52 protein-coding genes and 1 other RNA gene (2 of these 53 running past the window's edge) are annotated in these 57671 nt (G+C 65.5%); 25 read left to right on the plus strand and 28 right to left on the minus strand.

The genetic code is table 11. The features are described from left to right. The 3 genes in view from bchO to ABWP89_RS00765 are tightly spaced (each overlapping or abutting the next) and all read right to left on the minus strand, a layout consistent with a single transcriptional unit that may run on beyond the window. Positions 1–95, minus strand: the start of a protein-coding gene (gene bchO, locus ABWP89_RS00755; RefSeq protein ID WP_353226520.1) for an alpha/beta fold hydrolase BchO. It extends 790 nt beyond the left edge of the window; only the first 95 of its 885 coding nucleotides appear in the window; it begins with the start codon at positions 93–95; the stop codon falls past the left edge of the window. Then, positions 92–1819, minus strand: coding sequence for a magnesium chelatase subunit D (locus tag ABWP89_RS00760; protein WP_353226521.1), 1728 nt, complete (start codon positions 1817–1819; stop codon positions 92–94). The genes bchO and ABWP89_RS00760 overlap by 4 nt, the downstream gene beginning before the upstream one ends. Beyond that, the gene (locus ABWP89_RS00765) at positions 1816–2754 is read right to left on the minus strand and encodes a magnesium chelatase ATPase subunit I (protein WP_502915199.1); all 939 of its coding nucleotides are present in this window, start codon (positions 2752–2754) and stop codon (positions 1816–1818) included. Before ABWP89_RS00765 ends, ABWP89_RS00760 begins: the two co-directional genes overlap by 4 nt. 95 nt (positions 2755–2849) lie before the next feature. Here ABWP89_RS00765 and ABWP89_RS00770 point away from each other — a divergent pair, with 95 nt between their 5' ends. Next, positions 2850–3347: a TspO/MBR family protein gene (locus tag ABWP89_RS00770; protein ID WP_353226522.1), complete on the plus strand. Its 498-nt coding sequence runs from the start codon at positions 2850–2852 to the stop codon at positions 3345–3347. On the opposite strand, the gene ABWP89_RS00775 is transcribed toward ABWP89_RS00770, so the two are convergent. Beyond that, the gene (locus tag ABWP89_RS00775; protein WP_353226523.1) at positions 3317–4216 is read right to left on the minus strand and encodes a LysR family transcriptional regulator; all 900 of its coding nucleotides are present in this window, start codon (positions 4214–4216) and stop codon (positions 3317–3319) included. The genes ABWP89_RS00770 and ABWP89_RS00775 overlap by 31 nt on opposite strands. Before the next feature lie 144 nt (positions 4217–4360). Here ABWP89_RS00775 and ABWP89_RS00780 point away from each other — a divergent pair, with 144 nt between their 5' ends. The 5 genes from ABWP89_RS00780 to ABWP89_RS00800 all read left to right on the plus strand — a co-directional run bounded on the left by ABWP89_RS00780 (position 4361) and on the right by ABWP89_RS00800 (position 12262). Continuing rightward, positions 4361–5839 carry an FAD-linked oxidase C-terminal domain-containing protein gene (locus ABWP89_RS00780; RefSeq protein WP_502915205.1) on the plus strand — a complete coding sequence of 493 codons (1479 nt, stop codon included), beginning with the start codon at positions 4361–4363 and terminating at the stop codon, positions 5837–5839. 8 nt (positions 5840–5847) lie between these two features. Continuing rightward, the gene (locus ABWP89_RS00785) at positions 5848–7020 is read left to right on the plus strand and encodes an FAD-binding protein (RefSeq protein ID WP_353226525.1); all 1173 of its coding nucleotides are present in this window, start codon (positions 5848–5850) and stop codon (positions 7018–7020) included. A gap of 2 nt (positions 7021–7022) precedes the next feature. Further along, positions 7023–8342: a glycolate oxidase subunit GlcF gene (gene glcF / locus ABWP89_RS00790; RefSeq protein WP_353226526.1), complete on the plus strand. Its 1320-nt coding sequence runs from the start codon at positions 7023–7025 to the stop codon at positions 8340–8342. An 86-nt stretch (positions 8343–8428) separates the two neighbouring features. Then, positions 8429–10597, plus strand: coding sequence for a malate synthase G (locus ABWP89_RS00795; RefSeq protein ID WP_353226527.1), 2169 nt, complete (start codon positions 8429–8431; stop codon positions 10595–10597). Positions 10598–10624: 27 nt separating this feature from the next. Then, the gene (locus ABWP89_RS00800; protein ID WP_353226528.1) at positions 10625–12262 is read left to right on the plus strand and encodes an L-lactate permease; all 1638 of its coding nucleotides are present in this window, start codon (positions 10625–10627) and stop codon (positions 12260–12262) included. 3 nt (positions 12263–12265) lie between these two features. Here ABWP89_RS00800 and arsH read toward each other — a convergent pair whose 3' ends face one another. The 5 genes from arsH to ABWP89_RS00825 all read right to left on the minus strand — a co-directional run bounded on the left by arsH (position 12266) and on the right by ABWP89_RS00825 (position 15793). Beyond that, complete coding sequence (gene arsH, locus ABWP89_RS00805) at positions 12266–13003, minus strand: arsenical resistance protein ArsH (RefSeq protein ID WP_353226529.1); 738 nt, start codon at positions 13001–13003, stop codon at positions 12266–12268. Further along, positions 13000–13683, minus strand: coding sequence for an aquaporin (locus ABWP89_RS00810; RefSeq protein ID WP_353226530.1), 684 nt, complete (start codon positions 13681–13683; stop codon positions 13000–13002). The genes arsH and ABWP89_RS00810 overlap by 4 nt, the downstream gene beginning before the upstream one ends. Positions 13684–13689: 6 nt before the next feature. Then, on the minus strand, positions 13690–14136 hold the full coding sequence (arsC, locus tag ABWP89_RS00815) for an arsenate reductase (glutaredoxin) (RefSeq protein ID WP_353226531.1): 447 nt from the start codon (positions 14134–14136) through the stop codon (positions 13690–13692). Continuing rightward, the gene (locus ABWP89_RS00820) at positions 14133–14516 is read right to left on the minus strand and encodes an ArsR/SmtB family transcription factor (RefSeq protein ID WP_353226532.1); all 384 of its coding nucleotides are present in this window, start codon (positions 14514–14516) and stop codon (positions 14133–14135) included. The genes arsC and ABWP89_RS00820 overlap by 4 nt, the downstream gene beginning before the upstream one ends. 158 nt (positions 14517–14674) lie before the next feature. Then, on the minus strand, positions 14675–15793 hold the full coding sequence (locus ABWP89_RS00825; protein ID WP_353226533.1) for an OmpA family protein: 1119 nt from the start codon (positions 15791–15793) through the stop codon (positions 14675–14677). A 468-nt stretch (positions 15794–16261) separates the two neighbouring features. On the opposite strand from ABWP89_RS00825, the gene ABWP89_RS00830 reads away from it, so the two are divergent. From ABWP89_RS00830 to ABWP89_RS00850, 5 genes are all read left to right on the plus strand, one after another. Further along, positions 16262–16660 carry a hypothetical protein gene (locus tag ABWP89_RS00830; RefSeq protein WP_353226534.1) on the plus strand — a complete coding sequence of 133 codons (399 nt, stop codon included), beginning with the start codon at positions 16262–16264 and terminating at the stop codon, positions 16658–16660. A gap of 377 nt (positions 16661–17037) precedes the next feature. Beyond that, positions 17038–17445, plus strand: a complete 408-nt coding sequence (locus ABWP89_RS00835) for a glycine zipper 2TM domain-containing protein (protein ID WP_353226535.1) — start codon at positions 17038–17040, stop codon at positions 17443–17445. Between the two features lie 55 nt (positions 17446–17500). Continuing rightward, positions 17501–17665: a DUF3309 family protein gene (locus ABWP89_RS00840; protein WP_353226536.1), complete on the plus strand. Its 165-nt coding sequence runs from the start codon at positions 17501–17503 to the stop codon at positions 17663–17665. Between the two features lie 54 nt (positions 17666–17719). Continuing rightward, on the plus strand, positions 17720–17911 hold the full coding sequence (locus ABWP89_RS00845; protein WP_353226537.1) for a Thivi_2564 family membrane protein: 192 nt from the start codon (positions 17720–17722) through the stop codon (positions 17909–17911). A 202-nt stretch (positions 17912–18113) separates the two neighbouring features. Then, a complete protein-coding gene (locus ABWP89_RS00850; RefSeq protein WP_353226538.1) occupies positions 18114–22502 on the plus strand; it encodes a chemotaxis protein CheB in 4389 nt (1462 codons plus the stop codon). Between the two features lie 221 nt (positions 22503–22723). Here ABWP89_RS00850 and ABWP89_RS00855 read toward each other — a convergent pair whose 3' ends face one another. The 4 genes from ABWP89_RS00855 to ABWP89_RS00870 form a co-directional block, all read right to left on the minus strand. Further along, positions 22724–23287 carry a general stress protein gene (locus ABWP89_RS00855; protein ID WP_353226539.1) on the minus strand — a complete coding sequence of 188 codons (564 nt, stop codon included), beginning with the start codon at positions 23285–23287 and terminating at the stop codon, positions 22724–22726. A 56-nt stretch (positions 23288–23343) separates the two neighbouring features. Beyond that, positions 23344–24723, minus strand: coding sequence for a glycosyltransferase family 4 protein (locus ABWP89_RS00860; protein WP_353226540.1), 1380 nt, complete (start codon positions 24721–24723; stop codon positions 23344–23346). Beyond that, complete coding sequence (locus tag ABWP89_RS00865) at positions 24720–24896, minus strand: hypothetical protein (RefSeq protein WP_353226541.1); 177 nt, start codon at positions 24894–24896, stop codon at positions 24720–24722. The genes ABWP89_RS00860 and ABWP89_RS00865 overlap by 4 nt, the downstream gene beginning before the upstream one ends. 89 nt (positions 24897–24985) lie before the next feature. Next, the gene (locus tag ABWP89_RS00870) at positions 24986–25585 is read right to left on the minus strand and encodes a lipid-binding SYLF domain-containing protein (protein ID WP_353226542.1); all 600 of its coding nucleotides are present in this window, start codon (positions 25583–25585) and stop codon (positions 24986–24988) included. Positions 25586–26000: 415 nt separating this feature from the next. Between ABWP89_RS00870 and ABWP89_RS00875 the strand changes: the two genes are divergently transcribed. From ABWP89_RS00875 to ABWP89_RS00890, 4 genes are all read left to right on the plus strand, one after another. Beyond that, entirely contained in the window at positions 26001–27341 is a 1341-nt protein-coding gene (locus tag ABWP89_RS00875) for an NRAMP family divalent metal transporter (protein WP_353226543.1), read from the plus strand. A 194-nt stretch (positions 27342–27535) separates the two neighbouring features. Then, positions 27536–27673 (plus strand): hypothetical protein, encoded by a 138-nt coding sequence (locus ABWP89_RS00880; protein ID WP_353226544.1) that lies wholly within the window; start codon positions 27536–27538, stop codon positions 27671–27673. Between the two features lie 12 nt (positions 27674–27685). Beyond that, on the plus strand, positions 27686–30007 hold the full coding sequence (locus tag ABWP89_RS00885) for a glycosyltransferase family 4 protein (protein WP_353226545.1): 2322 nt from the start codon (positions 27686–27688) through the stop codon (positions 30005–30007). A 7-nt stretch (positions 30008–30014) separates the two neighbouring features. Then, the gene (locus tag ABWP89_RS00890) at positions 30015–31325 is read left to right on the plus strand and encodes a glycoside hydrolase family 130 protein (protein WP_353226546.1); all 1311 of its coding nucleotides are present in this window, start codon (positions 30015–30017) and stop codon (positions 31323–31325) included. A gap of 6 nt (positions 31326–31331) precedes the next feature. On the opposite strand, the gene ABWP89_RS00895 is transcribed toward ABWP89_RS00890, so the two are convergent. The 6 genes from ABWP89_RS00895 to ABWP89_RS00920 form a co-directional block, all read right to left on the minus strand. Continuing rightward, complete coding sequence (locus ABWP89_RS00895) at positions 31332–32339, minus strand: hypothetical protein (RefSeq protein ID WP_353226547.1); 1008 nt, start codon at positions 32337–32339, stop codon at positions 31332–31334. Between the two features lie 131 nt (positions 32340–32470). Further along, positions 32471–32869: a DUF2946 family protein gene (locus ABWP89_RS00900; protein WP_353226548.1), complete on the minus strand. Its 399-nt coding sequence runs from the start codon at positions 32867–32869 to the stop codon at positions 32471–32473. A 59-nt stretch (positions 32870–32928) separates the two neighbouring features. Further along, positions 32929–34323 carry an NAD(P)/FAD-dependent oxidoreductase gene (locus ABWP89_RS00905; RefSeq protein ID WP_353226549.1) on the minus strand — a complete coding sequence of 465 codons (1395 nt, stop codon included), beginning with the start codon at positions 34321–34323 and terminating at the stop codon, positions 32929–32931. 20 nt (positions 34324–34343) lie between these two features. After that, the gene (locus ABWP89_RS00910; protein ID WP_353226550.1) at positions 34344–35069 is read right to left on the minus strand and encodes an amino acid ABC transporter ATP-binding protein; all 726 of its coding nucleotides are present in this window, start codon (positions 35067–35069) and stop codon (positions 34344–34346) included. Further along, positions 35066–35719: an amino acid ABC transporter permease gene (locus ABWP89_RS00915; protein ID WP_353226551.1), complete on the minus strand. Its 654-nt coding sequence runs from the start codon at positions 35717–35719 to the stop codon at positions 35066–35068. Before ABWP89_RS00915 ends, ABWP89_RS00910 begins: the two co-directional genes overlap by 4 nt. Beyond that, positions 35716–36504 (minus strand): substrate-binding periplasmic protein, encoded by a 789-nt coding sequence (locus tag ABWP89_RS00920; RefSeq protein ID WP_353226552.1) that lies wholly within the window; start codon positions 36502–36504, stop codon positions 35716–35718. The genes ABWP89_RS00915 and ABWP89_RS00920 overlap by 4 nt, the downstream gene beginning before the upstream one ends. Before the next feature lie 273 nt (positions 36505–36777). Here ABWP89_RS00920 and ABWP89_RS00925 point away from each other — a divergent pair, with 273 nt between their 5' ends. Genes ABWP89_RS00925 through ABWP89_RS00935 form a run of 3 tightly spaced genes read left to right on the plus strand, consistent with a single transcriptional unit; the run spans position 36778 to position 42592 of the window. Continuing rightward, positions 36778–37962 (plus strand): efflux RND transporter periplasmic adaptor subunit, encoded by a 1185-nt coding sequence (locus ABWP89_RS00925; RefSeq protein WP_353226553.1) that lies wholly within the window; start codon positions 36778–36780, stop codon positions 37960–37962. Beyond that, the gene (locus ABWP89_RS00930; RefSeq protein ID WP_353226554.1) at positions 37962–41132 is read left to right on the plus strand and encodes an efflux RND transporter permease subunit; all 3171 of its coding nucleotides are present in this window, start codon (positions 37962–37964) and stop codon (positions 41130–41132) included. The genes ABWP89_RS00925 and ABWP89_RS00930 overlap by 1 nt, the downstream gene beginning before the upstream one ends. Beyond that, positions 41129–42592 (plus strand): efflux transporter outer membrane subunit, encoded by a 1464-nt coding sequence (locus ABWP89_RS00935; RefSeq protein WP_353226555.1) that lies wholly within the window; start codon positions 41129–41131, stop codon positions 42590–42592. Before ABWP89_RS00930 ends, ABWP89_RS00935 begins: the two co-directional genes overlap by 4 nt. A gap of 30 nt (positions 42593–42622) precedes the next feature. Here ABWP89_RS00935 and ABWP89_RS00940 read toward each other — a convergent pair whose 3' ends face one another. After that, positions 42623–43057, minus strand: a complete 435-nt coding sequence (locus ABWP89_RS00940; protein ID WP_353226556.1) for a VOC family protein — start codon at positions 43055–43057, stop codon at positions 42623–42625. Positions 43058–43215: 158 nt separating this feature from the next. Next, complete coding sequence (locus ABWP89_RS00945) at positions 43216–44076, minus strand: TorF family putative porin (protein ID WP_353226557.1); 861 nt, start codon at positions 44074–44076, stop codon at positions 43216–43218. Positions 44077–44385: 309 nt separating this feature from the next. Between ABWP89_RS00945 and ABWP89_RS00950 the strand changes: the two genes are divergently transcribed. Together ABWP89_RS00950 and ABWP89_RS00955 are read left to right on the plus strand one after the other, a co-directional pair. Further along, positions 44386–45192 carry a metallophosphoesterase gene (locus ABWP89_RS00950; protein WP_353226558.1) on the plus strand — a complete coding sequence of 269 codons (807 nt, stop codon included), beginning with the start codon at positions 44386–44388 and terminating at the stop codon, positions 45190–45192. Positions 45193–45322: 130 nt separating this feature from the next. Beyond that, entirely contained in the window at positions 45323–46264 is a 942-nt protein-coding gene (locus tag ABWP89_RS00955) for a purple acid phosphatase family protein (protein ID WP_353226559.1), read from the plus strand. Positions 46265–46291: 27 nt separating this feature from the next. Here the strand turns inward: ABWP89_RS00955 and mtgA are convergent, their stop codons facing one another. The 3 genes from mtgA to ABWP89_RS00970 form a co-directional block, all read right to left on the minus strand. Next, the gene (mtgA, locus tag ABWP89_RS00960; protein WP_502915200.1) at positions 46292–47035 is read right to left on the minus strand and encodes a monofunctional biosynthetic peptidoglycan transglycosylase; all 744 of its coding nucleotides are present in this window, start codon (positions 47033–47035) and stop codon (positions 46292–46294) included. A 101-nt stretch (positions 47036–47136) separates the two neighbouring features. Next, entirely contained in the window at positions 47137–48039 is a 903-nt protein-coding gene (gene rpoH / locus ABWP89_RS00965; RefSeq protein WP_353226560.1) for an RNA polymerase sigma factor RpoH, read from the minus strand. A gap of 173 nt (positions 48040–48212) precedes the next feature. Further along, complete coding sequence (locus ABWP89_RS00970; RefSeq protein ID WP_353226561.1) at positions 48213–49157, minus strand: RluA family pseudouridine synthase; 945 nt, start codon at positions 49155–49157, stop codon at positions 48213–48215. Between the two features lie 158 nt (positions 49158–49315). Between ABWP89_RS00970 and ABWP89_RS00975 the strand changes: the two genes are divergently transcribed. The 4 genes from ABWP89_RS00975 (at position 49316) to ABWP89_RS00990 (ending at position 52420) form a co-directional block, all read left to right on the plus strand. Beyond that, on the plus strand, positions 49316–49969 hold the full coding sequence (locus ABWP89_RS00975) for a histidine phosphotransferase family protein (protein ID WP_353226562.1): 654 nt from the start codon (positions 49316–49318) through the stop codon (positions 49967–49969). 53 nt (positions 49970–50022) lie between these two features. Further along, positions 50023–50727 (plus strand): N-acetylmuramoyl-L-alanine amidase, encoded by a 705-nt coding sequence (locus ABWP89_RS00980; protein ID WP_353226563.1) that lies wholly within the window; start codon positions 50023–50025, stop codon positions 50725–50727. A 267-nt stretch (positions 50728–50994) separates the two neighbouring features. Continuing rightward, positions 50995–51419, plus strand: an RNA gene (gene rnpB / locus ABWP89_RS00985) — RNase P RNA component class A. Between the two features lie 53 nt (positions 51420–51472). After that, positions 51473–52420 (plus strand): cation diffusion facilitator family transporter, encoded by a 948-nt coding sequence (locus ABWP89_RS00990; protein WP_353226564.1) that lies wholly within the window; start codon positions 51473–51475, stop codon positions 52418–52420. A gap of 256 nt (positions 52421–52676) precedes the next feature. Here the strand turns inward: ABWP89_RS00990 and clpX are convergent, their stop codons facing one another. Both clpX and clpP read right to left on the minus strand, forming a co-directional pair. Further along, positions 52677–53930, minus strand: coding sequence for an ATP-dependent Clp protease ATP-binding subunit ClpX (clpX, locus tag ABWP89_RS00995; protein WP_353226565.1), 1254 nt, complete (start codon positions 53928–53930; stop codon positions 52677–52679). A 167-nt stretch (positions 53931–54097) separates the two neighbouring features. Then, complete coding sequence (gene clpP, locus ABWP89_RS01000; RefSeq protein ID WP_353226566.1) at positions 54098–54793, minus strand: ATP-dependent Clp endopeptidase proteolytic subunit ClpP; 696 nt, start codon at positions 54791–54793, stop codon at positions 54098–54100. A 264-nt stretch (positions 54794–55057) separates the two neighbouring features. On the opposite strand from clpP, the gene ABWP89_RS01005 reads away from it, so the two are divergent. Beyond that, positions 55058–56572 (plus strand): amidase, encoded by a 1515-nt coding sequence (locus ABWP89_RS01005; RefSeq protein ID WP_353226567.1) that lies wholly within the window; start codon positions 55058–55060, stop codon positions 56570–56572. Positions 56573–56582: 10 nt separating this feature from the next. On the opposite strand, the gene ABWP89_RS01010 is transcribed toward ABWP89_RS01005, so the two are convergent. Together ABWP89_RS01010 and tig are read right to left on the minus strand one after the other, a co-directional pair. Continuing rightward, positions 56583–57347, minus strand: a complete 765-nt coding sequence (locus ABWP89_RS01010) for a hypothetical protein (protein WP_353226568.1) — start codon at positions 57345–57347, stop codon at positions 56583–56585. 255 nt (positions 57348–57602) lie between these two features. Continuing rightward, positions 57603–57671: the end of a trigger factor gene (tig, locus tag ABWP89_RS01015; RefSeq protein ID WP_353226650.1), read on the minus strand. It continues 1482 nt past the right edge of the window; the window shows 69 of its 1551 coding nt (coding positions 1483–1551); its start codon lies off the right edge, out of view — the gene reads right to left on this strand; its stop codon occupies positions 57603–57605.

A 57671-nucleotide genomic window follows, 5' to 3' on the forward strand; every position in this document is an offset into this window, starting at 1 on the left:
ACATGCCAGCGGACCCGCCCAACCTCCACAAACCGGCTGTCCGCGCGGTTGGGCCAGCCCTGCCCTTCGACATCCCAGCGCGGGGCGCTGCTCATCCTTTTTGCGCCTGGCTGATCGCGGCGTGCATCACGGTTGAATCCGCGCGCGGCAGCGGCAGATAGCGCGCGCCCATCGCCGCGGCCAGCGCGGCGCCTTCGGGTCGGGGCCGGGCCGAGGTATCGACGAACGCGGCACGGATACCGGCCGCGCGAATCGCCCTGGCCTCGGCCATGGCGTCGGCTTCGGCCTGGCTGCGCACCGCGCGGCCATCGGCGGCGATGTTGGCACGGCCATCGGTCAGAATGATCACGAACGGCGTGCGCCCGCGCCCGCGCGCCGCTTCGGCCAGGTCACGCGCCGCCGCCAGACCGGCCGCGAGCGGCGTACCGCCGCCGCCGGGCAGATCGGCCAGCATCCGCCGCGCCCGCGTCAACGACCGCGTCGGCGGCAGCAGCAGTTCTGCGCCAGTCCCGCGAAACGCCACCAGCGCGACCTGCGCGCGCTTCACATAGGCCTCTGCCAGCAGCAGTTCGACCGCGCCCTTGGCCTCGGCCAGCCGCGCAAACGCCGATGATCCCGATGCGTCCACCGCGAAAATAGTCAGCACTTCGGAACGCGTTTCAAACCGGCGCACGCGCAGATCGTCGCGGCGGATTTCCACGGTGCGATGGCCGTTGCGCAGTTTCTGCCAGGGTGCGGCGGCACGCAGCGTGTCGATCAGGCTCAACCGGCGGCCACCACCAGGCATGCCCGCCAGCGTTCCCATCGGCCGGCCACGGACACCCGATTTGCGGCGTTGCCCGGCGCCGCCCGGCGCATTGGCGCGTGTGCGCTGCGCGCCGCCTTCGGCAATCCGCGCCAGCAGGTCGCGCGGCAGCGCGGCCATCACGGCGGCCAGCACGATGTCTTCGACCGGGCCGGGATCGCTGGTCTCGTCCTCGCCCTGGTCACCGTCGGACGGCGGCGGCGGCGGGCTGTCGGCGGGCGGTTCTGGCTCCGGCGCGGTGGGATCGGCGGGAACGCGGGTGGCGCGCGGCGCCAGCACCATGCGCGCGGCAAAGGTGACGTCATCGATCGTCATGCCTTCACGGCCCGCCAGCTGCGCCCGCGCGCGCGCCGCGCGCAGGGCAAACAGCGGCGCGCGCGCAGAATCGATACCCAGTGCGCCGGCGGTCGCGGCGATGGTGGTGATGACCTCTGTCAGCGGCACGATGTCAGCGGGCCCGTCCTGCGCGACCGGATAGGGCGCATCGGGCTGGCACAATTGCGACAGGTCGATCCAGAATGCCGCGCGTTCGCGCAGCGCGGCACCTGCGCGTTCTTCGGGTTCGACGCCGTCATCCAGCGCGGCAAACACGAACTGTGCCGGCCGGCGCAGCGCCATGCCATCGCGTTCCACCACCAGTTCGCCGGTATCGATCACCGCGGCAATGCGCCCGGCAATCGCATCGGACAGCCGTTCGGCCATCGGCACCACGATCATGCCGCCATCGGCCTCTGCCAGCAGGCCGACGCGCGAAACCGCCTGCCCGCGCGCCAGTGTCGCGGTCAGATCGATCCCGCCCAACAGCCGTTCGTCATCAATGTGCGAGGGCACCCGGCGCACCGGGGCATTTTCGGGCAGGCCATCGCGCAATTCGGCCACCACTGCGTCGCGCCAGTCACCGCCGCCGCGCAGGATCATGCCGCCCAGCAGCGGATCGATCGCGCACAGCTGTGCCGCAATCAGCGCATCGGTCAATTGTTCGGGCTGGCGCTCTCGCATTCTGGTGCCGGTCACGCTGCGGCCGCCAGCTCCTCCATCGCCCGCTCTATGCGCGCGGTCGATCCGGTTTCATCCAGCACGTTGCGGCGCAGGCGGTGGCGCAGCGCCATCGGCGCGACCATGGTGATATGATCGCCGGTCACCACCTCGGCGCCCAGCAGCGCCGCCTGCGCACGCGCCGCGCGCATCAGCGTCAATTCCCCGCGCAGACCATCGGCGCCAACCGCGATGCACAGGCGCGACGCCTGCATCAGCATGGCATCGGGCATGACCACATTGGGCAGCGCGGCGCGCCCGCGGGCGATCTGTTTCAGCGTCTTGCGTTCTTCACGGCGCCAGGTTTCGGCAAACGCCTCGGGCATGCGTTCGAACGCGTCGCAGCGTTTCAGGATTTCGACGCGTTGCTTCAGGTCCTGCGGCGTGCGCACTTCGACCGACAGCCCGAACCGGTCGAGCAATTGCGGGCGCAATTCACCCTCTTCGGGGTTGCCGCTGCCGACCAGCACGAATCGCGCCGGATGGCGCACGCTCAGCCCTTCACGCTCGACCACGTTTTCGCCCGACGCGGCCACATCCAGCAACAGATCAACAATGTGATCTTCCAGCAGATTGACCTCATCAATATACAGAAACCCGCCGTGCGCGCGCGCCAGCAGGCCGGGTTCGAACGCCTTGACCCCGGCGCTGAGCGCACGTTCCAGATCGAGCGCGCCGACCACGCGGTCCTCGGTCGCGCCCAGCGGCAGATCGATAAACGGCACCGGAATGGTCGCGCCGGCGCGGCCTTTCGGCGGGCTGCCGTCCTGATAGCCGCCTTGCGACGCCGGAATCGGTGGCAGCAATGCGGCCAGCGCGCGCACCGCAGTCGATTTGCCGGTGCCGCGATCGCCGAACACCATCACCCCGCCGATGCGCGCGTCAACCGCCGCCAACAGCAGCGCCCGCTTCATTTCATCCTGGCCGACGATGGCAGAAAAGGGGAACGACACACGCACGCCGAACGTGTAACACGTGTTGGACACTCTGCAAGATGGACAACGCAACTATGTGGGCACCGACAATCGTTGCCGTGGCCACTGCCGTCGCGCTGGGTGGCCTGGGCGGGCTGAGCACGCCGATCGGGCCATGGTACGCGAACTTGCGCAAACCCCGGCTGCAACCGCCCAACTGGCTGTTCGGCCCGGCCTGGGGCGTGATCCTGAGCCTGGCGGCCTGGTCGGCAATTCTGGCGTGGAATGCGGCGGACAGCCCGGCCGCGCGCACGCACGTGGTGATCCTGTTCGCCACCAACGCGGTGTTCCATGCGCTGTGGAGCCCGCTGTTCTTTCGGTTGCGGCGGCCCGACTGGGCGCTGATCGAGGTGGTGTTTCTGTGGGCATCGCTGGTGGCGCTGGTGGTCGGGCTGTGGCCGATCTCGCACCAGGCCAGCGCGCTGATTGTGCCCTATCTGCTGTGGGTCAGCTTTGCGTCGTGGCTTAACGCGATGATCGTGCGGCTGAATCCGCCGTTTGATCAGGCAGCGACCCAGGGCGGGACCGGCTGATACAGATCGCGCAGGTAATCGATGAACGCGGTCACCCGGCGCGGCAGATTGGGATTGCGTGGCCACGCGGCATGGATCTGCACATCGGTCACCCCTTCATAGCGGTCGAGCACGCGCACCAGCCGCCCGCTGGTCAGGTCGGCCGTGACATCCCACAGTGACCGCAGCGCAATGCCCATCCCGGCCAGCGCCAGTTCGCGCACCACTTCGCTGGAATTGGTGCGCACCTGCGGCCGGGGATCAAACGTGACCGCACCATCGGGGCCGGACAGCCGCCATGGCGTTTGCCCCTGGGCGGCCAGCGTCTGGTGCTGGGCCAGGTCCTTCAGCGTGGCCGGCATGCCCCGCCGCGCCAGATAATCGGGCGCGGCGCACAAGATGCGGTGGTTGGGCGCCAGCACGCAAGTATCCAGCGGCGCCGCGTCGATCGGCGCGATCCGCACCGCCACGTCCACGCCCAGATGGAACAGATCGACCATTTCATCAGTCAGGTTGATATCGATATCGACCTGCGGGTGCCGGTCGATAAAGCGCCGCAGATAGGGCGCCAGGTGCAGGCGCCCGAACGAAGTCGGCGCCGAAATGCGAATTGGCCCCGACAGGCCCTGGGTCGCGCCGATCAGGCGTTCTTCGGCATGGTGGACGGCATCGATGATTGCCACCACATCATCGCGAAAGCGTTGCCCGGCGCCGGTCAGCACCAGCCGGCGGGTGGACCGGTTGATCAGCCGCACGCCCAGCCGCGATTCCAGCCGGGCCAGACGTTTGGACGCCATCGGTACCGAAATGCCCATTTTTTGGGCAGCAGCGGAAATGCTGCCAAGCTCGGCGATGCGGGCAAACAGGTCGTAATCGAGCGCGATAGCCATCGATTTGTTCGTTTCACGAAAGAGTGAATTTTACTTTTTCCGGCTACCGGCATTGGGCTGCGCTGTCTAGGGTTGGCGCATGGTGTCCCAGTTTCGCAAAACGCCGCGATCACGCGCCGGTCAGAAGGCCGCACGATGCTCATGATGCCCCCCGTCGATCAGGCGGTGGTCGCCCGGCGCGCGGCTATCGCGGCAGCCCTGCGCGCGATCGTGCCCGACGGGGTGATCGATCACGAGGACGGTTTGCGCGCCTATGAATCCGACGGGCTGACCGCCTATCGCCAGTCGCCGCTGGTGGTGGTGTTGCCGCAGACCACTGCGCAAGTGTCGCACATCCTGCGCTGGTGCCACGATCAGGGCATAAAGGTCGTGCCGCGTGGATCGGGCACATCGCTGTCGGGCGGGGCGCTGCCGCTGGCCGATGCGGTGCTGCTGGGCATGGGGCGGTTCAACCGCATTCTGGACATCGATTATCACGACCGCATTGTGGTGACCCAGCCGGGGGTGACCAATCTGGCGCTGACCCGCGCGGTGGAGGACCAGGGGTTTTACTATGCGCCCGATCCGTCCAGCCAGATCGCCTGTTCGATCGGCGGCAATGTCGCGGAAAATTCGGGCGGCGTGCATTGCCTGAAATACGGCCTGACCACCAACAATGTGCTGGGGGTCGAACTGGTGATGATCGATGGCGAAGTGCTGCGGCTGGGTGGGCGCGGGCTGGAACCGGCGGGGCTGGATCTGCTGGGGATTGTGGTCGGATCAGAAGGGTTGCTGGGCGTGGTGACCGAGGTGACCGTGGCGATCCTGCCGCGGCCCGAAACTGCGCGCGCGCTGCTGATCGGGTTTCCGGCGGTGGAGGCGGCGGGCGCGGCGGTGGCGGCGATCATCGCCGCCGGAATTATTCCTGCCGGCATGGAAATGATGGACAAGGCGGCCACGCACGCGGCCGAGGCGTTCGTCCACGCCGGCTATCCGCTTGACGCAGAGGCGCTGCTGATTGTCGAACTCGATGGGCCGGCGGCCGAATGCGACCACCTGATCGACGCGGTCACGCAGATCACCGCCACGTTTGGCCACAGCACCTGCCGCATTTCGCAAAACGAGGACGACCGCATGGCGTTCTGGGCCGGGCGTAAGGCAGCGTTTCCGGCGGTGGGCCGCATTTCGCCCGATTATTACTGCATGGATGGCACCATCCCGCGCCGCGCCCTGCCCGCCGTGCTGCAGCGTATGAGCGAACTTTCGGCGCAATACGGGCTTGGCCTCGCCAATGTGTTTCATGCCGGCGACGGCAATCTGCACCCGTTGATCATGTACGATGCCAACCTGCCCGGCCAGCTGGAGGCGGCGGAGGCGTTCGGCGCCGATATCCTGCGGCTGTGTGTCGAAGTGGGCGGGGTGCTTACCGGCGAACATGGCGTAGGCGTGGAAAAGCGTGAACTGATGCCGGTGATGTTCAGCGATGCCGATCTGGCGCAGCAATTGGCAGTGAAGGCCGCGTTTGACCCCGCTTTGCTGCTCAATCCCGGCAAAGTGTTTCCGCTGCTGCACCGCTGTGCCGAACAGGGCCGGGTGCATGTCCACCACGGGCACACCGCGTTTCCCGACCTGCCGCGCTTTTGATGACCGCCATGACCGTTCATCGCCCGGAGACCACTGCCGATCTGGCCGCGCTGATTGCGCAGGCCAGCGCGAAGGGTGCGCGGCTGGAATTGCGCGGTGGCGGGACCAAGGCCGCCTTTGGCGCGCCGACAGATACGCCGATCGCCCTGGTCGATATGCGCGGGTTTGCCGGGATCGTCGATTATGACCCCGCCGAGCTGGTGCTGACCGTGCGGCCCGGCACGCCATTGGCCGAAGTCGAGGCGGTGCTGGCCCAACAAGACCAGATGCTGGCGTTTGAACCGTTCGACCATGGCCCTATCCATGGGCAACCAGCAGGCGCGGCGACCATCGGCGGGGTGATCGCCAGCGGCGTGGCCGGGTCGCGCCGGGTATCACGCGGCGGCGCGCGCGACCATCTGCTGGGGTTTCAGGCGGTTTCCGGCCGGGGTGAGGCGTTTGTCGCGGGCGCGCGCGTGACCAAGAACGTGACCGGTTATGACCTGCCCAAACTGGCCTGCGGCAGCTGGGGGCGGCTGTTTGCGCTGACCGAACTGCATATCAAGACGCTGCCGCGCGGGGAAACGACACTGACCGTGGCGATCGATGGACTGTCGCATCGCGACGCAGTGCAGGCGATGAGCCGTGCGCTGGGGTCGCAGGCCAGTGTGGCCGCCGCCGCGCACCAGCCCGGCGGTGCCGAACCGGCGACGACGGCGCTGCGGCTGGAGGGGTTTGCGCCCTCCGTCGCCGCGCGCCAGACGCTGCTGGCGACAGTGTTGCGCGATCTCGGCCTGATCCGGGTGATGGCGCCGGCGCAGGCAGACCAGTTCTGGCAGGCATTCCGGACACTGGCGGTGCTTCAATCCGCGCCGGTGCTGTGGCGGGTGATCGTGCCGCCGGCGCAAGTGGCTGCGCTGATCGATGCGCTGGATGCGGCGCGCGCGCGCTGGTTGATGGATTGGGCCGGCGGGCTGGTGTGGGTCGGCGCGGATGCGGATGCCCTGCCCCCGGTGCGCTTGCGCGCACTGGCGACGGCGGCGGGCGGGCATGCCGAACTGGTGCGCGCGCCGTCTGATCTGCGCCGCGTGGTGCCCGCGCGCCACCCGCAGCCACCCGCGCTGGCCGCGCTGGAGGCGCGGGTGCGCCGCGCTTTTGATCCGGCGGGCGTGTTTGAAACCGGCCGGTTTCAGGATCAATAGCGATGCAGACCCGCTTTCCCCCCGCCGCGCTGGCCGATCCCGATATGGCCCAATCCGAAAGCGTGATCCGCAAATGCGTGCATTGCGGGTTTTGCACCGCGACCTGCCCGACTTATGTGCTGCTGGGCGACGAACTGGACAGCCCGCGCGGGCGCATTATCCTGATCAAGGACATGCTGGAGAACGCGCGTCAGCCCAGTGCAGAGGTGGTCACGCATATCGATCGCTGCCTGTCATGCCTGTCATGCATGACGACCTGCCCGTCGGGGGTGCATTACGGCCATCTGGTTGATCACGCGCGCGCATACATTGACCAGAATTACCGGCGTCCGTGGCCTGACCGGATGATCCGTTGGGTGCTGGGGCAAGTGCTGCCCTACCCGGCGCGGTTTCGCGCCGCGCTGGCGCTGGGGCGGCTGGCACAACCGCTGAAACCGCTGTTGCAACGGGTGCCGGCGCTGAAACCGGTCGCCGCGATGCTGGCGCTGGTGCCGCGGCGCCAGCACGCGCAGGCTACGTCCCTGCCCGCACCCGCGCCCTCCGTCACCAACGGCCCGCGCGTAATCCTGCTGCAGGGTTGCGCCGAACCGGTGCTGCAACCGGCGATCCGCGTCGCGACTCAGCGCGTGCTGGCGCGCGCCGGCTGTGACGTGGTGCTGGCACAGGGTGAAGGGTGCTGCGGCGCGCTGGTCCACCACATGGGGCAGGACGCGGCGGCCAAGGCGGCGGCGCGTCGCAACATCGATGCGTGGGACGCGGTGGAGGTGGCGGGTCCGGTTGTGGCGATCGTCATCACCACATCTGGCTGCGGCACGTCGATCAAGGACTACGGCTTTTTGCTGCGCGATGATCCCGCCTATGCCCAACGTGCCGCGCATTTTTCGGCGCTGGCCCGCGATATCAGCGAATTTGTCGCCACGCTTGATATGCCCCCGGTCGCCCCGGCCGCAGCGCCGTTGCGTGTCGCCTATCACCCCGCGTGTTCCTTGCAGCACGGACAGGGCGTGACCGATGCGCCGCGCCAGCTGTTAACCCGCGCCGGATACACCGTGGTCACCCCGAAAGAGGCGCATCTGTGCTGTGGTTCGGCCGGCGTTTACAACATTCTGCAGCCCGATCTGGCCGACCGCATCGGTCAACGCAAGGTCGCCAACCTGGACCGTCTGGGTGCCGCTGTAATCGCCGCCGGCAACGTTGGCTGCGCCATGCAGATTGGCCAGCGCACCGCCACCCCCGTGGTGCACACCATCGAACTGATCGACTGGGCCCAGGGCGGGCCCAGACCTTATCAAATACCACCTGCGCAGATAGCGGAGAGTTAGATCACCGCTCGCCCGTTCCCACACCCATGAAATCCGCGCGCTGGCCGCTTGGCCGCCGCCGGGCTTGACGCATAAAGGCCAGGACCATGACAGCTTACATCGCAAAATCAGGGCTGCAGGTTGCGGCCGAACTGGCGCAGTTCATCGATACGCAGGCCTTGCCCGGCACGGGGATCGATACCGACACGTTCTGGGCCGGGGCCGCCGCGATTGTTGACCGGCTGGCGCCCGAAAATGCCCGGCTGCTGGCGGTGCGCGACAGCCTGCAGGCGCAGATCGATGCCTGGCATCTGGCGCATGTGGCACAGCCGATCGATGCGGCTGCCTATCAGGTGTTCCTGCGCGAAATCGGCTATCTGGTGGACGAGCCGGCGCCGTTTGCGATCACGCCCGACCAGGTGGATGACGAAGTGGCGCGGATGGCGGGGCCGCAATTGGTGGTACCGGTGCTGAACGCGCGGTTTGTGCTCAACGCCGCCAATGCGCGCTGGGGCAGCCTGTATGACGCGTTTTATGGCACCGACGCACTGCCCGGCGTGGCGCAAGGGCCGGGCTATGACCCTGTGCGCGGGGCGCAGGTGGTGGCGCGCGCGCGCGCGTTTCTGGATGCGGCGGTGCCGCTCGCCACGGGCAGCCACGCCGATGTCACGGGCTATGCAATTGTCGATGGTGCGCTGGTGCCCGCGCTGGCGGATCCCGCTACGCTGGCCGGGTGGCGGGGTGATGCGGCCCGGCCCGATGGCGTGCTGCTGGTCCACCATGGCCTGCATATCGAACTGGTGATCGACCGGGCATCGCCGATCGGCGCGCTGGATGCCGCAGGCGTCGCCGATGTCGTGCTGGAATCGGCGCTGTCGACCATTGTCGATTTTGAGGATTCGGTCGCGGCGGTCGATGCCGAGGACAAAGTCGCCGGCTATGCCAACTGGCTGGGGCTGATGAAGGGCGATCTGGCCGAAACCTTCAGCAAAGGGGGCCGGAGCCTGACCCGCAGCCTCAATCCCGATCGGCACTATACCGCGCCCGATGGTTCCACGCTGACACTGCATGGCCGCGCTTTGCTGTTTGCGCGCAATGTCGGCCACCTGATGACGACGCCCGCCGTGCTGCTGGCCGATGGCAGCGAAGCGCCAGAGGGCATTCTGGATGCCATCGTGACCGGGCTGATCGGGCTGCATGATCTGCGCAGCGCCGGGCCGATCCGCAACAGCCGGTCGGCCAATGATGGCACGGGTGGATCGATCTACATCGTCAAACCCAAGATGCACGGCCCGGATGAAGCGGCGTTTGCCGACCGGCTGTTCAATGCGGTGGAAGACCTGCTGGGGCTGACACGGCACACGCTGAAAATCGGGCTGATGGACGAAGAGCGCCGCACTTCGGCCAATCTGGCGGCGTGCATCGCCGCGGTCAAAGGCCGGCTGGTGTTCATCAACACCGGTTTTCTCGATCGCACCGGCGATGAAATGCACACCTCGATGCGCGCCGGCGCGATGGTGCGCAAGGCGGCGATGAAGGATAGCGCGTGGATCAAGTCCTATGAGGACCGCAATGTCCGCATCGGCCTGCGCTGTGGGCTGTCGGGCCGGGCGCAGATCGGCAAGGGCATGTGGGCCGCGCCCGATCGCATGGCCGACATGCTGGTGCAGAAGATCGGCCATCCACGCAGCGGCGCCAGCACCGCCTGGGTGCCCAGCCCGACCGCCGCCACATTGCACGCGATGCATTACCACAGCGTCGATGTGTTCGCGGTACAGCACGGCCTGATGGCGGAACCGGTTCCGGCGCTGGACGGTCTGCTGACGATCCCCATCGCGACCGGCCACAACTGGTCGGCCGACGAAATTCGCGAAGAGCTGGACAACAACGCGCAAGGCATCCTGGGCTATGTTGTGCGCTGGGTAGATCAGGGCATCGGCTGTTCCAAAGTGCCCGATATCCATGATGTCGGCCTGATGGAGGACCGCGCCACTTTGCGCATTTCATCGCAGCATATTGCCAACTGGCTGCTGCACGGGGTGTGCACCGCCGCCGAGGTCGATGCCGCGCTGGAACGCATGGCCGCCAAAGTGGATGCACAGAACGCCGGCGACCCGCTGTATCAGCCGATGACCGGGCACGCCGACACCAGTTTTGCCCGGGCGGCCGCGCGTGCGCTGATTTTTGAAGGCATTGTCCAGCCCAACGGCTATACCGAACCGCTGCTGCACAAATTCCGCGCGCTGGCCAAGGCCCGCGCAGCCGCAGCGGGATAAAATTCGGCCGGGGGGACAACAGCCGCGATGTTTGCACAACTGGTGACCCCGGTCGGGGGCAGTCTGGCGCTGTCGTTTGGGGTGGCCATGCTGCCGGTGCTGGCGGTGCTGTTGCTGCTGGGGATATTGCGCCGCCCGGCGTGGCAGGCGGCGCTGGCCGGGCTGCTGGTCGGATTGGTGGTGGCGGTCGCGGTGTGGCAGCTGCCGCTGGCGCTGGCGTTGAACGCGGTGGCCAATGGCGCGGTGTTTGCGGTGTGGCCGATCATGTGGACGGTGGTGGCGGCGCTGCTGCTGTACAATATTGCGGTGGAATCCGGTTATTTCGATGCCTTGCGCCGCTGGCTGATCGGCAATGTGCCCAACGACCGCCGGGTGGTGCTGGTGGTGGTGGGGTTCTGTTTCGGTGCGCTGCTGGAAGGGGTGGCCGGGTTCGGCACCCCGGTGGCGATCACCAGCGCGATGCTGATCATGGTCGGCATGCGGCCGCTGGATGCGCTGGTCTATGTGCTGATGTTCGATACCGCGCCGGTGGCGTTTGGCGCGCTGGGCATTCCGGTGACGGTGCTGGGCACGGTGACCGGGCTGCCCGCGGCGCAGCTGGGCATGATGATCGGCCGGCAATTGCCGCTGATCGCGCTGATCCTGCCGTTTTATGTGATCGCGGTCTATGGCGGGTGGCGATCGGTGCGTGCGCTGTGGCCGATGCTGCTGGTGGCGGGCGGCAGTTTTGCCTTTGCGCAGTTCTTTTCATCCAATTATCTCGATTATTCGCTGACCGATGTGTTTGCATCGATGGCGTCGCTGATCATCACGCTGCTGTTTTTGCGGGTATGGGCGCCGCCACACGATGCCGAATTTGCCATCCGCGATGATGCGCTGGCGCAGGCGGCCGGGCGTACGAACAGCATGGCGCGCCCGATCACCCCGTGGAAAGGCTGGTTGCCGTGGATGGTGGTCACCCTGGTGGTGATCGTGTGGACCAGCGCCAAGGTGGCGACGATCGCACAGGCAAAGATCAACTGGCCCGGCCTCGACAAGGCGATTGCGATCACGCTGTACCATGGCAAGCCCTATGACGCAGTGTGGGTGTTCCAACCGCTGGGCACCGGCACCGCGATCCTGTGCGCCTGCGCGATAACCGCGCTGTTGGTGCGATTGTCGCCGGCGGCGTTGTGGCGCTGCGTGGGCCAGACCGTGCGGCAGACGTGGATTGCGATCATCACGGTCATGCTGGTGATGGGGCTGGCCTATCTGATGAATTACGCCGGCATGGCCTATAGCCTGGGGGCCGGCGTGGCCGCGACCGGGCACCTGTTTGTGTTTCTGTCGCCGTTCCTGGGCTGGATCGCGGTGATGCTGTCGGGCAGCGACAGTTCGGGCAATGCGCTGTTTGGCAATCTGCAGGTGGTGGCGGCGCGCCAGCTGAACCTTAATCCGGTGCTGTTTGCCGCCGCCAATTCATCGGGCGGGGTGATGGGCAAGATGATTTCGCCGCAGAATATTACCACCGGGGTATCGGTGGTGGGGATGGCCGGGCAGGAGGGCGCGGTGTTTGCGCGCACCTTCATCCACAGCTTCATCCTGACCGCGATCCTGAGCGTGCTGATCGTCGCGCAGCAATATGTGCTGCCCTGGATGATCCCGGCACTGCCGGTTGTGCATTGAAAATTAGCGCACCAGACCCGCCGCTTCGACCGGGGTATCAACCGGCGTGTCGCGCTCCACGCGTTCGGAATAGCGATCGACCAGCTGGTCGGCATGCGGCCGCAACAGCACGGTAAACCGCACCAGTTCCTCCATCACATCGACGATGCGGTCGTAATAGGCCGATGGTTTCATCCGCCCCTGGGCGTCGAATTCCTCATAGGCCTTGGCCACCGATGACTGGTTGGGAATGGTGATCATCCGCATCCACCGGCCCAGCAGCCGCAGCGTGTTGACCGAATTGAACGATTGCGACCCGGCACTGACCTGCATCACCGCCAGGGTGCGGCCCTGGGTCGGGCGCATGCCCTTGAACGCCAGCGGCAGATGGTCGATCTGCGTTTTCATGATCCCGGTGATCTGGCCGTGGCGTTCCGGGCTGCACCACACCTGCCCTTCGGACCACAGCGACAGTTCACGCAATCTGGCCACTGCCGGATGGTCATCATCGGCCACCTGATCCGGCAACGGCAGGTCGCGCGGATCGAAAATGCGCGTTTCGCAGCCGAACCATTGCAACAGCCGCGCCGCTTCTTCGACCGCCAGCCGCGAAAAGGACCGTTCGCGCAGCGATCCGTACAGCAGCAGGATGCGCGGCGGCGGATCGTTTGCGCCCAGCCCCAGCGCAGGGCGGCGATGGGCATAGTGGGGTTTCAGCGCGGGCAGATGATCGGGATCGGGCAATTCACGCAGTCGGTTCATGCCGGGGCCTTTGCGGGGGTTTCGTCGGCGGGAAACAGCACGCTGGCCGTGGCCAGCGCGATCAGCGCCCCCGCAATTTGCGCGACGATGAAACCGGGCACGCTGGCAGGCGCGATCCCGGCAAACGTGTCGCTCAACGCGCGGGCCAGCGTAATCGCCGGGTTGGCAAAGCTGGTGGACGAGGTGAACCAGTAGGCCGCCGTAATATACAGCGCGACGCTGGCCGGCACCCACGCCGGGCGCATGCGCACCGTGCCGAAGATCGTCAGCACCAGGCCGAATGTTGCCACCGCTTCACCCAGCCATTGCCCCGGCCCGCTGCGCAGATGGTGCGACACCTGCCACACCGGCAGATCGAACATCGCATGCGCGACCCATACCCCGGCCACGCCGCCCAGCACTTGTGCCGCGGCATACCCCAGCGCCAGCCGGACGCGAATGGCGCCCGACAGCTGCATGACCAGCGTGACCGCCGGGTTGAAATGCGCGCCCGATACCGGCCCCAGCATGGTGATCAGCACAAACAGCATCGCGCCAGTGGCCAGGGTATTGCCCAGCAGCGCCACCGCGACATTGCCGCCTGACAGGCGGTCGGCCATGATGCCCGACCCGATGACGGTGGCGAACAGCAGGAAACTGCCCACCGCCTCTGCCCACAGCGCGCGGATTTCTGGGGTCATGATTGGTCAGGCCGGGGTTACGCGGTTGCCGGCGGCATCGATCACCGCCTCGCCATCTTCTTTGGCAAAGGCACCGCGTTGCGCCGCGGGGATCAGATCGAGCACGCGTTCAGACGGGCGGCACAGCGCCACCCCCAGCGGCGACACCACCAACGGGCGGTTGATCAGCACCGGGTGCGCGATCATCGCATCGATCAGCGTAGCATCGCTCAGCGCGGGATCGCCCAGGCCGAGGTCGGCAAACGGCGTGCCCTTTTCGCGCAGCAAAGCGCGCGGGGTGATCCCGGCACGCGCGATCAGCTGTTCCAGCAACGCGCGCGACGGCGGCGTTTTCAGATATTCGATCACATGCGGTTCAATGCCGGCATTGCGGATCATCGCCAGCGTGTTGCGCGATGTGCCGCAGGCGGGGTTGTGATAGATCACGATATCGACGGGCAGCTGGCTGGTCATGCGGCGGTGTCCTTTGGTTCGGCGGGTTCGGAAAGCGCCACCAGTGCCGGCGTCGGACAGCACACCGCGACATCGGTGCAGGGCGCCCCGCCACAGCAGTTTTCGGTGAGATAGCCCATCAGCGCGTTCATCGCCGGATAGTTGGCGGTATAGATCACCAGCCGGCTTTGCCGCCGCTGCGTCACCAGCCCGGCATGCGCGAGCGCGGCGAGATGAAAGCTGAGCGTAGAGGGCGCCATGCCCAGCCGTTCGGCAATGACGCCGGCCGGCAGGCCATCGCCGCCCGCCTGCACCAGCAGGCGAAAGGTGGCCAGCCGGTGGTCCTGCGCCAGCGCGCCCAGCGCGCGGATCACGGTCGGGGCGTCAATGCCAGTTTCCATATTTCCAATATCATCGAAATATTGGCGACTGTCAACCGCGGCTGGCGCTTTGCGCCGCGCGCACGAAAAAGGGCCGGCTTTCGCCGACCCTTTCCCGTTCCTGACAGGGAATTGTGTTACCGGTCAGCGCGTGTTGGCACGCGCTGACCGGGTTGGCATCAGTTGCCGGCGCCAGGGCCGTATGTGATTTCCACGCGGCGGTTCTGCAGTTCGCGTACACCGTCGGCGGTGGGCACGCGCTGGTTGGCTTCACCATAGGCGTGTGACGTGATCGCCCCGGCAGCGACGCCATGGCTGGTCAGATAGCTCTGCACCGAATCATCGCGGCGACCGGCCAGGCCCATGTTGTACTGCGGCGTACCCGAACTGTCGGTATAACCGGCCAGCATGATCGGGACCGAGGCGCAATTGCCATAGGCCTGGACCGCGCTGTCGAGGATGTTGGTCGCCTCGGGCGAAATGTCCGACTTGTTCCAGTCAAAGAACACGATGTACGGGCCCTTGTTGCAGACCATCACGGGCGGCGGGGGCGGCGGCGGGGGTGGCGGCGGAGCAGCGGCCATCGGCGGCGGTGGCGGCGGGGCAGCTTCGACCACCGGTGCCGGTTCGGCCGCGTGGCCAAAGTTGAAGGTCAGCGTGGCGAGCAGCGAGCTCGACCGCAGCGAAGCCTTGCGTTCAAGGCCATCGGCATAGCGGAAATGGTCGGCGCCGTCGGGGCGGAAATAGCGATAGCGGACGCCCAGGTCGATATTGTGGCTGATCGGCACGGTCAGGCCCGCCAGACCCTGCCACGCAAATCCGTCGGCCCGATCGGCGACCGGAACCAGCCCGGCCGTATATTCGTTCAGCGTCACGCGGGCATAGCCGGCGCCGCCGCCGACATAGGCCTTGATCCCGCCCCAATGGCCCAGACCGATCAGCGCGTTGCCCATCACCGCATAAGTATTGGTGTTGCCCGAAACGCCGGTCGACCGGTTGAGTGAATAGGCCGGAGTGACCAGGCCGGCGGGGATATCCTGCCCCTTCAGCGGCGAGCGGTCATAGAATCCTTCGGCTTCAAGCCGGAAATGGCCAAAATCATACCCGAGCGCGCCGCCGGCTTCCCAACCGGTGTCGAAATGGTCGGTATGGTCATAGGCGCCCTGGAGCGAGACATTGGCGTGTTCCTGTTTGACCGCGCCGCCTTCGAACGTGAGGTAGGGTCCGGTGCCGTCGGCAAAGGCCGGCGCGGCAAGCGCGCATGACCCAAGGGCCGCAGCGATAATCAGTTTCTTCATGGGTATTTCCGTTCTTCAGGTAGCGCCGACGAACACGGCAGAGAATTTTCAGGCCGCCCAAGGCCAGCAATGAAAGACAAGCCGGCGACTGCTGCCAGCCGCCGGCTTAAAGTCCGACGCTGCACAGCCCTGGGAGGGGGGGTGAGGGACCGAGCTGTTGGGATCACGCCTTGCTATGGAGGGAGCAGGCGTGACTGCAAGCGTCTGATCCGGTCACTAGGGCCTGCATACCGGCCCGCACAGGCTCGGAAAATACCCAGACAGCCGTACCATGCAGGTCATGCCGCCCGCCCCGCCGCGCCGCGCGGCCAGGTGCCTGTGCCCCGGCCGGGATTGCGTAGATTCCGGCGCTGCCAGCATGCGAAACGCGATTTTATGCGTGCGGCACCAGGTCGCCGGGCGGCAACGGCGGTGTCGGTCACGATCGGGGCCCCCGCTGCAACCCGCACCAAACAAAGGGAATGTGCCGTGCAATACCCAAACAGGCGTTTTACGAAATGGGCCATCGCGCTGGCCGCACTGGGCCTGACCTGTGGCGGATTGTCCGCTGCCCCGGCCATGGCGCAACAGCAGGGCGACGGCCATCCCGGCGGTGGGCAGGACCACCGCGACAACGGGCGGGGACATGACAACGGGCGCGGGCCTGACCACAACCGAGGACGTGGCCCCGACCGTGGCGGCGATCGCGGGTTTGGCCATCGCGGGTTTGACAATCGCGGGTTTGACAATCGCGGCCGGGGTTTCGCGTTTGGCGTGGTGCTGGGCACTTATGGTGGCCGCCCCTATTATTGCCGCAACCACCGCCATTGGCGCTGGAGCAACCGCCAGCAGCGCTATGTCTATGCAACCCGACGCGCCTATTGCTGACCGGGATCGCCGCCATTCATGCTTTTTATAAAGCAATTTCCTGAATTTGCGGGGCATCACCCGGCGGGGCATTGCGCCGGCCGGGCGCTGCGGTTGATCGATCCGCCGCGCCGGGCCGGTCTTGTCCGCGGCGCAGGCGCAGGAATCGGCGTGATCGCAGTGATGGCAGGGCGTGCTGGCCGGAACGGGCTGACCGGTGGACCACGGGCGCGACGGCCTGTCGTCATCCGGCACCACCGATGGGGCCAACGAACTGGTCACGACCGGGTAGATTCCGAAGCTGGCGCACACCGCGCCAGCGCCTAGGGTCGATTTGCCCCCCGTGGTGTCTGGTCGTGCGCAACCGCACGGCCAGACACTTTTTTCAGGAATTCCTTATGCGCAAATATGCTGCCGCTCTGCTTTCACTGGGCCTGTTGGCCGGGTGCGCACAGACCTATGGCGATCATCGCATGCACGCGGGTTGGGACCGCTATGATTACAATCGCCCCGACCCCGGTTACGGCGGCTATGAGGCCGATCGGTATTACCGCGCGGACCGCAACAGTTATTCCGAACGCCAGGTGTCGCAGGATGAACGCATCTACCGCGGCCACGACGGGCGCTATTATTGCCGGCATTCGGACGGCAGCACCGGGCTGATTGTCGGCGCGGTCGCCGGTGGCGTGCTGGGCAACGTGATTGCGCCGGGCGGATCGGAAATGCTGGGCACCGTGCTGGGCGCCATCGCCGGCGGCGCAGTGGGCCATTCGATCGACCGCAACAGCGATGTGCGCTGCCGTTGATGGTTGCGGCGGCGCTTTGCGTGACCATTTCACCTTTTAATATCGGGAAACCATGATGTCACTTGGACTGCTTCTGGCGATCGTTTTGATTGTGCTGCTGTTGGGCGGCTTTAGCGGCCGGGTCGGCGGCTATGGCTATGGTTATGGCAATGGCGGCATCAGCGTGCTGGGCGTGGTGCTGATCGTGGTGGTGGTGCTGATCTTGACCGGGCGCCTGTGATCGCAGCGCCGCCGGTCCGGCGCACCCAAATTTCTGCCAGGAAAGTCTGACACCATGACGCTTATCAACGTAATCGCCGTATTGATCGCCATCGGCGTGGTGCTGTGGCTGATAAATACCTATATCCCGATGGATGGAAAGATTAAGTCAATTTTGAATGGCGTAATCGTCATCGCAGTCGTTTTATGGCTCTTCAAAGTTTTTGGCTTGATGAATCTTTTGTCGGGCATTCACGTCGGAAAATGATTGCCGGTTTAATATTGAAAAACCTTTTAAAGATTTTTCATCAAATCTAAAAAATATTTCCTTCAATTGACGATTATCAATTACAGGTTTGGTCAAATCTTATGGTATGCGATACCATAAGGGGAAATGACATGACCGACCGCCCGAACGAAACCACCGCTGGCCGCGCCCGGTGGCCGTCGTGCTGCCTGCGATCCCCGTCATGGTGACGGCACCCCTGCCCGCAGACGTTACCCCCGATCCGGCGCAGACCGTGGCCAGCGCGCCCGATACCGGCGCCTTGCCGATTGTTGCCATCGGCGCATCGGCGGGGGGTTTGGAGGCGCTGTCCAAACTGTTTCAGGGCATGCCCGCCAATACCGGTATGGCGTTCATCGTGGTCCAGCATCTGGACCCCACGCACAAAAGCATGATGGCCGATCTGCTGGGCGAACACACCGTGATGCCGGTTGAAGAGGTTGCCGACGGTCGCCGGCTGGAACCTGACCACGTCTATGTGATCGCGCCGGGCAGCTATCTGTCGGTGCGCGCCGGCGCGCTGTCGGTGACCGTGCCCGATCCAAAACGCGGCGCGCGGATGCCGTTTGACGTGCTGTTGCGATCGCTGGCGCAAACCTGCGGGCCACAAACCATTGCGGCGGTGCTGACCGGGACAGGCACGGATGGCAGCGACGGCGTAGTCGCGCTGAAACTGGCCGGCGGCCGTGCGCTGGCGCAATCGCCGGCAGAGGCGGAATTTTCAGGCATGCCGCAATCCGCCATCGATACCGGTCATATCGACAAGGTGCTGACCCTGCAGGACCTGCCGGCCGAACTGGCCGCGTTTACCCCGCAACCATCGCTGCCCGGGCCTGACGCGCCCGGCGACCTGCCTGCGCCCGATCAGGCTGCCGGGCTGGCCGCGATTCTGGATCATCTGTTCGACACCACCGGCCACGATTTCCGTGCCTATAAACCGGGCACGATTACCCGGCGGATCGCCCGGCGGATGGGCCTGCTGGCCATTTCATTGCACAACCTGGGCGACTATCTGGGCCGGCTGCGCGCCGATCCGGGCGAATGCGCGCTGCTGGTCAACGACCTGCTGATCAACGTCACCCGGTTTTTCCGCGATCCAGAGGTGTTCGAAGGGCTGGAAACCGCGATTCTGCCCGATCTGGTCGCCGCGCTGCCGCCCGGACAGGCGCTGCGCGTGTGGGTGGCCGGATGCAGCACCGGTGAAGAGGCCTATTCGATCGCGATGATCTGCAACGAAGCGATCCGCGCCACCCACCGCGATATCAAACTGCAGGTGTTTGCATCGGATATCGACCCCGATGCCATCGCCACGGCCCGCGAAGGGCTATATCCGGCCGATATTGTCGATCAGGTTTCACCTGCACGGCTGGCGCGGCATTTTGTGGCCGAAGAAATGGGGTACCGCGTGCTGCCGGTGCTGCGCGGGCAAGTGGTGTTTTCGGTGCAGGATGTGCTGACCGATCCGCCGTTTTCCCGGCTGAACCTGATCACCTGCCGCAACCTGCTGATTTATCTGAACACTGCTGCGCAGGCCAAAGTGATCGCGCTGTTCCACTTCGCGCTGCGCGCCGGTGGCACGCTGGTGCTGGGATCGGCAGAAACGGTGGGCCAGGGCGAAGGCCGGTTCGAACCCGTACCCGGCGTGGAATGCTGTTACCGCCACGTCGCGCACAGCCGGCTGGGCGAGGCCGGGTTTCCGTTCAGTTTTGATGACAAGCTGCCGCTGCTGGCTGGTGCGCCGCGGTCGGCGCCGCCGGTGCGGCAGGCCAGCCTGGCCGATTTGTGCAGCCGCGCGGTGCTGGCCCGCCATGCCCCGGCGGCAGTGCTGATCAACCGCAAGTTCGAATGGCTGTTTTCGGTCGGGCCGACCAACCGGTTTTTGCAGGTCGCGCCCGGCTATGCCTCGCTCAATCTGCTCGACATGGTCACGCCCGCGCTGCGTACCCGGCTGCGCCACGCGGTCAACCGCGCCACCCGGGCCAACCCGATTGTCGACGGGGGATCTGCGTCGATCAAGCTGGATGGCGCGACGATCCGGTTCGGCATCGATGTGGAATGCCTGATCGAAGCGGGTGAAGACCTGCTGCTGGTGTGTTTTGTCGATCATGCCGATACGGCATCGGCCACACCCGGGCCGGCCCAGGCGGGCGATGCCACGCGGCTGGCCGAACTCGAACGCGAACTGGCCGAGACACAAACGGAATTGCAGACCTCTATCCACGAACGCGACCTGGCCAACCAGGAGCAAAAGGCGATCAATGAAGAGGCGCTGTCGGTCAATGAGGAATTCCAGTCCGCCAATGAAGAATTGCTGACCTCAAAGGAGGAATTGCAGTCGCTGAACGAGGAACTGACCGCGCTGAACAGCCAGTTGCAGGAAACGCTGGAACGCCAGCGGCTGGCGTCGGACGATTTGCAGAACGTGCTGTACAGCACCAATGTCGGCACCATGTTCCTGGATACCGCGCTGCAAATCCGGTTCTTTACCCCGGCGATCAAACCGCTATTCAACGTTATCGGCAGCGACATCGGTCGTCCGCTGGCCGATTTGCGCCCGATTGCCGATGATCCCGGTTTGCTGGCCGATGCGCGCGCGGTGCTGGCCGATGGCGCGACGATCGAATGCGAAGTGCGCGCGCCGGGCGATACCTGGTTTTCCCGCCGCATCTTTCCCTATCGCGCGCACGACAGCCAGGTCAAAGGCGTGGTGATCACCTTTGCCGACATCACCGAACGCAAACGCACAACCGTCGCGCTGGAAAATGCGAAGCTGGAGTCAGAGCGCGCCAATGCCGCCAAATCGCGGTTTCTGGCCGCGGCCAGCCACGATCTGCGCCAGCCGTTGCAAGTGCTGACGCTGCTGAAGGACCGCATCGCGCTGGTGGTGACCGAGGACCGCGCGCAAAACCTGTTCGCCCGGTTTGACCAGACGCTGCATGCCCTGTCGACCATGCTCGACACGTTGCTGAACATCAACCAGATCGAGGCGGGTGCGGTGCATCCACGGCGCGCGGTGTTTGCCATCGCGCAGATGCTGGACCGGTTGCGCCAGGAATTTACCCCGCTGGCGCAAGAACGCGGGCTGACGCTGGATATTCTGCCCTGCCCCGCGCTGGTCGAAACCGATCCGCAGCTGTTGGAACAGATGTTGCGCAACCTGCTGAACAATGCGGTCAAATACACCCAGGCCGGCCGCATCATGCTGGCGTGCCGCCATCGCGGTACCAATCTGCGCATCAAGGTTTATGACACCGGGATCGGCATTGCCGAAGGGCAATTGCACGCCATTTTCGAAGAGTTTCATCAGGTTGAAAATCCTGAACGCGATCGCAGCCGCGGCCTGGGGCTGGGGCTGGCGATCGTACATCGGCTGGGGCGGTTGCTGGGCCATGCGGTTACGGTGACATCGGTGCCGGGCAAGGGATCGACCTTTGCGATTACCGTGCCGTGCCACACCGACGCCGAAACGGACACTGCCGCGGCAGCCGCACCAGCCATGCCTGCGCCAGCCCTGGTCAGCCAGACCGATCATCGCAGCGCGATCGTGGTGGTGGAGGATGATCCCGATCTGCTGGATCTGCTGGTGCAATTGTTGCGCACCCATGGCCACACCATTAGCGCGGCGCGCGACGCGGCCAGCGCGACGGAGCTGATTGCGCATGGTGCGATCCGTCCCGATCTGTTGCTGACCGATTACAATCTGCCGGGCGGTGCGACCGGGGTAAACCTGCTGGCCGCCATCCGCACCACGCTGGGGCGCGACCTGCCCGCGATCGTGCTGACGGGGGACATTTCGACCGAGGCAATTGCCGCGATCACCGGCGCCGGCGGCCTGCAACTGTGCAAACCGGTCGCGGCGCAGGCGCTAATCCTGGCGATTGAACAACTTTGCCCGCCGCCCGGCGCGGTCGCCGCCATCGACACTGCCGCGCGCGAACAGACCGATATGGCCGCCGCCATCGCGCGCACCGCCGGGCTGGTGACCTTTGTCATCGATGATGAACCGCTGGTGCTCGCGTCGATCTGCGACCTGCTGCAGGCGCATGGGCAAACCGTGGCAGATTTCGCCACGGCAGAGTCGTTTCTGGCGGCCTATCACCCCGGGGCAGCGGCGTGCCTGCTGGTCGATGCGCATTTGCCGGGGATGAGCGGGATCGATCTGATGAAAACCCTGCGCGCGCGCGGCGATCATGTGCCGGTGATCATGATCACCGGTGATGGCGATATCGGGCTGGCGGTCGAAGCGATGCGCGCGGGCGCCAGCGAATTCATCGAAAAGCCGGTGGGACAGCACGACCTGCTGCTGGGAATTGCCCGCGCCACCGCCCGGTCACAGGATTTGCGCGTGGTCGACCAGGCCCATGCCGATGCGGCCCGGCGAATTGCCGATCTGACCGAGCGGCAGAAACAGGTGCTCGACCTGGTGCTGGCCGGTCACCCCAGCAAGAACATTGCCGCCGATCTGGGCATCAGCCAGCGCACCGTGGAAAACCACCGCGCCGAAGTGATGCACCGCATGGGCGTCAAATCGATACCCGAACTGGCGCGCAAGGTCCTGCTGGGCGATACTTGATGACTGACGCGCTGCGCGCGACGTCAAACCACCCGCCCCGCCTCGCGTTCCTGGTGCGACGAAAACGATGTTTTCGTCGGGGCCCGACCACCACAGCATGATGGTATCATGGGTGGTCGGCTCCTAGGCAAAGACGCCCCCCGGACGTTTTCATGCTCTTCGTCGCGGGGGGCGGGGCAGGAGGTTTGACTGCACGTCAGTGCGGCTTCATATCGGCCAGGTCAGGCCATGACCGCGGTGTTGGCGGTGGCGGGGTGCAGCCCGTCATAGACATCGACGCGCGACGCGCCGGCGGTTGCCAGGATCTGCCGCGCCATCGCGATGCGATCGGGGGTATCGTGCGCCATCACCAGAAAACTGTCGGCGCTGATCGCGGTTTCATACATCAGCACACTGTTCTGCGGAATGCCCATGCCATACAGCCCGGCCGACAGCGCGCTGACCCCGCCCACTGCCAGCGCCGTTTCCAGCGCGCCGACGACCACCAGGCCAATATGGCCCAGCACCACGACCGGGCCGACCACCGGCACGGTCAGGAACAATCCGCCAAAAAACAGCCCCCACAACCCACCCCAAAACGCACCGCGCGCGCCCCAGAACCGCACCCGGTCACCCTGGTTGTAAAACCCGGTGACATGTTCGTCGGTGTGATAGCCTTTGCCGACAACGCTCAGATGGCTGATGTCGAACCCGGCCAGGCCAAGCTCCCTTACGGCCGCCTCGGCAGCATCGTGGTCGGCAAAGGTGCCGATGGCGGCGGCGGGCATGGTATCTGAATCAGACATGGGAAACCTCTTGGCTGGGGGATGGAACAGGGCGGACAAGCGCCCGGGCGGGTCGATCAGGCATAGCAATCGCGGGGCGATCGTGCGGGCAACTGCCCCACTATCGCCCGGTCACGGGGACCGGACTGGACCATCCGGAACTGGCGGCAGGCGCCAAGGAAGCAATCGACATAGTGTCTGGCAGTCTGGGCCCAGACCGTCGGACGGCTGGCGGCATAGGCCTGGTACGCCATGGCCAGCCGCAGCGGTTCATCCGCCAGCAGCGTCGCGACCGCACGACCCAGTGCGGCCGGATCGCCAAACGGCACCAGCACGCCACTGCCATCGGCCAGCAATTCTGCCGCATGCCAATAGGGCGTGGACACCACCGCCCGGCCCTGCCCATGCGAATAGGCCAGCGCGCCGGAGGTCAATTGCGATACGCAAGGGTAGGGCGTCACATAAATATCGCACGCGGCAATCTGTTCCAGCAGATCGGGCCGGTCGACAAACCGGTTGATGAACAGCACGTGGTGTTCCAGCCCCAGTTCGTGCACCCGTGTCATCAGCGCATCGCGATATGATTCGCCCGCGTGACGCAACAGATGCGGGTGGGTCGCCCCCATCAGCACATACAGCGCGTCGGGCGCGGCGGCGACAATCGCCGGCATGGCCTCAATCATCGCTTCGATGCCCTTGTTCGGGCCGATCAGGCCGAACGTCAGGATCACCTTGCGGCCGGCCAGCCCCAGTTTCCGCTTGGCCCGGTCGGAATTTTCAAACCGCGCGTCGGGAATGCCGTGGGGGATGATGACCACGCGATCGGGATCGGCACCATAGCTGTCGATCAGGATGTCGCGGCCCTTGTTCGCCATGACAACCACCCGGAACGATGCGGCCAGGATCGCGTTCATCACCGACCGCTGCGCGGCATCGGGCTGGTCCAGCACGGTATGCAGCGTGGTGATCAGCGGAACCCGCAAGGCCGCGATCAGCCCCAGCACAAAATCGCCGGCCGGCCCGCCAAAGATGCCGAATTCGTGCTGCAGGCAGACCACGTCAAAGCCGCCGCGGTTGATCGCATCGGCGGCCGCGCGATAGGCGGCGGGATCATTCTGATCGATGGCAAACCGCACCGACGGCGGCCAGGCATAGACCCCGCCCGGATCGCGCATGGCAAAAATCGCGGTTTCGCTGACGTCGGCCGATGCGCCGACCGCGCGTTGCAGATCATCGGTAAAGGTTGCGATGCCGCACCGGCGCGGGGGCGCATTGCCGACAAAGGCGATTCGCAGCCGCGCACCGTGGCCGGCGGCCCGTGCCCGGTCGCCGGACAATGGCGGTGGGCCATGGTCCGTCACCACGGGATCGCCACGGCGCAGCCGCCCATCGGATTTGGCAAGCACGGGCAGCGCACTGCCGGGGGACAGACCGGGGTCACGCGTAAAGGCGATCATCGCACACCTGCCTGGCTGACAATGCCCGCGCCGGCGGCATGCTGAAACCGCGCGATGCGGCCGGCAATCCGGTCCGCGGCCGCCTGGTAGCGGCTGTGCGCCAGCGCGTCGGCCGCCCTGGCGGCGCGCATCAACGCGCATTGCTGCACGAAATAAAGATGATTGAGATCCATGGCTTCAATGCCTCGCGATGGGGGGTGGGCCTTAAAACGCTATGCCTGATGCGGTGCCGGTCGTGCGGCGCAAGCCGCGGCGCAGCCGGTCAGCGCGGATGGATGCGCGTAATCTTGGTCCCCTGCAGCGTCAGGTCGGCCATCAGGCCCTTTTGGTTGAACGGAAAGGCATAAACGTCCTTGGTCAGCGTGGTGGAGTTGGCCTCTGCGCCCGCGCCTTTGTTGATGACGGCCACGCTGGGGCCGGTGCCAATGGCAAATCCGCCGCTTTTGTTCAGGTAGCGCAGAGAGCCATCGTTCATGAAAAACACCACATAACTGAATTTCTGCGCGCCGATCTGCAGCCCCCAGGTGCCGCCGGACAAGTTGTAGTACCCGGCCGTGCGGCCCCCGGTGAACAGCACGCCATTGCCGCTTTCCCCCCCGAACACGATCCCGGCCTTGAAGATCGACGGGAACACCAGGATGCCTTTGGCGTCATGGGCAAACCGGCGCGACCGTGGCTCGGTCTGTTCCAGCTGGCGCAGCGCGGCACGGCCCTGCGCGGTGATCTGCGCCGCAGAGCGCGCCTGTGCCGGCGCGATGGCCCAGGGGCCGGCCAGCGCGGCAACCGCCAGCAGGACGCGCGCGCAACGCGCCAACAGGGTGGCCGTGCGCACTGGCGCGGGCAGGGAAAGGATGCTGGTCATGGGCACAAAACTCCGCTGGCCACGGCCACGTCGCAGGGGACGGGGGCGGCGGCTGATGGTCCGGGGCAGGCCGATCGTGGCTGCCAGGTTTAAGCAGTTCGTGGGCACGGCGCCAAAGCACCAGCGCGAAAGGTAAGCCGACGACCGCGAACGGTCGCCGGCCTACAGTGCGATGCGACGTGATCCTGAACGGGTCATGCCCAGGACAGTCCAGGCCACACGACGCAGGGAAGCGAGGGAGTGTGGCCATATGCATCGATGCACCAAGCTGATGATCGGTACTAACCGGGACCGGCGGGCCGGCAAAGATTCGGAATCTACCCACGACACCGCATCCCGCATGGGCCGGGCATGCTTTCGCGTTGCCTGCACATTACGCTGTCTGCGCAGTGCGTTACCGTCTATGGCCGAACCCATGACCACGGTCGTCCGCCCGCCACACGATGATGATCCGCCACCGCCCACCACCCCGCCAGGGGTCGCGCGGACGGGCCTTTGGCGCAGGCTGCGCAACCATCCGCTGGCGCGGCTGGGCCCGGGGCTGATCACCGGGGTGGCCGACGATGACCCCAGCGGCATCGCAACCTATTCGCAGGCCGGGGCGCAGTTCGGGCTGAACATGCTGTGGACCATGCCGCTGTGTTATCCGCTGATGTCGGCGGTGCAGCTGATGTGCGCGCAGATCGGCCGGGTGACCGGCAAAGGGCTGGCCGCCAATATGCGCGCCGCCTTTCCGCCAATGGTGGTGCGCGGCGTGGTGCTGCTGCTGCTAATCGCCAACACGCTGAACATTGCCGCCGATGTCGCGGCCATGGGCGAGGTGGGCGAACTGGTCAGCGGCATCAACCGCCACGTGATGACCGTGCTGTTTGTGGCACTAACGCTGGGGTTGCAGATCGGCGTGGCCTATCACCGCTATGTCATGGTGCTGAAATGGCTGACCCTGTCGCTGCTGGCCTATGCGGCGGTGCTGTTTACGGTGCAGGTGCCGTGGGGGCAGGTGGCGTTGCGCACGGTGTGGCCGCAATTCACCATCAATGCGCAATCTGCCAGCCTGATCGTGGCGGTGTTTGGCACCACCATCAGCCCCTATCTGTTTTTCTGGCAGGCATCCGAAGAGGTGGAGGATATGCAGCGCAGCCACGCACGGCCGCTGCGCCACGCCGGGCGCGCCATCCGCCGCCGCGAACTGCGCCGGATGGGCTGGGATACCTGGTCGGGCATGGCCTATTCCAACGTGGCCGCCTATTTTGTCATTCTGGCCACCGCCGTCACGCTGCACGCCCGTGGCGTGACCGATATCAACACCGCGGCACAGGCGGCCAGCGCCTTGCGGCCGCTGGCCGGCGATTTTGCCTTTGCGCTGTTTACGGCAGGTTTGCTGGGGGTCGGGCTGATCGGGGTGCCGGTGCTGGCCGGATCGGGCGCCTATGCCGCGGCCGAGGTGATGGGCTGGAACGAAGGGCTGGAACGCGATGTGGGCCAGGCGCGCGGCTTTTATGGCGTGATCGCCATCAGCGTGCTGGCCGGGCTGGCCATCCAGTATTCGCCGATCAGCCCGATGAAGGCGCTGGTGTGGAGCGCCGTGATCAACGGCGTGGTGGCGGTGCCGCTGTTGGCGGTGATCTGCCTGCTGGTGTCGAAAAAATCGGTGATGGGCGATCTGACGTGCGGCCGCTGGCTGGTCGGAACCGGCTGGCTGGCCTGCCTGGTGATGGGGGTCGCGGCGCTGGCGATGTTGCTGCCCGGACCATGATACCGGCGAATTGATGCGGGCCGGCGGCGATTCGGTGGTATCGGTTGCGGACCGCGCGCACTGAGCGCGGGTTTTGCGCGCCACGGGGTACCGCCGGGTTCCGGGCACGCCACGACACCCTTGTTCCCGGACAACCCCCCGGCAGACCCCGCCCGCGGGGCCGACCACTGGCACAGCCCAGAAAGCCCCATGACATGGCCAAATCGCAAAAGCGCAGCACGCGCGAAATCCGCAAGCCCAAGGCCGCCAAGGCAAAGCCGATCAATGCGCTGCCCCCCGGCGAATCGGGCGTGCAGGCCGCCATCCGTACCAACACCAAAGGAAAGGTTTGAGGCGATTACGCCATGAGCCGCATTCCGGCTGAGCCACGCGACCCCGCATCCACCCCTTCGCGCGACCGCGCCACGCCAGGGTTGCGGATTGCCTTTGTCGGCAATGCCCTGCCGCGCCGTTGTGGCATCGCCACGTTTACCACCGATCTCGAACTGGCGGTGCGCCATGTCGACGATGTGGCGCAGACCGCGATCATTGCGATATCCGACCCCGGCGCCGATTATCGCTATGGCCCGCACGTCCGCTGGTCGATCGACCAGGACGATGTAGACAGTTATATTGCCGCGGCCGACTTCATCAACGCGCAAGGCTTTGACGTGGTATGCCTGCAGCACGAATTCGGCATTTTCGGCGGCCCGGCCGGGCGGCATATACTGGGCCTGATCGACCGCCTGCACGCGCCGCTGGTGACCACGCTGCACACCGTGCTCGACCACCCCGGCGATGCGCAACGGGCGGTGATCGACGCCATTCTGGCCGCATCGGCGCAAGTGGTGGTGATGGCGCGCAAGGCGCAGGCGATCCTGATCGATACCTATGGCGCCGATCCGGACACGATCGTGGTGATCCCGCATGGCATCCCCGATCTGCCACTGGTGCCGTCACAGCCGGCCAAACGCGCGCTGGGGTTTGCCGGGCGGCAGGTGATCCTGACCTTTGGCCTGATCAGCCCCAACAAGGGCATCGAAACGATGATCGCGGCGATGCCGGCGATCCTGGCCGAGGCCCCCGATGCGGTTTATGTGGTGATGGGCGCCACACATCCCGCACTGTTGCGCACCGCGGGCGAAGCCTATCGCGACAGCCTGGTGGCACAAGTCCACGCGCTGGGGCTGGATGACCACGTGGTGTTTCTGAACCGCTTTGTCGATCGGCCCGAACTGCTGGAACACATCGCGATGTGCGATGTCTATGTTACGCCCTATCTGACCGAAACACAGATGACATCGGGCACGCTGGCCTATTCGCACGGGCTGGGCCGGCCGGTGGTGGCGACGCCCTATTGGCATGCGGTGGAATTGCTGGTCGATGGATCGGGCGTGCTGGTGCCGTTTTGCGACACTGCTGCGCTGGCCGGCGCCGTGACCGCGCTGCTGGTGGATGATCGCGCACGGCTGGCGATGGGGCGCAAGGCCTATGGCGCCAGCCGGGCGATGACCTGGGCGCGCACCGCGCTGCGCTATCGCGATTGCCTGGCCTTTGCCACCCGCCGCACGGCGCCGGTGCTGCCGGCGCTGGAACTGGGGCATTTCATCGCCATGAGCGATGATACCGGGCTGTTTCAGCATGCCATCTATTCCATCCCCGACCGGTTGCACGGCTATTGCGTGGATGACAATGCCCGCGCGCTGATCGCCTGTTGCAAGATCGGCGGTGACGGGCATGCGCTGTGGGCCAGGGCGATGGCGCCGCGCTTTGCCGCATTCGTACAGCACGCGTGGAACCCCGATGTGGGCATGTTCCGCAATTTCATGGGGTTTGACCGGCGCTGGCTGGAACCCGCCGGATCGCAGGACAGCCATGGCCGCACGCTGTGGTCGCTGGGCGTGTGCGCCGCGTGGAAGGATGATCCGCTGCTGGCGCGCTGGGCGCAGGGGCTGTTTGCGCAAGGATTGGTGCAGGTCGCCGGGTTTACCTCACCGCGCGCCTGGGCCTTTGCGCTGATCGGGCTGGCCGATTATTGCCCCGCGCATCCGCAGGACCGCGAAGCAGCGCGGGTACGGCTGATGCTGGCAGAACGGCTGCACACCTGCCTGACCACCTATGAAAGCGATGACTGGGTGTGGTTCGAAGACCGGCTGAGTTATGACAACGCCCGGCTGTGCGAGGCATTGATCGTATCCGGGGCGGGCCTGGGCGTGAAACATCTGGTCGATGCCGGGCTGCGCGCGCTGCACTGGCTGGTGGCGATGCAAACCGCCCCCAGCGGCCATTTTCGCCCGGTCGGCAGCGAAGGATTTCTGCACGGATCGCGCGCGGCGCCGGCGCATTTCGATCAGCAACCGGTGGAGGCCTGCGCCACCATTGCCGCCTGTCTGGCGGCGCAGGCGGTGGACCATGCAGCGATCTGGCCGATCGAGGCGCACCGGGCGCTGGCGTGGTTTACCGGTTCCAACGATCTGGGCATTCCGCTGGTCGATGTGGCCACCGGCAGCTGCCGCGATGGCCTGCACCCCGATCGTGCCAACGAAAACCGCGGCGCCGAATCCGTGCTGTCCTGGGTGCTGGCGCTGTCCGACATGCGGCGGATCGTGGCCGGTACACCCAGCCGGGGCGGCCCGGTCACCACCCCCACCGCGCGCCTGTTTCCCCAGCCCGACACGCTGAACTGAACCGACGATGCCCGACACGCCGTGTTTTGAACGCCAGCCGCTGAATTTGCGGGCAGACCCGGTGCGTGTGGTGGTGCGCCCGTTTCGCCCGGGCGAAGGGCCGCGCGATCACGATCCGGTCGACAATTCGCGTATCAACCGTCTGGTTGACCGCGTGCTGGCGCTGTCGCCGGCCGATGTGGCAACTGTACTGGCCCGCACGCTGGACAGTTTTGCCGACCGGCACCACGATCTGGCCGAAATGTTTGCCCGGCGGGCGCAGGAAATGGCGCCTGCCTATGCCCACCATAAAGCGCTCTCAGCCGATCAGCGTCTGGTGATCGGCGCCTGTTTTCTGCACGAATACAGCTTTGAGGCGGCCGCGCTGTTCAACCCGAGCATCGTGGCCCACCCTGATCAGACCGGGGTGGCGGCCGGCCATTTGCGTTTTATCCTGTCGTTGCGCGCGGTGGGCGAAGGGCACATTTCATCGCTGACATTCCGGTCGGGCGTGATCGCCGCCGATGGCTCCATCACCATCGATCAGCCCGAACAATGTGCCGTACTGCCAACGGTGACCGCCCGCGCGGGGGACCGGATCGATCTGGCGTTTGACGCGCACAGCGACATTACCGAACGGGTGATCTTTCCGATCACCGCGGCGCAGGCCCACGGTATCGAAGACGCACGGTTTGTGGCCTTTGCCGACCAGGGCGTGACCACCTGGTACGCCACTTATACTGCCTATGATGGCGTGGCCATCCGGTCTGAATTGCTGGAAACGCGCGATTTCGCCACCTTTCGCCTGACCCCGCTGGCGGGCGCGGCGGCGGCCAGCAAAGGCATGGCGCTGTTCCCGCGCAAGATCGCTGGCCGCTATGCGATGATCGCGCGGATCGATAACGAAAACCTGCAGCTGATCTATTCCGACAATCTGCTGGACTGGGGGATGGGCGACCTGTTGCTGGCGCCGATGTACCCGTGGGAATTTGTGCAGATCGGCAATTGCGGTTCGCCGATCGAGCTGGACGAAGGGTGGCTGCTGTTTACCCACGGGGTCGGACCGATGCGCCATTATGCCATTGGCGCGGTGCTGCTGGACAAGCAGGACCCGTCACGCGTGATCGGCCGCGCGCGCGAACCGCTGGTGGAACCGGAAAATTCCGAACGCCAGGGTTATGTGCCCAACGTCGTCTATTCCTGCGGCGCGCTGCGCGTGGGGGACCGGATCGTATTGCCCTATGCCGTCAGCGATGCGTTTTCGACCTTTGCCACGATCCGCATTGATGATCTGGTGGCGATCCTGAAACAGGGAATGGCCGCTCCGGTCCCGGCCTGATAACCGTCAGAACCCGTAATTGACCTGCACCGACAACAGTCTGGGCGCCACCAGCTGCCCCGACGAATCCGCATTGTCCGACGCGCGCGCGGCATTGACATATTGCGCGATCGGAATCGCCAGCTCGGCATAGACCGACAGCTTGCGCGTGACCTGCACGCGCAGGCCGGGCGCCAGCAACAGCCGCTGATAACCGGAATTGAGCGGGTCGGCATTGGCACCGCTGTCGCGTCCACGGGTCGATGCGGTCAGCTGCAGACTGGGCGACAGCGTCGTTTTGCCCGCCGCCAGGTCATAGGCCACGCCCGCCGCGCCGTTGAATTCATTGCCCGGGCGATAGTGATCGCGCGTGGCCACGGCAAAGCGCGCCTGCGCCTGCACGAACCAGCGCGCAGCACCGGCCAGGCGACCGACATGGTATCCGCTGAATTCCACATCGGTGCTGCCGGTGCCGGGCATGGTATCGCGGTCATAGGGCTGGTTGCCGTAACGGTCGGTGGGGCCGGTCACGCGCCCGGTCGGCAGTTTGACGCCCAGACCCAGCCCGGTGGTCATCGCCGGCGAAAATCCGGTATAGGTCACGCGCAGCAGTGCATCGCCCGGCGCGGTCAGCGGCACCGTTTCGATCACGTCCTGGCCATTCGTATCGCTGCCGGTGGTGGTGAACTGCCGATGATAGACCGGCAGTTCGGCCATGATCAGCCAGCGGTGTTTGACCATATAGGTCGCCCCCAGGGTGTAAAAATCGGTGGTGATGCGCTTGTCCGGGTTGTCGTCGGCGCTGGCGGCATGGCCCTGCGCGCGGTTGTCGCGCTGGTCCATCGTGCTGACCCGCGCAAATACGGAAAGGCCGCTGTCGGCATCCTGCGGGGTGATCGCACCGACCCCGACATCGAAAATCCCGCAGCCACAGGCACAGGCGATCGCGCTGGCGGGGGCAAAGGCGGTGCTCAGCGCCAGGCCGCTGGCGAGCATGGGAGTGAAACGGCGGCGAAATGCACAACGGCTGACCATGATCATGGTCCTTTCACGCGATCGGTCCGCACGCCGGGCATCGGCACGACCGATCGTGCGACGGCGCCGCGGGCAAGGACTGAAAAATGGAAAAATGCGCCAACGAGCGGGCGCACAAGATTGCAGGCTGATCAGGCCGGCAACGGTGGCCCGCGCAAGGGTGGCCGCAGATGGGGCAGACGGCGCGCAACCGGCGCAGGCGCAGCGGCCAACCCCAGCGCAATCGCGAAAACCAGCGCCAGCACAAGCTGGATCGGGTCCGCCCCGCCCAGCCCGGCCAGCACCAGGGACGCAAACGGACAGGCCTGATGATCGGGCGCGGCCTTGTCGGAGTGTGGCTGACCCTTCACCGCAATGACCACAGCATGCGCGGCATCGGCATAGCCATCGCAGATCTGCACGGTCAGTATGCGCGAATCGCTGCCGACCATCATGCCGGCCGGCACCAGTGCCTTCATCACCAGCGCAAGCGCCAGCAGGCCAAAGGCCAGCGCGCGGTGGCGCAACAACAGGGCACGCAGGGTGGTCATCGCATCGGGGCCTTAAACCCCACCCCCGGCGCTGTCATCCATTTTGCGCTGGCAACCCATCAGATCGGCGCCAGCGATTTGGCCAGCCGCGCGTCGACCGGCGTGCTGCCATCGCGAAAATCGGCGGCATCGATCCGCGCAAAGGCATTCTGGATATAACGCACGCCGATCCAGCGCAGCGGTTCCACTTCCCACAATGGCCCGGGCGGCCGCATCATCGGCAGATCGGGCACATAGCCGGGCGTGTCGCCGATCAACCCGGCCAGCGCGCGCCCGGCCAGCGCGGCTGTGGCCACGCCGCGCCCGGTATAGCCGAACACCGTGCCCAAACCGGTGTTCGGATCGAAATGCACCGATGGCATGCCATCGCGCGGCACGCCCAGATAGCCGCCCCAGGCATGTGTGACCGGCACGTCGTGCAGTACCGGAAACCAGCTTCGCAGCGTGGCGATGATCGGCTGATAGAGCGCGGGATTGGCCAGCGCGGATTCGGGCATGCGCGATCCCGGCAGATAGGGCGCGCCCCGGCTGCCGAACAGGATGCGGCCATCGCGGGTGCGCGTCAGATAGTCCTTGGTATAGGCCTGGCTGCTAAGGCTTTCATACCCGTCCCACCCGATCGCCGCCCAGGTTGCATCATCCAGCGGCGCGGTGGCGACAATCATCGACGACATCGGCAACACCTGCCGATGCCAGCCGGGCAGGCCGGACAAATAGGCCTCCCCCGCCAGCACCACCCCACGCCGCGCGGTGACCGTGCCATTTGCGGTTTCCAGCATCGCCGGTTGCCCTGGCCGCACGCGGGTGACTGGCGTTCCTTCATAAATGTGTCCGCCGCGGGCCTCGATCGCGCGCGCCAGCCCGCGCACCAGCCGCAGCGGATGGATTGATGCGCCGCTGGCGGTTTTCATGCCCCCCAGCACGCCGGTCACCCGCACATGCGCGGCGGTCGCCGCGGCATCGAGCAGGTGTGTATCGTCGGCCAGCCCCAGCCGCGCATAGCCGGCATAAGTCGCATGCAGCGCCTTCAGCTGTTTGGGCGTGCGCGCGATCCCCAGCAGACCGCCGCGGGTGAAATGGGCGTCGATACCCTCTTCATCGCAAATGCGGGCAATATCGTCGATGATCGCGGTCTGCGCGTGGATGGTGGCGCGTGCTGCATCGGCGCCAAAATGCTTTTCCAGCTCGTCGATCAGCATGGGATAGCGCGGCGAACACCAGCCGCCGTTGCGCCCCGACGCGCCATGCCCGCATATCTGCGATTCGAACACTGCGACCTGCAGGGCCGGATTGGCGCGCAGCAAAAAGTACGCAGTCCACAGCCCCGAAAAACCACCACCCAGAATCGCCACATCGACCGTGGTGTCCCCCGCCAACGCGGGACGCGGGGTCAGATCATCCCCGCAATTGTCGCGCCAGTAGATCGCGCCATGGCGCGTTGTCGTGTCATCCATAGTGCGCCCCCGTTGGCCCCTTATCCACGTTGCAACACCCGCGCCAGAAACTGCGCCGTGCGCGGCTGTTGCGGGTGGGCCAGCACATCACCGGGTGCGCCCTGTTCCAGAATCGCGCCGGCATCGACAAATGCGACGCGGTCCGCCACTTCGCGGGCAAAGCCGATTTCGTGCGTGACGATCAGCATGGTCATGCCTTCATCGGCCAGTTCGCGCATGACTTTCAACACTTCGCCCACGCGTTCGGGATCGAGCGCCGACGTGGGCTCATCAAACAGGATGGCATCGGGGCGCAGCGCCAGCGCGCGGGCAATGCCCACCCGCTGTTGCTGCCCGCCCGACAGCGATTGCGGCGCGCTGTGCGCGTGGTCGGCCATGTCGACCCGCGCCAGCAACTCCATCGCCCGCGCGCGCGCCTCTGCCACCGGTTCGCCATGCACATGCACCGGCGCCTCGATCACGTTGTCGATCACGGTGCGGTGCGGAAACAGGTTGAAGCGTTGAAACACCATCGCCACGCGGCGGCGGATAGCCGGCAGGGTGGCATCGCTGACCACCGTGCCATCGACCGTGATCGTGCCCTGGTCATGCCGTTCCAGCCCGTTGATACAGCGCAGGATGGTCGATTTGCCCGACCCCGAAGCGCCTATCAGGCACAGCACCTGCCCGCGTGCAACATCCAGATCGACCCCGGCCAGCACTTGCCGCGCGCCAAACCGCTTGGTCACCCCGGATAGCGTAATCATGTCAGCCTCCCCCGCTTTTCCAGCGTGCGCACCAGCCACGCCAGCGGCAGGCTGGCAGCCAGGTAAAGCAGCGCCAGCAGCGCATAGACCGAACCGTTCTTGAACGTCGATATCGCCAGCAATTGCCCCGCGCGGGTCAGTTCGGCGATGGTGATGGTCGATGCGATCGACGTGTCTTTCAGCAGCATGACCATGCTGTTGCCCATTGCCGGCAGCGCATGGCGCAGCCCCAGCGGCAGGATCACCCGCCGCCACAGCGTCAGCCGGTTCATCCCCAGCGCCTGTCCCGCCTCGATCAGGCCCTTGTCCACCGCGCCGATCCCGCCACGAATGTTTTCCGCCTGATAGACCGAATAGGCCAGGCCCAGCCCGATCACCCCGGCGGCAAACGGCGGCAGATCCAGGCCCCAGTCGGGCAGCACGAAATAGATGAAGAACAATTGCACGATGATCGGAATCCCGCGCACCACGGTGATCACCCCGCGCGCGATCCACCGCCACGGGGCAAACGCGGCGCGCCCCATTGCCACCCACACCATGCCCAGCACCAGGCTGAGCGCCAGCGCGCACGCCGTCAGTTCCAGCGTGACCAGCAGGCCCTGCAACAGCACCGGCAAAAAGCTGCGCGCATCACCCCAAAATTCGTTCATGCGTGGCTCGGTCCTTCGTCCAGTCCCCAATGATGCAGAATCGGCGCGATCGGCGCCCGCGCCGCACCATCCAGCGCGCGATCGATGTGTGCCATCAACGCGGTGTTCCTACGCCCGATCAGGCACAGCGGTTCTTTGCCCGGCGACCGGAAATCATCGGCCAGCCGCAAATGCCAGCGCGGGCCGACGCGCAGGATCGTGCGCAGGATCGGCTGATCGCCATAGGCGGCATCGATCCGCCCATGCGCCAGATCGCGCAGCATGTCGCCCAACCCCTGATAGGTCACCACGCGGTCAATGCCGGCATCGTGCAACTGGTCGATGAACCGCGTGCCGATCTGCCCGCCGACCCGGCGCCCGCGCAGCGCGGCCAGATCGGGGCACGGCGCAGAATCATCCCCGCGCAGCGCAATGCCCCCGGCATAGGCAAACACTGGCCGCGAAAATCCCACCAGCGCCTCACGCGCGGGGGTGCGCAGCATGGCGGCGGCGATCAGGTCAATACGTCCGGTGGTCAGCGATGGCACCAGCGCGGCAAACGGCACCACCCGGAATTCGGGCACCAGCCCCAGCCCGGTGCACAGCATCGCGGCAATATCGACCATCGCCCCGGTCAACTGGTTGGTGGCCGGATCGACATAGCTGAACGGCACGCCGGTGGGCGAAGCACCGATCACCACCTGGCGCGGATCGCGCAGCGTGCGCGCACAGCCGCCCAGCGCGCCCGCCAGCAGCATGGCCGCGCCGCTGCGCAAGGTGCCGCGCCTGGTGCAGGCATCTGTCAATGTGGTGGCCCCCCATGCGCCATATCCAGATTTACCCCTGGGCAACCTGCACAAGGCCGCCATCTGCACCATGCTTATGCCGCGCCACGGCCCGCAGCGATAGTTGTATCATGGCAGGCCCGTGGTGCCCCCCGCGCACCAACCCGCCCCACCCCGAACATGAACGGATTTTGTCGAAAACTTAACGTGTCGCACCCGGCAAGACGTGCCATGCGCGGGCCGCGACACCGCCTGCAGACATGCGGCGAACCTGCGAAAGCGAGACCGCTACCGATGGATCACAGCCCCGCCACCGGGCCGTCTGTGCCGAAAATGACATCGTCTGCACAGATCCGGCTGGTCGCCCTGCTGGCGATTGGTGTGGTGGGGCTGATGTGGGGGTTGCCGCTGCTGCTGGCGGCCTGGGCACCCCCGCCGCCACCGCCCGCCGCCGCACCCGCCGACGGCAGCTTTGTGGCGACCGATCCGCAATGGCAGACGCTGCGTTTCGCCACCGTGCAATCCATCAGGTCCAGCGATTATGCCGCCAGCGAGGGCAGGATTGCCACCGACGATGACCTGACCACGGCAATCGTATCGCCGTTTACCGGGCAGGTGACCCGTATCGCGGTCAAGCAGGGCGACGCCGTGCACAAGGGCCAGGTGCTGTTCACCGTCGCCGCGGCCGAGGCCACGCAGAACCAGGCTGATCTGGCGACCGCCGGCGCGCAAGTCACTGTGGCCCGTGCCGCCGAAGCGCGGTTGCACGATCTGTTTGACCACAACGGCGCCGCGTTGAAGGACTGGCAACAGGCGCAAGCGGACCTGGTGGCCGCGCAGGCCGCACTGGCCGCCGCGCAGGGCCGCCGCGCCAGCCTGGGCGGGGCGATTGTCCATGGTGAAGGGATCGTGCGCGCGCCGATCGACGGGATTGTCACACAACGCCTGATCGGTCCGGGCCAGACCGTCGCCGGCGCCGCCAGTGGCAATGCCAGCCCGGCGCTGACCATCGCCAATTTTGGCCGCGTCTGGTTGATCGGCAACTTGCGCGAAGAAGACGCTGCCGCTGCGCGCGTGGGCCAGCTGGCCGAAGTGCGCGTGCTGGGCAGCGACGAAGTGCTGCATGCGCGCGTGACGTATGTCGCGCCGATGATCGATCCCGCCACCCGGCGGTTGACCGTGCGCGCCGAATTGCCCAACCCTGACGGCCATCTGAAACCGGAATCGCTGGTGCGCTTTACCCTGTTCACCGGGCACGAGCACCTGGCCCTGACCGTGCCGGAAGACGCGGTGCTGTTTGAAGGTCAGACTGCGCATGTGTGGGTGGCGGATGCAGGCCATCACCGCCTGGCGCTGCGCCAGATCACCGCCGGGCATGTCGCCAATGGCACGGTGGAAGTGACCGGCGGATTGCGCACGGGCGAAACCGTGGTCACCGCGGGCAGCCTGTTCATCGACCGCGGCGCCAAGTCCGACTGATGAACCCGGTTGTCAATTTTGCCCTGCGCCAGCGGCTGGTGGTGCTGGCGATGCTGGCGGTGCTGCTGATCGGCGGCCTGTTCGCCTATGCCCAGCTGAATATCGAGGCCTATCCCGATCCGGTGCCGCCCCGCGTGGAGATCATCACGCAAAGTTCGGGCCTTTCCGCGCAGGAGATTGAGCGCACGATCACCATCCCGATCGAAATCCAGCTGGCCGGGATCAAGAATGTCAAAAAGGTCGAAACCATCTCGCTGTTCGGGCTGTCCGACGTGCGGGTGCAGTTTACGTATGACTATACCTATGACGAGGCGCAGCAAAAGGTGCTGAACCAGCTGGCGCAGCTGTCGCCGCTGCCGGCCGGCGCACAGCCGGTGATTTCGCCGACCAGCCCGGTGGGCGAAATCTATCGCTATCAGCTGGTCGGGCCAAAGGGCTATTCGGTCACCGATCTGAAAACGCTGCAGGACTGGGTGCTGCAACGCCGGTTCAAGGCGGTGCCAGGCGTGATCGATGTCAATGGCTGGGCCGGCAAATCAAAGACCTATGAGGTGACGGTCGATCAGCGCAAGCTGGTTGGTTATGGCCTGTCGCTGCCGCAGGTGCTGGCCGCGATCAACGCTGCCAACAGCAATGTCGGCGGCCAGACGGTCAACCTGGGCCCGCAGGCGGCAGTGGTGCGCGGGGTCGGCCTGATCCACACCATGGACGACATCCGCAACACGATGATCACCGCCAACGCGGGGAAACCGGTGCTGGTGCGCGATGTCGCCACCGTCGCGGTGGGCAATCTGCCGCGGCTGGGGATCGTGGGCAAAGATGACGACGACGACATCGTGCAGGGCGTGATCCTGATGCGGCGGGGCGAGGAAAGCCTGCCCACGCTGCAACGCGTGGAGGCAGAGGTTGATCGCATCAACCACGGCGATATCCTGCCGCCGGGCGTGCATCTGGAAAAGATCTATGACCGCACCGACCTGATCAACGTGACCATCCGCACCGTGCTGGAAAACATGATCAGCGGCATCGTGCTGATCTTTGCGGTGCAGTGGATTTTCCTGGGGTCGTGGCGGTCGGCGGCGATCGTGGCGATGACCATCCCGTTTGCGCTGGCATTTGCGGTGCTGATCATGGTGGCGCGCGGCGAATCCGCCAATCTGCTGTCGATCGGCGCGATCGATTTCGGGCTGATCGTCGATGCCACGGTGATCATGGTCGAAAACATCTTTCGCCATCTGGCACAGGACCCGCGCAAACGGTTCGGGCGCGGCGTGCTGGACCGGATGGGCGGCATTCAGCCGTTTTCGGGCAAGCTGCGCACGATCGCGCTGTCGGCCAGCGAGGTGAACCGGGCAATTTTCTTTGCCGCGGCGATCATCATCGCCGGGTTTCTGCCGCTGTTCACGCTGACCGGGGTGGAAGGGCACATTTTCGGCCCGATGGCGCGCACCTATGCCTATGGGATTGTCGGCGGGCTGATCGCGACGTTCACCATTGCCCCGGTGCTGGCGGCGATCCTGCTGAAGGACCACGAAGAGGAAACCGAAACCTGGCTGGTGCGCAAAATGCGCGATGCCTATGACCCGGCGCTGCGGTTTGCGCTGGCCAACCGCATTGTCGCGCTGGGGGGCATGGGGGCGCTGCTGCTGGCGGCTGGCATCGCCATGTCAGGCCTGGGGCTGGAATTCCTGCCCAAGCTGGAAGAGGGCAATTTCTGGATCCGCGCGACACTGCCGCCGGCGATCAGCCTGGAACAGGCGCAGGGCTATGCCAACCGCATGCGCCACATCCTGATGAAATATCCCGAGGTCAAAACGGTGATATCGCAATTGGGCCGCCCCGATGACGGGACCGATACCACCGGTTTTTACAACGCCGAATTTTATGTCCCGCTGAAACCGGCGGGCGAATGGCCTGGCCATCTGAGCAAGCAGGAATTGACCAGACAGGTCAGCGACGAACTGTCCGCGCCATTCCCCGGGGTGTCGTTCGAATTTTCGCAGAATATCGAAGACAACGTCGAAGAAGCGGCATCGGGGGTCAAGGGCCAGAATTCGGTCAAGCTGTATGGCAACGATCTGGATGCGATGCAGGTGGCCGCCTATCGCATCAAGGGCGTGCTGGCGGGCGTGCGCGGCGTGACCGACCTGTCGGTGTTCGATGCGGTGGGCCAGCCCACCATCAACATCCGCGTCGACCGGTTGAAGGCCGCGCAATATGGCCTGAGCCCCGGCGATGTGAACACCGTGGTGGCGGCCGCGATCGGCGGCCAGGCCGTGGGTAGCAACTTGTATGAATACGGGTCTGACCGCAATTTCCCGATCATCGCGCGGCTGGCGCCCGAATACCGCAACAGCATCGATGCCATTTCTCGCATCCCGGTCGCCGCGCCCAATGCCAGCGGCGGCCCCACGCAAGTGCCACTGGGCACAGTCGCCCAGATCCGCCTGGTGGCCGGATATTCGTTCATCTACCGCGAAAATCAAAGCCGCTATATCCCGATCGGGTTTGCCGTGCGGGGGCGCGATCTGGGCAGCGCAATCCTGGAGGCGCAGGCAAAGATCGCGCGATCGGTGCCTTTGCCCCCGGGCACACATGTCGAATGGGTGGGCGAATTCGGCGAATTGCAGGCGGCGCTGGCGCGGCTGGAGGTCGTGGTGCCGATCGCGTTCCTGGCCATTGGCGTGCTGCTGTTTGCCAATTTCGGATCGCTGCGCGACACGTTGCTGGCGGCCAGCGTGATGCCGATGGCGCTGGTTGGCGGGATTTTCGCGCTGTATGTCACCGGCACGCCGTTTTCGGTGTCGGCCGCGATCGGCTTTATCGGGCTGTTCGGCATATCGGTGATGGGCGGCATCCTGGTGCTGTCATACTACAACCAGATGCTGGGTACGGGCATGACCCGTGATCAGGCGATCCGCCATGCCGCGCGCACGCAATTCCGGCCGGTGATGATGACCTGTATCGCCGCCTGCGTGGGGCTGTTGCCGGCGGCCGTGGCCAACGGCATCGGCAGCCAGGTGCAAAAACCGCTGGCGCTGGTGGTGGTGGGCGGCATTCTGCTGGCGCCGATCCTGATCCTGATCGTGCTGCCGGTAATGATCGACCTGTTTTCCAGACGCAGCCCTTCTGCCGACGGTGGCACCGGCAGCGAAGGAGCCGCGCCATGACCGGGGCGAGCGCACGCCGGCGTTCTGGCCTGGGCACCTTGCTGTTGCTGGGCGGATGCACGGTCGGCCCGGATTTTCACACCCCGGCGCCGCCCGCCGCCACCGCCTATGATCGCGAAGGCACACCGGCCATGGTCGCACCCGTCGGGGTGGCCGGGGGCACCCAGCAATGGGTGGATGGACGCCTGCGCGATGGTTGGTGGCACGCCTTTGGTTCGGTGGCGCTGGACCGGCTGATCGATGCCGGCCTGCGCGCCAATACCGATCTGGCCGCAACGCGGGCCGCGTTGGCGGTGGCGCGCGAATCGTGGCTGGCGTCGCGCGGGGTGATGGTGCCCAGCGTCGATGTCGCGGCGGGCAGCAGCCGCAACAAGGGGTCGGAATACCTGTCGCCGGCGCTGAACGCGACGACGTTCACCTATGGCTTGCAGACCGCCCAGGTCACCGTCGGCTACAATTTCGACCTGTTCGGGCTGAACCGGCGCACGGTGGAGGCGGCGCGTGCGCAAGTCGACAGCGCGGAGTGGCAGACGCAAGGCGCGCGCATTTCGCTGATCAACACGCTGATCGCTGCCGCCTTTGCCGACGCGGCTGCGCGTGCCCAGGTCGCCGCACAGGAACGCATGATCGCAATCGCGCGCGAAACCCGCGATATTGTCGAACGCCAGCGCGCCAGCGGCCAGGTATCGGGTGCCGACGTGCTGGCGCAGGATACCGCCGTGGCGCAGGCAGAGGCTGGGCTGCCGCCGTTGCGACGTGTCGCGGCACAGGCGCACAACCTGGTCGCCTATCTGACCGGGCGCAGTGCCGCCGATGCCCTGCCCGACGCGGTCGACTGGAACGCCATTGCGCTGCCGCATGACCTGCCGCTGACGCTGCCATCGGCGCTGGTGCGCCAGCGGCCGGATATCCGCGCGGCAGAGGCCAATCTGCACGCCGCCAGCGCGGGCATCGGCATCGCCATCGCCAACCGCCTGCCACAATTGACGCTGTCGGCCAGCGCAGGGGGCAATTCTGCCGGGTGGTCCGATCTGCTGTCGGCCACGCGGTCGTTCTGGTCGATCGGCGCCGGGGTGACCCAGCCGGTGTTTGCCGGGGGTGCACTGCTGCATCGCCAGCGCGCCGCACATGCCGCCTATGATGAGGCTGATGCGCAATACCGCTCAGCCGTGCTGGGGGCATTCCGCAATGTGGCCGACACGCTGGCCGCGCTGCGCACCGATGCCGATGGATTGCGCAGCGCGCAGGCCGCACGCGACACCGCACAGGCCAGCCTGGCCGTGTCGCGCCGCCAGTATGAAGCGGGCGCCACGCCGTTTGTGGCGGTGCTGACCGCCGAGGCGGCCCTGCGCCAGGCAGAACAGGCACTGGTGCAGGCGCAACTGGCACGGCTGACCGACACCGCCGCGCTGTTTGAGGCGCTGGGTGGGGACTGGCAGAGTGCAGCAGCGGCGGGTTGATCAGTAACGGCCGATCAACCCTGCACCCGATCACCAGGTGCCGGTGTTTTCCATGCTGGCCCAAGGCTCGGCAGGGTCCAGCCGGCCATCCTGCAGCAGTTCGATCGAAATGCCGTCGGGGGTTTTGACGAACGCCATGTGGCCATCGCGCGGGGGGCGGTGGATGATATGGCCCGCCGCCGCGACCCGCGCGCAGGTGTCATAGATATTGTCGACCTGATAGGCCAGATGGCCGAAATTGCGCCCGCTGTCATAGCCGGGCACAGCACCATCGGCAGGTGGCCAATTGTAGGTCAGTTCGACCTCGGCCAGGCCCGCTTGCCCCGGGGCGGCCAGAAAGATCAGCGTAAAACGGCCGGCCTCGCTGTCAAAACGGCGCACCTCGGTCAGGCCTATCAAAGCAAAAAAGGCGATGGTGGCATCGGGGTCGGTCACCCGGATCATCGCATGCAGAAATTTTGTCACGGCACATCCCTGAACATGGCATCAGGGGCGCGATCCCTGGCGGACCGCGCCCCTGTGGGACGATAAGCGCATTGGTGTCAAATGACACCCCTGCACATCATGCCATCACCAATTTGCCCAAAAGCCGGGCCACACCGTGGTGTGGCCCGGCGTCTGGATCAGAACGATGCAGTCAGCGTGATCACCGCCACCGGCTTACCCGTGCGGTAAAAGCCTTCGAGCTTGTTCGGATCGAGCACCGAAACCGGTCCGCCTTCGCCGCCGGTCATGATCACATTGGCCAGGCCGCTGTTGGCAAAGTCGGACCGGCTGATGTTGGTGCCGACCAGCGAGGCATCAAGCGAAAGGCTCTTCCACTTGTAGGTCGCGCCGACGGTGTAATCCAGGTACTGCTTGGGGTAATCAAACCCGCCGCCAGTGTGCGCCAGATGCGAATGCAGCGTGATCGGCGTGTTGGGGATCGACGCGCCCAATTCGACATAGGCATACAGGTTGCTGCGCGTGGTCGAAACCCAGTTGTAATTGAACACCTTTTGCGCCGGAGCGAAATTGGCGCCCACTTTCAGCGTGGCCGGGCCAATCGCCTGGGCCAGCGAGCCATAGATCTCGGTCACGTTACCGGTGGTAGCGCCGGGATAGATGTAGGTATAGATGCCGCCGTCGATGGTCAGACCGGTCTTGCCGATGGCGTGGGTGTAACCGCCAAAGATGTCGATTTCGGTCCCGCCGATGTTGATCGGGCTGTCCACGGCAGAGGCGCTTGACCCCCAGGTGGAGATGTAAAAGCCCGAGGCATGGCTGATGGTGAATGCCCCTTGCACAACCGGGCGGTTGTCCGACTGCGCGATCCCGCGGAACCGGTACTGGGTCGACAAAGCGGCGCTGCCGGTGATGGTCCATTCGCTGGCCGGTGGGGTGGCCGCAGCCGGTGCTTCATCGGCCCAGGCGGCTGGCGAAGCGGCGACGGTGGCGGTCGCCAATGCACTGAGCATAAGCGGGGTTTTAAACGTGGCGCGCATAGGATCGGTCCTGTCGTTGTTGAACGGAAAGCTCCCGCCTGCAAACGGTGACCGCCGGGATTTGTTCCGGTCTGCCGTAGTTCAACATCTGTCTGGTGTAACAAGTCCTATCGCGGCACAAGGACCTTTACAGGAACATTATGCAACAAGCGCGTATCGCGTGACTTTTTTGCATCACACCATAGAATTTACTGCAGCCGCACCCGGCATGAAATGGCGGATTTCCGGCATTTGAGACAAAAGAACGTTCATCCACCTTGCAACTGCAGCATGCAGCGCCAATAGTGATTGAGGAAACCTATCGCCACCATGTTCACCAGACTGCGCACCCTGTTCGGCACGCCGGAGCCCGCCGCCCCCGCCACACCGCCCACCGCGGTGCCGGCGGGGCAGCGGGTCTATGCCATCGGCGATGTGCATGGCCGGGCCGATCTGCTGGCAACGATGATCGACCGGATCGAGGCTGATGATGCCGCGCGCGGGCCGGCGCAGACCACGGTGATCCTGCTGGGCGATCTGGTCGATCGCGGGGCCGACAGCGCCGGGGTGATCGCCCTGGCGCGCGATTGGGGCCGGCGGCGCACCGTTCGCTATCTGCAGGGCAATCATGAAGAGATGTTTCTGGGCGGGTTTACCGACACCGGTGTCCTGCGCCATTTTCTGCGCCATGGCGGCCGCGAAACGCTGTTGAGCTATCCCATTACGCCAGACGAATACCGCGCGACCACGCTGGAAGAATTGCAGGAACTGATGGCCGAGCGTGTGCCGCAGACCGACATCGCGTTCATGACCGCGATGGAAAGCCTGATCCGCATCGGCGATTATGTGTTCGTTCATGCCGGCATTCGCGCAGGGATCGCGCTGGAGGACCAGAGCGTGGGCGATCTGCGCTGGATTCGTGGTGAATTTATCGATGATTCGACACCGCGCGATTTTGCGGTGGTGCACGGCCACACCATCACTGGCGAACCGCAAGTGCTGCCCGGCCGCATCGGCATCGACACCGGCGCGTTTGCCAGCGGCCAATTGACCGCGATCGGGCTGGAGGCGACCGACCGCTGGCTGGTGACCGTGCAGGGTGAGGCGTCGGTGACGGATTACGACGCGGACCGATAAGCAACGCTGCGCCACCGGTGCCAAACTTCGTTGCAAAATGAGAATGTTGGCCAGTCCCTTCAAGAAATCGTGCTGTCACATTCAGACCCTAGCAGCGTTGCCGAACATTTCGGTTTTGGAGGGCAAAGGCATGACCGGTTTCACGATATCGCGCCGCACGCTGGTTGGCGGCATGGTGGCGGGCGCGGTCACTGCGCCGTTTGCCCGCGCCGATGCGGCATCCGCCGCGCCGAATTTTCTGGTGGTGGGTGACTGGGGCCGCGACGGGGCACAGCACCAGCGCGATGTTGCCGTGCAGATGGGTCGGGCGGCGGCGACGCTGGACAGCCGGTTCGTGCTGTCCGTCGGCGACAATTTCTATGACAACGGGGTCGCATCGACCACCGATCCGCAGTGGCAGACCTCGTTCGAGCACATCTATACCGACCCGGCGCTGATGGTGCCCTGGCAGGTCATGCTGGGCAACCACGACTATCGCGGCAACCCGCAGGCGCAGGTGGACTATACCGCCACCAGCAAACGCTGGCGCATGCCCAGCCGGTACCGAGTCGTGCGCAGCGCCGAATCCGGCATGGCCGGGCTTGATCTGTTCGTGATCGACACCTCTCCGCTGGTCCATGGCTATCGCGACAAAGTGGACAGCACGATCGCGCGCAACGTGGCGACGCAGGATGTGGCGGCGCAACTGGCGTGGCTGGATCGTGAACTGGGCGCATCGACCGCACCGTGGAAGATCGTGACCGGCCACCACACCATCCGTTCCGGCGGCAGCGGCCACGGCGACACCCCCGAACTGGTGGCGCTGGTCAAGCCGCTGCTGGAAAAGCACGGGGTGCAGATGTACATCAACGGCCACGATCACGATCTGCAGCACATCGTCGACAACCGGGTGCATTATCTGGGCGTCGGCGCGGGGTCAGAGGTACGGCCGGTGAAAACCGTTTCCGGCACCCGCTTTGCCATCGCGCGGTCGGGGTTTGCTACGGTTGCGGTGGGGGCCGACACACTGTTGGCCACATTCCGCGATTATCTGGGGGCAACGCTGTACACTGCGAATGTCGCCCGCGCCTGACCGCGGGTCTGGCCACGCAGCCAGCGGTTATTCAAACACGCAACCATCGTAATCCCGGCGCACCACGTTTTCGCGTGCGGCGATGATATTGCCGTGGCGGCGGACCGATCCGGTGGCGCCGATCACCGCGCGCACTTTGGGCAGCGGAAAGGCCGCGGCGATGCGCGCTGCCTCCACTTTGCTCAGCTCCGATGCCGGCTTGGCAAAATAGCGCTGGGCCCCCGATTCGACACCATAGGTGCCGATCCCGGTTTCGGCGACGTTGAGATAGACCTCCATGATCCGGCGTTTGCCCCAGATCGCCTCGATCAGCACGGTGTACCACGCCTCCAGCGCCTTGCGCGCATAGCCGCCACCCTGCCACAGGAACACGTTCTTGGCGGTCTGCTGGCTGATGGTGGAGCCGCCACGGATGCGCCCACCGGCCTGGTTGCGGCGCCAGGCGGTGGCGATGGCGTCCTGGTCAAACCCGATGTGGGAACAGAACTTTGCATCTTCGCCGGCGATCGCGGCATCGACCATGGCGTGGCTGATCTTGCCGATCGGCACCCATTCGCGCGTGGCCCCGTTGCTGTCGAACAGCATGGTATAGGTGAACGGCACCGGCACGAATTTGTAGATCACGACTTGCGCGACGCTCAGCGCGACAAACGCCAGCGCCAGCCGGATCACGACCGACATGATCCTGGACAACGGCCCGCCCCGCCGGCGCCGGTCAGCGCGGGCAAGGCGTGGATTGCGCAGGTCCTGCAATTCCGGATTCATCGCCATCCCGTCTGTAGCATGGCGCCATACCAGCGCATTCGGCGCGCGCGCGCAATCCCCTGCTCGCGCCGCGCCGGTAATGCTCGCGCCGCGCCGGGAATGCGGAATTATTGCGCGGGCAGCAGGTGGCGTTCGCCGGCAATATGCTGGATCGCCTTTTGCAGCTTTTCAAACGCGCGCACCTCGATCTGGCGCACGCGTTCGCGGCTGACATTGTAAACCTGGCTCAATTCTTCCAGCGTGCGCGGTTCATCCACCAGCCGCCGGTCGGTCAGGATATGGCGTTCGCGTTCGTTCAGGCTGTCCATCGCTTCGACCAGCAGGGTGTGGCGCATTTGCGCCTCTTCCGCGTCGGCGACGGTTTCATCCTGCAGCGGCCGGTCATCGGCAAGCCAGTCCTGCCACGATCCTTCGCCGTCTTCGCGCATCGACACGTTCAGGCTGGCATCGCCACCCATCATCATGCGCCGGTTCATCGACACGACATCGGCCTCTGGCACGCCCAGCGTGGTGGCGATCTTGCGCACCTGGTCGGGGTGAAGGTCGGTATCCTCAAACGCTTCGAGGTTCTTTTTCATCCGTCGCAGGTTGAAAAACAGCTTTTTCTGCGACGCGGTGGTGCCCATCTTGACCAGCGACCAGCTGCGCAGGATGAATTCCTGGATCGACGCCTTGATCCACCACATGGCATAAGTCGCCAGGCGAAAGCCGCGCTCGGGATCGAATTTCTTCACCCCCTGCATCAGGCCAATGTTGCCTTCGGAAATCAGTTCGGACACCGGCAGGCCATAGCCGCGATAGCCCATCGCGATTTTCGCAACGAGGCGCAGATGGCTGGTCACCAATTGTGCCGCGGCTTCGGGATCGGCGTGTTCCTGGTACCGTTTGGCCAGCATATATTCGGTTTCCGCAGTCAGCACCGGGAACTTGCGGATTTCGGACAGGTAGCGATTCAGACTGGCTTCGCCCGTGAGCACGGGGACCGTCAGCGCCTTGGTAGATTCACGCAACGGACATTCCTTTCGAGAGCGTCGGTTCCAATATGTCACGACCCCTAATGGGCGTCGTGCCGCGGGACCACACAGGTTTTCTATTCGGTTTCAAACGACAACTGAATAGGTGTTTGGCATAGCTGTTCGACTCGCCCGTGGGCAAGCCGTAACTTGGTGCCGTGCGCACCGCATCACGACCCCAGTTCGACCAGCAGCGTTTCCATATCGACCGGCGTCGGGCTGGTGAAATGCACGCTTTGGCTGGTGATCGGGTGCACAAAGCCCAGCTCTGCGGCGTGCAGCGCCTGCCGCCGGAAGTTGAGCTGGACAAGGATCGGGCGCAAACGCGCGGGGGTTTTGCCATAGACCGGGTCTCCCAATAGCGGATGGCCAATTGACGCAAGGTGAACGCGCACCTGGTGGGTTCGCCCGGTTTCCAGCCGGCATTCGACCAGCGCGGCATGGTCCAGCACGCGCAACGTGCGGTAATGCGTGACCGCGTGTTTGCCGCGCCCATCCTCTACCAATGCCATTTTCTTGCGATCGTGCGACGACCGGGCAATCGCGCCGCGGATCGTGCCGGCGGGCGGCAACGGCGTGCCGGCGGTGATCGCGCGATAGGCGCGCACGATCGAATGGTCGGCGAACTGGCGCGCCAGCCCTTCGTGCGCGGCGTCGCATTTGGCCACCACCAGCAGGCCCGACGTATCCTTGTCGATACGATGCACGATCCCCGGGCGGGCGACCCCGCCGATCCCCGACAGCTGCCCCCGGCAATGGTGCAGCAGCGCGTTGACCAGCGTGCCATCCAGATTGCCCGCCGCCGGATGCACCACCAGCCCGGCCGGTTTGTCGATCACGATCAGCGCATCGTCTTCATAAACCACCACCAGCGGAATATCCTGCGGCGCGGCGCTGGCGGCCACGGCGCCGGGCACGCGGATCGCCCAGGCTGCCCCGGCACCCGCCTTGGCCGAGGCGCTGGCCATGGTCGCGCCATCCAGCGTAACCGCCCCTTCGCCAATCAGCGCTTTGACCCGTTCGCGCGACAGGCCCGATGCATCGGCCAGCGCCTTGTCCAGCCGCTGGCCGCCCTCGGCAATCACGCCGGTCAGGATGTCTGACGTTTCCCCCATGTCCGACCGATATGGGGCCTGTGCCCCGGCAGACAAGCCCCGTGGCCAGGGCCGGGCAAACTGTGGAGCGATGCGGCATCAGGGTTCGAACCGCTTTCCTATGCCGTGGTTGACGGTTAAGGGATTGGTGATCCGCTATTACCCGCAGAGGCCCGCAGATGACCATCGCTTCGCTTGAACTTGCCAGCCTGCTGTGTTCGCGCCTGTGCCACGATCTGCTCAGCCCGGTGGGCGCGCTGTCCAACGGGCTGGAACTGCTGGCCGATGAAAAAGACCCGGAAATGCGGGCCCGCTGTTTTGAACTGCTGGAACAGAGCGCGCGGGCATCGGCGGACAAGTTGCGCTTTTTCCGGCTGGCGTTCGGAGCGGGCGGCGGGTTTGGCGAAATGATCCCGTGGACCGAACCGCGCGCGGTGGTCGATGCGCTGGCCGGCGCCAATGGGCGCATCACCGTCAATTGGGCTTTGGCCGGAGAGGCCATGCCCAAGTCCGCCGTGAAAACGCTGCTCAACCTGGCGCTGATCGGCATCGAGGCGCTGGTGCGCGGCGGCACGCTGGATATCGCCGCCGAAATGCGCGATGTCGATGGCCAGGCCAGCAGCGAAATTGTGGTGCGTGCAGCCGGCGCGCGCATTGCGTTTGACCCCACCGTGGGCCAGGCGCTCGACGGATCGCTGGCACCTGCGGCACTGTCGAGCAAGACCGCGCCTGCATTCATGATCCAGCAGTTGGCCGCAGGGCTGGGCGGAACGGTGCAATACCACCTGTCGGCCGAAGCGCTGGTGCTGGGCGCGATGCTGCCCGCCGCATGAACCGACCCGCCTGACGAAAGAGGTTTACCGCCGACCATGCGCGCCGTTCCGGGATGAACCGCTGGCTTGTCCATCGCGAGGTGCCCTCGCCCAATTGGAATGCGCGCTTGCTGCCGGTGTCGATGGTCGTGCTGCATTACACCGGGATGCAATCCGGGGCCGAAGCGATCGAGCGGCTGTGCGATCCCGCGGGCCAGGTGTCGGCACATTACCTGATCGACGAAGACGGCACGGTGGTACGGATGGTGGATGAAGCCAACCGCGCCTGGCACGCCGGGCGGTCATACTGGCGCGGGGTGACCGACATCAATTCCGCCAGCGTGGGGATCGAACTGGTCAACCCCGGGCACGAATTCGGCTATCGCCCGTTTACCGATGCCCAGATGGAATCGCTGCTGCCACTGCTGGCCGACATTGTGCGGCGCCATGCGATTGCCCCCGCCAACGTGGTCGGCCATTCCGACATCGCCCCCGCGCGCAAGACCGACCCGGGCGAGCTGTTCGATTGGGACCTGCTGGCGCGTTACCGGCTGGCGCAGGCGCGGCCCAAACCGCGCATGCGGCTGATCTATGACAACGATGGCGCGTTTTACCTGGCGCTGGAACGATTCGGCTATGACATTGCCGACCGCGCCGCCGCGATCCGCGCGTTTGAACGTCGCTGGCGCCCGCACCGCATCACCGGCGAAATCGATGGCCAGATCGGCGCGCTGCTGTTCGAACTGCTGATCGCGCGCGACATGGGGCAGGATGATTAGCGGGGGACGGATTGCACGCCAAACTCCCGCTTCGCAGCGCAATACCTTGAAGCTAACGCCCTTCTCCTCAGGGGAAGGGTTGGGTAGGGGTGTCCGAGGTTGCAATGACGCGCGACAATTCGCAGCGTTGGACACCCCTCCCCAACCCCTCCCCTGAGGGGAGGGGCTCAGAATCAGGGAATTGAACCATCCTGGTTTCGCGCAGGCGAGCACCGATAGCGCCCGACGTTTTGACCCGCACGCTTTGCCATGCTAGGCGCTGCTCCGCCAGGGGGCCGGGCAGCCGCGTCATCGTCTTTTCGATGCCGAGGAAAGTCCGGGCTCCATGAAACAAGGGTGGCGGGTAACGCCCGCCGGGGGCGACCCCAGGGAAAGTGCCACAGAGAACAGACCGCCACACCGGAGCAATCCGGCGGCAAGGGTGAAACGGTGCGGTAAAAGCGCACCGCGCGCGCCGGTAACGGCCGCGGCACGGCAAACCCCACCTGGAGCAAGACCGAATAGGGGCTTCGCGCCGGATATCCGGCAGGCGCGTTTCACGCCAAGGACCCGCAAGGGCCCTGCGCAGCCCGGGTTGGTTGCTTGAGCCACGCCGCAAGGCATGGCCTAGAGGAATGGCTGCCCATGCCGATACGGTCCGGTTTCGGATACCGTCGGCATGACAGAACCCGGCTTACAGGCCCCCTGGCATCTTATTCGCGCAAAGCGATTCCCACCGGCGGCGGGGATCGCTACAAGCCGGCCCATGGCCACCACACCCCACCACGATCACGCGCATGATCACGATCACGGTCATCACGGCCACAGCCACGCCCCGGCCAGCTTTGGCCGCGCCTTTGCAATCGGCGTGGCGCTCAACACCGGGTTCGTGCTGGTTGAGGCGACCTATGGCGTAATCGCCGGGTCGATGGCGCTGGTTGCCGATGCCGGGCACAATTTTTCCGATGTGCTGGGGCTGTTGATGGCGTGGAGCGCCAGTGTGCTGAGCGCGCGGCCGCCCTCGGCGCGGTTTACCTATGGCTTGAAATCCAGCTCGATCCTGGCCGCACTGGCCAATGCCGGTTTCTTGATGATCGCGCTGGGCGCCATTTCGGTCGAGGCGGTGCAGCGGCTGTTGGCGCCGGCGCCGATTGCCACCGGCCCGGTGATGGTGGTGGCCGCGATCGGTATTGCCATCAACACCGCGACCGCGCTGCTGTTCATGCGCGGGCGGCACGATGATCTGAATGTGCGCGGCGCGTTCCTGCACATGGCGGGCGATGCCGCGGTATCAGCGGGCGTGGTGGTCGCCGCGCTGGTGATCGGACTGACTCACGCGTGGTGGATCGACCCGGTGGTCAGCCTGGCCATCGTCGCGCTGATCGGCTGGAGCACGTATGGCCTCGCGCGCGATTCGCTGCATATGGGCCTGCTGGGCGTGCCGCCAGGCATCAGCGAGGCGAAAGTGCGCGATTTTCTGTGCCACCAGGCTGGCGTGACCGCAGTCCACGACCTGCACATATGGCCGATGAGCACCACCGAAACTGCGCTGACCGCGCATCTGGTGATGCCGGCCGGGCATCCTGGCGATCAATTCCTGCACGAATTGGCGCACACGCTCGACCACGATTACCGCATCGGCCACGCCACGCTGCAGATCGAAACCGACGTCCACGGCCACGATTGCGCGCTGGTGAGCGAAGCGGTGGTGTAACGGGGCGGTTGGGCCGGGAACAGGACCCCCCGGGGCACCAACTTTATTCCCAATCTAACAATATCCGCTCGTCCTGAGCCCGTCGAAGGACGCGCGCGACAGCTGAGAAGCAGGATTTTCAACGCTTTGGGCGTGCGTTTGCGCGCATCCTTCGACAAGCTTAGGATGAGCGGAAGCAGGAGATTGGGCAACAATAGCCAAATCTAGCGACAGTGGGGCCGCGCGCGGGGCTTCAAACCCGCGCCAGCGCGAGAGATCAGGCGGCTTCCTTGCCCTTGTGCACTTGCACCGGTTCCTTGCGGCCTTCGACCACGTCGCGGTCGACCACCACCTCTTCGACGCCGTCGAGCGTGGGCAGATCGAACATCGTGTCCAGCAGCAGGCTTTCAACGATGGAGCGCAGGCCGCGGGCACCGGTCTTGCGTTCGATCGCACGTTTGGCGATGGCTTCGAGCGCTTCGTCGGTGAAGGTCAGCGCCACGTCTTCGAGTTCAAACAGCTTCTGATACTGTTTGACCAGCGCGTTGCGGGGTTCGCGCAGGATGCGCACCAGCGCCTCGATATCCAGATCGTTGAGCGTGGCGATCACCGGCAGACGGCCGACGAATTCGGGGATCAGCCCGAATTTCAGCAGATCTTCGGGTTCCGCCTTTTGCAGCAGTTCACCCACCTTGCGCTTGTCCGGATCGGCGACATGCGCACCAAACCCGATCGAGCGTTTTTGCAGGCGATCCGAAATAATCCGTTCCAGCCCGGCGAACGCGCCGCCGCAGATGAACAGGATGTTGGTGGTATCGACCTGCAGGAATTCCTGTTGCGGATGCTTGCGCCCGCCCTGCGGCGGCACACTGGCGGTGGTGCCCTCCATCAGCTTCAGCAGCGCCTGCTGCACACCTTCGCCCGAAACATCGCGCGTGATCGAGGGGTTTTCCGCCTTGCGGCTGATCTTGTCGATTTCGTCGATATAGACGATGCCATTCTGGGCCTTTTCGACGTTGTAGTCGCTGGCCTGCAAAAGCTTCAGAATGATGTTTTCGACGTCTTCGCCAACATAGCCGGCCTCGGTCAGGGTGGTTGCGTCGGCCATCGTGAACGGCACGTCGAACGTCTTGGCCAAGGTCTGCGCCAGCAGGGTTTTGCCCGAACCGGTCGGGCCGACCAGCAGGATGTTCGATTTCGACAGTTCGACCTCACCGCCCTTGCCGCTGTGCTTCAACCGCTTGTAATGGTTGTGCACGGCGACAGACAGCACGCGCTTGGCGCGGTCCTGGCCGATCACATAATCGTTGAGCGTTTCAAAGATATCGCGCGGCGTGGGCACGCCGCCGTCCTTCTTGCCAGCGATGCCGGCCTTCGTTTCCTCACGGATGATATCGTTGCACAGTTCGACGCATTCATCACAGATGAACACGGTCGGGCCGGCGATAAGTTTGCGCACCTCGTGCTGCGACTTCCCGCAGAAGCTGCAGTAAAGGGTGCTCTTGGTATCCGATCCGGAAAGTTTCGTCATTCTTCGATCCCAGACGCCCCTCCACGAAGGGCGGCCCCATGTATATCACTACCCAAGGAGTATCCTACTACCCCAAGGGCATTAATCAACCGGGCACAAAACACAATACAAACTCCCTAGCAAACGGTACCGCCCAATCAGGGCAAGGCACCGTTTGCAAAGGACAATCACGCGTCGGGCGCGGCGCCCGAACCCTCGGCCACGCCGGTTTGATCCGATGCGGGACGCGATTCGATCACTTTGTCGACCAGTCCGAACGTCTTGGCCTCATCCGCTTCGAGAAACGTATCACGATCCAGCGCGCGTTCGATTTCCTCAAGCGTGCGACCAGTGTATTTGACGTACAGGTCGTTCATGCGCTTGCGAATGCGCAGGATTTCGCGGGCCTGGATCTCGATGTCCGAAGCCATGCCGCGCGCCCCGCCCGAAGGCTGATGGATCATGATCCGCGCATTGGGCAGCGCCATGCGCTGGCCCGGTTCACCCGCGGCAAGCAGGAAACTGCCCATCGAACACGCCTGGCCGATGCAAATCGTCGAAACCTTTGGCCGGATATATTTCATGGTGTCATGGATCGCCATGCCCGCAGTCACCACCCCGCCGGGAGAATTGATGTACATCGCGATGTCCTTCGACGGATTTTCCGATTCGAGGAACAGCAACTGGGCGATGATGACCGAGGCCATCTGGTCTTCAACCTCTCCCGTCACAAAGATGATGCGTTCGCGCAGCAGCCGCGAAAAGATGTCAAAGCTGCGCTCACCCCGGCTCGATTGCTCGACAACAACCGGGATCAGCGCCCCGGTCACGGGGTCATGGGAAAATTTGCCTTGGGCGCCAGACGCGCCGAACAGATCGAGCATGGGGTTCCTCGTTCGATGGATGCAGGCCTATGTCGCGTGCCCGGGCGCGATGTTCAAGGGCGTTGTGCGATATGCGTGACAATAGCGTGGGTATCCTGCGCCAAGGTGGCCCATAGCGGGATAGATGCCGATGTTTTGGCAGGGAATTTTTCACCCATTGGGGCAGCATCGGGCCGGGCACTTGCCGCGCCGCGTGGTTCGCAGCAAACAGGCAGGGTGGATAGGCCGCCGCACGGCGCACCAGACCGGGGGATTTTACCAATGATGACCACACTGCCCGCAACCCGCCGACCGCTGGCGACGCTGCTGCTGACCGGCGCCGCGCTGGCCGGGACTGCACTGGCAACCCCCGCCCATGCCGATGAAAGCCTTGCCACCTATCTGGCGCGCATCGCTGCGCTCAACCATGTCGGGCCGCAACTGAACGCCGTGGTCGCGGTCAACCCCGATGCAGGGCGTGACGCGGCAGCGGCAGCCGCAATGCCCGGGCCGCTGGCGGGCAAGGTGATCCTGGTCAAAGACAATATCGAGGTGGCCGGGCCGATGCCGACCACCGCCGGCAGCCTGGCGCTGGCCGGCAATGTGACCGGGCGCGATGCGCCGCTGGTGGCCCGGCTGCGCGCCGCCGGCGTGGTCATTCTGGGCAAGACCAACCTGTCGGAATGGGCCAACATCCGTTCCAGCTTTTCGTCCAGCGGGTGGAGCGCGGTGGGCGGGCAGACGCGCAACCCCTATGCCACCGACCGGTCCCCGTGCGGATCATCGTCGGGCAGCGGCGCCGGGGTAGCGGCCGGCCTGGCCTGGGCAGCGATCGGCACCGAAACCGACGGGTCGGTCACCTGTCCGGCAGCGATGAACGGCCTGGTGGGGTTCAAGCCTACGGTGGGCCTGGTCAGCCGCACCCACATCGTGCCGATCAGCCACAGCCAGGACACCGCCGGGCCGATGACGACCAGCGTGCACGATGCCGCGCTGCTGTTGACCGCGATGGCCGGCAGCGATCCGGCCGATGCCGCCACGGCCACGGCCGACCGCCACAAGACCGACTATGTCGCCGCGCTGGCCGGGGCCAGCCTTAAGGGCGTGCGGCTGGGCATTTTGCGCAAGGCGGTGGGCGACGATGCCAAAGTGATCGCGCTGTTCGACCGCGCCCTGGCCGATCTGAAGGCCGCCGGGGCCGAACTGGTTGAACTGGATTATGCGTTCGACCCGGCGATGGGCCGCGACGAAAACACCGTGCTGAATTACGAATTGCGCGCCGATCTGGGCAGCTATCTGGCCGGTCTGCCCGGGCCCGTGTCGGTGCGCACGCTGGCCGATGTGATCGCGTTCAACCGCACGCATGCCGCTGCCGAAATGCGCTGGTTTGGTCAGGACCAGTTTGAAGCGGCAGAAAAAACCACCGATGCCGCCGCCTATGCCAAGGCCCGCGCCAATTCACTGCGGCTGGCGGGCAAGGACGGCATCGACCGCCTGCTGGCGACGCAGCATCTGGCGCTGCTGATCGCGCCGACCGGGGGGCCCGCCTGGCCGATTGACCAGGTCACCGGCGATCACGGATTGCAACTGGGCGCGGGATCATTGCCGGCGGTGGCGGGCTATCCCCACCTGACCGTGCCGATGGGCGCGATCGAGGGTCTGCCGGTGGGGCTGTCGTTCATCGGCACCGCGTGGGATGATGCGCGCGTGCTGGCCGCGGGCGCCGCCTATGAAGCGGCGCGCACCGCGCCGCTGGCGATACCGACGCTGAATACCTGGCGCGAAAGTCCGATCAAATGACGTGCGTGAGTTAGCGCACGCGTTCCTGCAAGGCGCGCAGCGCGGCCAGTTGCGCCTCCATCGCGCGCATCCGCGCTTCGGCCCGGGCCAGTTTGTCTTTCATGTCGTCGGCGCGGCGGCGCGCCGATGACCAGCGCGCCAACCGTCGCCCGCTGTCGCGCAACGCAAACGCCAGGATATCGATAAACCCCTGTCGTCGCACTGCCAGCGCGCGACCGGGCGCGCCGGCGTCGGGCGATGCGCGCGCATCCGCCATGGCCGCGATCGGGGCTGGAACCGGGATTGGTTCGTGATCGGGCAGGGCAGACAGCGACGCCCCATACAGCGACGATAGCGGGCGTGCGGGGGCACGCGCAGGCTCGACCGGTTCAGCGGCTGACAGCGCAACGATCTGGTGCAGGGCAACGGTGGCAACCGGTGCAGTGGCGGCCCGGGTAGCGGCCTGCGCTTCCGCCTGCGCGGCGGCGCGGCGGGCTGCCTTGCGCGCGGCTTTGCCAGTCGACCGGCGAACACCGGACAGCGGCACGGCGGGCTGTGGCCAGCTGGCCGGGGTAATGACCGCGCCGCGATGCGGAGGAACGATCAGGTCGGCAGGAAATCCGGGTGCGGCCGGTGTGCCAGGGCGCAGCATGAACGCTGCCTCTTCCACCGGGGGTCGCGACGGGGGTTTGTCCTGCGCCGGTTGGTTGTGCAGCGCGGCCCGATCCCGGCCCGCGCGTTCCCGTGCGGCTTGCGCGCGTGATGACAGGCCTTTGCGATTGCGCACGGTATGCATCGACGATCCCCCCTGGGTTTCGCTGCTGCGCGTGATCCACGCCGATGGCCGAAAAAAAGCAAACTGCCTGGGCCGTTTGGTGGCACGCCATCGTGCAAAAACAATCACCGCTGCGGCGAATCTCTCACAGCGTGATTCGCATGGGCAATCCGTATCGCTGCTAAGGCCGGCTACGGATGCAAAAAGGGGGCGATCCCGCAGGACCGCCCCCTTTTTGGGCAGCTGGCCAGGCCGCGATGATCGCGGCCGCGCGCGTCAGGCGTCGGCAGCGTCGTCGGTTGCCGGCTTTTTCTTCGGCGCCGCCTTTTTCTTGGGCGCAGGCGC

Source organism: Novosphingobium sp. (assembly GCF_040398825.1).
Classification (GTDB): Bacteria; Pseudomonadota; Alphaproteobacteria; order Sphingomonadales; family Sphingomonadaceae; genus Novosphingobium.

Coding starts and splice junctions, on each gene's coding strand:
- ABWP89_RS00765 (WP_502915199.1), bottom strand. CDS start 2,754: ATGAAGCGGGCGCTGCTGTTGGCGGCGGTTGACGCGCGCATCGGCGGG.
- ABWP89_RS00770 (WP_353226522.1), top strand. CDS start 2,850: ATGTGGGCACCGACAATCGTTGCCGTGGCCACTGCCGTCGCGCTGGGT.
- ABWP89_RS00775 (WP_353226523.1), bottom strand. CDS start 4,216: ATGGCTATCGCGCTCGATTACGACCTGTTTGCCCGCATCGCCGAGCTT.
- ABWP89_RS00780 (WP_502915205.1), top strand. CDS start 4,361: ATGCCCCCCGTCGATCAGGCGGTGGTCGCCCGGCGCGCGGCTATCGCG.
- ABWP89_RS00785 (WP_353226525.1), top strand. CDS start 5,848: ATGACCGTTCATCGCCCGGAGACCACTGCCGATCTGGCCGCGCTGATT.
- glcF (WP_353226526.1), top strand. CDS start 7,023: ATGCAGACCCGCTTTCCCCCCGCCGCGCTGGCCGATCCCGATATGGCC.
- ABWP89_RS00795 (WP_353226527.1), top strand. CDS start 8,429: ATGACAGCTTACATCGCAAAATCAGGGCTGCAGGTTGCGGCCGAACTG.
- ABWP89_RS00800 (WP_353226528.1), top strand. CDS start 10,625: ATGTTTGCACAACTGGTGACCCCGGTCGGGGGCAGTCTGGCGCTGTCG.
- arsH (WP_353226529.1), bottom strand. CDS start 13,003: ATGAACCGACTGCGTGAATTGCCCGATCCCGATCATCTGCCCGCGCTG.
- ABWP89_RS00810 (WP_353226530.1), bottom strand. CDS start 13,683: ATGACCCCAGAAATCCGCGCGCTGTGGGCAGAGGCGGTGGGCAGTTTC.
- arsC (WP_353226531.1), bottom strand. CDS start 14,136: ATGACCAGCCAGCTGCCCGTCGATATCGTGATCTATCACAACCCCGCC.
- ABWP89_RS00820 (WP_353226532.1), bottom strand. CDS start 14,516: ATGGAAACTGGCATTGACGCCCCGACCGTGATCCGCGCGCTGGGCGCG.
- ABWP89_RS00825 (WP_353226533.1), bottom strand. CDS start 15,793: ATGAAGAAACTGATTATCGCTGCGGCCCTTGGGTCATGCGCGCTTGCC.
- ABWP89_RS00835 (WP_353226535.1), top strand. CDS start 17,038: ATGCGCAAATATGCTGCCGCTCTGCTTTCACTGGGCCTGTTGGCCGGG.
- ABWP89_RS00840 (WP_353226536.1), top strand. CDS start 17,501: ATGTCACTTGGACTGCTTCTGGCGATCGTTTTGATTGTGCTGCTGTTG.
- ABWP89_RS00845 (WP_353226537.1), top strand. CDS start 17,720: ATGACGCTTATCAACGTAATCGCCGTATTGATCGCCATCGGCGTGGTG.
- ABWP89_RS00850 (WP_353226538.1), top strand. CDS start 18,114: ATGGTGACGGCACCCCTGCCCGCAGACGTTACCCCCGATCCGGCGCAG.
- ABWP89_RS00855 (WP_353226539.1), bottom strand. CDS start 23,287: ATGTCTGATTCAGATACCATGCCCGCCGCCGCCATCGGCACCTTTGCC.
- ABWP89_RS00860 (WP_353226540.1), bottom strand. CDS start 24,723: ATGATCGCCTTTACGCGTGACCCCGGTCTGTCCCCCGGCAGTGCGCTG.
- ABWP89_RS00865 (WP_353226541.1), bottom strand. CDS start 24,896: ATGGATCTCAATCATCTTTATTTCGTGCAGCAATGCGCGTTGATGCGC.
- ABWP89_RS00870 (WP_353226542.1), bottom strand. CDS start 25,585: ATGACCAGCATCCTTTCCCTGCCCGCGCCAGTGCGCACGGCCACCCTG.
- ABWP89_RS00875 (WP_353226543.1), top strand. CDS start 26,001: ATGACCACGGTCGTCCGCCCGCCACACGATGATGATCCGCCACCGCCC.
- ABWP89_RS00880 (WP_353226544.1), top strand. CDS start 27,536: ATGGCCAAATCGCAAAAGCGCAGCACGCGCGAAATCCGCAAGCCCAAG.
- ABWP89_RS00885 (WP_353226545.1), top strand. CDS start 27,686: ATGAGCCGCATTCCGGCTGAGCCACGCGACCCCGCATCCACCCCTTCG.
- ABWP89_RS00890 (WP_353226546.1), top strand. CDS start 30,015: ATGCCCGACACGCCGTGTTTTGAACGCCAGCCGCTGAATTTGCGGGCA.
- ABWP89_RS00895 (WP_353226547.1), bottom strand. CDS start 32,339: ATGGTCAGCCGTTGTGCATTTCGCCGCCGTTTCACTCCCATGCTCGCC.
- ABWP89_RS00900 (WP_353226548.1), bottom strand. CDS start 32,869: ATGACCACCCTGCGTGCCCTGTTGTTGCGCCACCGCGCGCTGGCCTTT.
- ABWP89_RS00905 (WP_353226549.1), bottom strand. CDS start 34,323: ATGGATGACACGACAACGCGCCATGGCGCGATCTACTGGCGCGACAAT.
- ABWP89_RS00910 (WP_353226550.1), bottom strand. CDS start 35,069: ATGATTACGCTATCCGGGGTGACCAAGCGGTTTGGCGCGCGGCAAGTG.
- ABWP89_RS00915 (WP_353226551.1), bottom strand. CDS start 35,719: ATGAACGAATTTTGGGGTGATGCGCGCAGCTTTTTGCCGGTGCTGTTG.
- ABWP89_RS00925 (WP_353226553.1), top strand. CDS start 36,778: ATGGATCACAGCCCCGCCACCGGGCCGTCTGTGCCGAAAATGACATCG.
- ABWP89_RS00930 (WP_353226554.1), top strand. CDS start 37,962: ATGAACCCGGTTGTCAATTTTGCCCTGCGCCAGCGGCTGGTGGTGCTG.
- ABWP89_RS00935 (WP_353226555.1), top strand. CDS start 41,129: ATGACCGGGGCGAGCGCACGCCGGCGTTCTGGCCTGGGCACCTTGCTG.
- ABWP89_RS00945 (WP_353226557.1), bottom strand. CDS start 44,076: ATGCGCGCCACGTTTAAAACCCCGCTTATGCTCAGTGCATTGGCGACC.
- ABWP89_RS00950 (WP_353226558.1), top strand. CDS start 44,386: ATGTTCACCAGACTGCGCACCCTGTTCGGCACGCCGGAGCCCGCCGCC.
- ABWP89_RS00955 (WP_353226559.1), top strand. CDS start 45,323: ATGACCGGTTTCACGATATCGCGCCGCACGCTGGTTGGCGGCATGGTG.
- mtgA (WP_502915200.1), bottom strand. CDS start 47,035: ATGGCGATGAATCCGGAATTGCAGGACCTGCGCAATCCACGCCTTGCC.
- ABWP89_RS00970 (WP_353226561.1), bottom strand. CDS start 49,157: ATGGGGGAAACGTCAGACATCCTGACCGGCGTGATTGCCGAGGGCGGC.
- ABWP89_RS00975 (WP_353226562.1), top strand. CDS start 49,316: ATGACCATCGCTTCGCTTGAACTTGCCAGCCTGCTGTGTTCGCGCCTG.
- ABWP89_RS00980 (WP_353226563.1), top strand. CDS start 50,023: ATGAACCGCTGGCTTGTCCATCGCGAGGTGCCCTCGCCCAATTGGAAT.
- ABWP89_RS00990 (WP_353226564.1), top strand. CDS start 51,473: ATGGCCACCACACCCCACCACGATCACGCGCATGATCACGATCACGGT.
- clpX (WP_353226565.1), bottom strand. CDS start 53,930: ATGACGAAACTTTCCGGATCGGATACCAAGAGCACCCTTTACTGCAGC.
- clpP (WP_353226566.1), bottom strand. CDS start 54,793: ATGCTCGATCTGTTCGGCGCGTCTGGCGCCCAAGGCAAATTTTCCCAT.
- ABWP89_RS01005 (WP_353226567.1), top strand. CDS start 55,058: ATGACCACACTGCCCGCAACCCGCCGACCGCTGGCGACGCTGCTGCTG.
- ABWP89_RS01010 (WP_353226568.1), bottom strand. CDS start 57,347: ATGCATACCGTGCGCAATCGCAAAGGCCTGTCATCACGCGCGCAAGCC.